Origin of the sequence: Pseudoalteromonas sp. SR44-8, assembly GCF_014163635.1 — a bacterium.
GTDB classification, from domain to species: Bacteria; Pseudomonadota; Gammaproteobacteria; order Enterobacterales; family Alteromonadaceae; genus Pseudoalteromonas; species Pseudoalteromonas rhizosphaerae.
On sequence record NZ_JACJDS010000009.1, the window covers coordinates 32132 to 89802 of the forward strand.

Annotated in this window: 34 protein-coding genes (1 of these 34 cut by a window edge); 20 read left to right on the forward strand and 14 right to left on the reverse strand. The window is 38.7% G+C overall.

Translation table 11 applies throughout. The features are described 5' to 3' along the window. Positions 1-505: 505 nt before the first annotated feature. From H5183_RS06120 to H5183_RS06130, 3 genes are all read right to left on the reverse strand, one after another. A complete protein-coding gene (locus H5183_RS06120) occupies positions 506-3652 on the reverse strand; it encodes a DEAD/DEAH box helicase (protein WP_145239006.1) in 3147 nt (1048 codons plus the stop codon). Positions 3653-4064: 412 nt separating this feature from the next. Continuing rightward, entirely contained in the window at positions 4065-5027 is a 963-nt protein-coding gene (locus H5183_RS06125; RefSeq protein WP_182731207.1) for a transcriptional regulator, read from the reverse strand. A 15-nt stretch (positions 5028-5042) separates the two neighbouring features. Further along, the gene (locus tag H5183_RS06130; RefSeq protein ID WP_145239012.1) at positions 5043-6281 is read right to left on the reverse strand and encodes an AAA family ATPase; all 1239 of its coding nucleotides are present in this window, start codon (positions 6279-6281) and stop codon (positions 5043-5045) included. A gap of 771 nt (positions 6282-7052) precedes the next feature. On the opposite strand from H5183_RS06130, the gene H5183_RS06135 reads away from it, so the two are divergent. Continuing rightward, complete coding sequence (locus H5183_RS06135; protein ID WP_145239015.1) at positions 7053-8267, forward strand: replication protein A; 1215 nt, start codon at positions 7053-7055, stop codon at positions 8265-8267. 57 nt (positions 8268-8324) lie between these two features. On the opposite strand, the gene H5183_RS06140 is transcribed toward H5183_RS06135, so the two are convergent. Then, positions 8325-9200 (reverse strand): DNA replication terminus site-binding protein, encoded by an 876-nt coding sequence (locus H5183_RS06140; protein ID WP_145239018.1) that lies wholly within the window; start codon positions 9198-9200, stop codon positions 8325-8327. Between the two features lie 1216 nt (positions 9201-10416). Between H5183_RS06140 and H5183_RS06145 the strand changes: the two genes are divergently transcribed. Further along, on the forward strand, positions 10417-11766 hold the full coding sequence (locus H5183_RS06145; RefSeq protein WP_145239021.1) for a class II 3-deoxy-7-phosphoheptulonate synthase: 1350 nt from the start codon (positions 10417-10419) through the stop codon (positions 11764-11766). A gap of 94 nt (positions 11767-11860) precedes the next feature. On the opposite strand, the gene H5183_RS06150 is transcribed toward H5183_RS06145, so the two are convergent. Further along, the gene (locus tag H5183_RS06150; RefSeq protein WP_149980299.1) at positions 11861-12670 is read right to left on the reverse strand and encodes a pyruvate, water dikinase regulatory protein; all 810 of its coding nucleotides are present in this window, start codon (positions 12668-12670) and stop codon (positions 11861-11863) included. Between the two features lie 154 nt (positions 12671-12824). Here H5183_RS06150 and ppsA point away from each other — a divergent pair, with 154 nt between their 5' ends. Then, the gene (gene ppsA, locus H5183_RS06155) at positions 12825-15200 is read left to right on the forward strand and encodes a phosphoenolpyruvate synthase (RefSeq protein WP_182731208.1); all 2376 of its coding nucleotides are present in this window, start codon (positions 12825-12827) and stop codon (positions 15198-15200) included. 77 nt (positions 15201-15277) lie between these two features. On the opposite strand, the gene H5183_RS06160 is transcribed toward ppsA, so the two are convergent. Continuing rightward, the gene (locus tag H5183_RS06160; protein ID WP_145239030.1) at positions 15278-15487 is read right to left on the reverse strand and encodes a PGPGW domain-containing protein; all 210 of its coding nucleotides are present in this window, start codon (positions 15485-15487) and stop codon (positions 15278-15280) included. Positions 15488-15636: 149 nt separating this feature from the next. Between H5183_RS06160 and H5183_RS06165 the strand changes: the two genes are divergently transcribed. Further along, entirely contained in the window at positions 15637-18693 is a 3057-nt protein-coding gene (locus H5183_RS06165; RefSeq protein ID WP_182731209.1) for an FAD-binding and (Fe-S)-binding domain-containing protein, read from the forward strand. A 55-nt stretch (positions 18694-18748) separates the two neighbouring features. On the opposite strand, the gene H5183_RS06170 is transcribed toward H5183_RS06165, so the two are convergent. Together H5183_RS06170 and H5183_RS06175 are read right to left on the reverse strand one after the other, a co-directional pair. Next, on the reverse strand, positions 18749-19939 hold the full coding sequence (locus H5183_RS06170; RefSeq protein WP_182731210.1) for a sodium:proton antiporter: 1191 nt from the start codon (positions 19937-19939) through the stop codon (positions 18749-18751). Beyond that, positions 19940-21151 (reverse strand): tyrosine-type recombinase/integrase, encoded by a 1212-nt coding sequence (locus H5183_RS06175; protein ID WP_145239040.1) that lies wholly within the window; start codon positions 21149-21151, stop codon positions 19940-19942. A gap of 142 nt (positions 21152-21293) precedes the next feature. On the opposite strand from H5183_RS06175, the gene H5183_RS06180 reads away from it, so the two are divergent. Together H5183_RS06180 and H5183_RS06185 are read left to right on the forward strand one after the other, a co-directional pair. Beyond that, a complete protein-coding gene (locus H5183_RS06180; protein WP_145239042.1) occupies positions 21294-21857 on the forward strand; it encodes a YSC84-related protein in 564 nt (187 codons plus the stop codon). Between the two features lie 497 nt (positions 21858-22354). After that, a complete protein-coding gene (locus tag H5183_RS06185) occupies positions 22355-23296 on the forward strand; it encodes a DUF4238 domain-containing protein (RefSeq protein ID WP_182731211.1) in 942 nt (313 codons plus the stop codon). A gap of 133 nt (positions 23297-23429) precedes the next feature. Here the strand turns inward: H5183_RS06185 and H5183_RS06190 are convergent, their stop codons facing one another. Further along, positions 23430-24476 carry a patatin-like phospholipase family protein gene (locus H5183_RS06190; protein WP_182731212.1) on the reverse strand — a complete coding sequence of 349 codons (1047 nt, stop codon included), beginning with the start codon at positions 24474-24476 and terminating at the stop codon, positions 23430-23432. Positions 24477-24549: 73 nt separating this feature from the next. Further along, the gene (locus H5183_RS06195; RefSeq protein WP_182717275.1) at positions 24550-25956 is read right to left on the reverse strand and encodes a sodium:alanine symporter family protein; all 1407 of its coding nucleotides are present in this window, start codon (positions 25954-25956) and stop codon (positions 24550-24552) included. 193 nt (positions 25957-26149) lie between these two features. Between H5183_RS06195 and H5183_RS06200 the strand changes: the two genes are divergently transcribed. Both H5183_RS06200 and H5183_RS06205 read left to right on the forward strand, forming a co-directional pair. Next, positions 26150-26860, forward strand: coding sequence for an AraC family transcriptional regulator (locus tag H5183_RS06200; RefSeq protein WP_145239052.1), 711 nt, complete (start codon positions 26150-26152; stop codon positions 26858-26860). A gap of 88 nt (positions 26861-26948) precedes the next feature. Next, entirely contained in the window at positions 26949-27815 is an 867-nt protein-coding gene (locus tag H5183_RS06205; protein WP_182731213.1) for a DMT family transporter, read from the forward strand. 83 nt (positions 27816-27898) lie between these two features. Here H5183_RS06205 and H5183_RS06210 read toward each other — a convergent pair whose 3' ends face one another. From H5183_RS06210 to H5183_RS06220, 3 genes are all read right to left on the reverse strand, one after another. Then, positions 27899-28879 (reverse strand): patatin family protein, encoded by a 981-nt coding sequence (locus tag H5183_RS06210; protein ID WP_145239058.1) that lies wholly within the window; start codon positions 28877-28879, stop codon positions 27899-27901. A gap of 239 nt (positions 28880-29118) precedes the next feature. Then, positions 29119-30114 carry an LLM class flavin-dependent oxidoreductase gene (locus H5183_RS06215; protein ID WP_182731214.1) on the reverse strand — a complete coding sequence of 332 codons (996 nt, stop codon included), beginning with the start codon at positions 30112-30114 and terminating at the stop codon, positions 29119-29121. A gap of 259 nt (positions 30115-30373) precedes the next feature. Continuing rightward, a complete protein-coding gene (locus H5183_RS06220) occupies positions 30374-31132 on the reverse strand; it encodes a rhamnogalacturonan acetylesterase (protein ID WP_182731215.1) in 759 nt (252 codons plus the stop codon). A 423-nt stretch (positions 31133-31555) separates the two neighbouring features. On the opposite strand from H5183_RS06220, the gene H5183_RS06225 reads away from it, so the two are divergent. The 10 genes from H5183_RS06225 (at position 31556) to H5183_RS06270 (ending at position 50448) form a co-directional block, all read left to right on the forward strand. Then, positions 31556-34270 carry a TonB-dependent receptor gene (locus H5183_RS06225; protein ID WP_182731216.1) on the forward strand — a complete coding sequence of 905 codons (2715 nt, stop codon included), beginning with the start codon at positions 31556-31558 and terminating at the stop codon, positions 34268-34270. Between the two features lie 533 nt (positions 34271-34803). Beyond that, entirely contained in the window at positions 34804-37827 is a 3024-nt protein-coding gene (locus H5183_RS06230; RefSeq protein ID WP_182731217.1) for a TonB-dependent receptor, read from the forward strand. A gap of 227 nt (positions 37828-38054) precedes the next feature. After that, positions 38055-39911, forward strand: coding sequence for a rhamnogalacturonan acetylesterase (locus H5183_RS06235; protein ID WP_182731218.1), 1857 nt, complete (start codon positions 38055-38057; stop codon positions 39909-39911). A gap of 327 nt (positions 39912-40238) precedes the next feature. Then, positions 40239-41708 carry a glycoside hydrolase family 28 protein gene (locus H5183_RS06240; RefSeq protein ID WP_182731219.1) on the forward strand — a complete coding sequence of 490 codons (1470 nt, stop codon included), beginning with the start codon at positions 40239-40241 and terminating at the stop codon, positions 41706-41708. A 22-nt stretch (positions 41709-41730) separates the two neighbouring features. Further along, a complete protein-coding gene (gene eda, locus H5183_RS06245) occupies positions 41731-42354 on the forward strand; it encodes a bifunctional 4-hydroxy-2-oxoglutarate aldolase/2-dehydro-3-deoxy-phosphogluconate aldolase (protein WP_145239081.1) in 624 nt (207 codons plus the stop codon). Positions 42355-42445: 91 nt separating this feature from the next. Then, a complete protein-coding gene (uxaC, locus tag H5183_RS06250) occupies positions 42446-43894 on the forward strand; it encodes a glucuronate isomerase (protein WP_182731220.1) in 1449 nt (482 codons plus the stop codon). A 49-nt stretch (positions 43895-43943) separates the two neighbouring features. Continuing rightward, positions 43944-46493, forward strand: coding sequence for a glycoside hydrolase family 88 protein (locus H5183_RS06255; RefSeq protein WP_182731221.1), 2550 nt, complete (start codon positions 43944-43946; stop codon positions 46491-46493). Between the two features lie 106 nt (positions 46494-46599). Beyond that, the gene (locus H5183_RS06260; RefSeq protein WP_259397118.1) at positions 46600-47814 is read left to right on the forward strand and encodes a glycoside hydrolase family 105 protein; all 1215 of its coding nucleotides are present in this window, start codon (positions 46600-46602) and stop codon (positions 47812-47814) included. A gap of 3 nt (positions 47815-47817) precedes the next feature. Beyond that, complete coding sequence (locus H5183_RS06265) at positions 47818-49485, forward strand: glycoside hydrolase 43 family protein (protein ID WP_182731222.1); 1668 nt, start codon at positions 47818-47820, stop codon at positions 49483-49485. 6 nt (positions 49486-49491) lie between these two features. Then, positions 49492-50448, forward strand: a complete 957-nt coding sequence (locus H5183_RS06270; protein WP_182731223.1) for an alpha/beta hydrolase — start codon at positions 49492-49494, stop codon at positions 50446-50448. Positions 50449-50517: 69 nt separating this feature from the next. Here H5183_RS06270 and H5183_RS06275 read toward each other — a convergent pair whose 3' ends face one another. Then, positions 50518-51945 (reverse strand): polysaccharide lyase family 1 protein, encoded by a 1428-nt coding sequence (locus H5183_RS06275; RefSeq protein WP_182731224.1) that lies wholly within the window; start codon positions 51943-51945, stop codon positions 50518-50520. Positions 51946-52135: 190 nt separating this feature from the next. On the opposite strand from H5183_RS06275, the gene H5183_RS06280 reads away from it, so the two are divergent. Continuing rightward, complete coding sequence (locus H5183_RS06280; protein ID WP_182731225.1) at positions 52136-55099, forward strand: TonB-dependent receptor; 2964 nt, start codon at positions 52136-52138, stop codon at positions 55097-55099. A 78-nt stretch (positions 55100-55177) separates the two neighbouring features. Beyond that, positions 55178-57671 carry the beginning of a pectinesterase family protein gene (locus H5183_RS06285; RefSeq protein WP_182731226.1) on the forward strand. The gene runs 3677 nt beyond the window's last position, so only the first 2494 of its 6171 coding nucleotides appear in the window; it begins with the start codon at positions 55178-55180; its stop codon lies beyond the right edge, outside the window.

The following is a 57671-nucleotide window of genomic DNA, read 5'->3' on the forward strand; positions in this document are numbered from 1 at the left end:
CTAGTAACCAAATAGGGGGAAATCAACATGATGCTTATGTAAACTGCAATTCAACAATAAGCATAAGAGTAGACGCCCTCAAACTACTTTAGTTCAAAAATAAATTTAAATTTATTGAAATAATGCAACGGCTCCCAATTGCAGGCATAAAAAAAGCCAGCTCAAAATGGGCTGGCTCAATCATTACTAAAATTAGTAACCAAATAGGGAAATCAACATGATGCTTGCGTAAACTGCAATTCAACAACAAGCATAAAAGTAGACGCCCTCAAACTACTTTAGTTCAAAATAAATTTAAATTTGTTGAAAATAACTCGTGAACCAAATAGCAGGCATAAAAAAAGCCAGCTCAAAATGGGCTGGCTCAATCATTACTAAAACTAGTAACCAAATAGGGGGAAATCAACAATGATGCTTGTGTAAACTGCAATTCAACAACAAGCAAAGAAGTAGACGCCCTCACGCTAATTTAGTTCAAAATAAATCAGGCTAATTTGAAATAATGCTAACTTTTTATCAAAGAAAGCATTTGTTGTTCGTCAAACTTTGTAAAACTCATTGATTTTTCAGTAAATAATGCATCAACAAGCGCTTGCTTATGTTGTTGCATTTTAAATACTTTTTGCTCAATTGAATTCGCCATTATCAGTTTATAAACAAAAACAGGATTTGTTTGACCGATTCGATAAGCACGATCTGTCGCTTGTTTTTCTACTGCTGGATTCCACCAAGGATCGAAATGGATCACAGTGTCCGCCTGAGTAAGATTAAGCCCTGTACCGCCAGCTTTTAAACTGATCAAAAATACCGACGTTTTACCACTGGTAAATTCTTCGATCACTTTATCGCGATGGCGCGTTTGCCCTGTAAGCAGGCTGAAATTGATCTCCAATGATGCTAACTGCTGCGCAATAATATCTAATGCAGAAGTAAACTGGCTAAAAATAATAATGTTACGACCTTCGCTTAACATCACTGGTAAATGGCTACTCAACCAGTCAAGTTTTGCACTTCTAGCTGAGGTGTGTTCGTCAATCAAACGCGGGTGACAACATATTTGTCGTAACTTTAATAACGCCTCTAAAAAGGCTAATTTGCTCTTTTGCGCGCCTTGGGAAGCAAACAGGTCGACCATTTTCTCTTCTAGAGAATCAGTAATGCTTTGATAAATATCTTTTTGCTGTGCTTCGAATTCAAACTCTTTGATCAACTCTGTTTTCGGTGGTAGCTCTTGTGCTACTTCAGCTTTAGTTCGACGTAAAATAAAAGGCAAGATCAGTGATTTAAGCTCTTTAGCACGATCACTATCAGCGTCACGCTCAATCGGAGTCTGAAAATGCTGCTTAAAATGAGCCTGTGAACCAAGCAAGGAAGGCATTGCAAAATCTAACAATGATTTCAATTCAAATAAATTGTTTTCAATCGGTGTTCCACTTAAACATAAGTTAAATTGAGCATTTAAACGCTTAACTAAACGAGATACTTGCGCACTGTCATTCTTTATATACTGCGCTTCATCAAGGATAATATTCTCGAAATACAACGGTGAGTAGTAAGCGATATCACGCTTGAGTAATGGATAAGTAGTAAGAATGCAATCTGCCTGGGCTAAATGTTGTAATTGCTCAATCCGCGCGCTACCAAATAGGGTCGTCACTTTAATACTACTGGCGAATTTAGCCATTTCATTTTGCCAATTACTTACCAAGCTCGTTGGACAGACAATTAACGTTGGGCCTGCTTGCTCTCGTTGCCGTGCGTTAGCTAAAAATGCAATAACTTGTAAGGTTTTGCCTAATCCCATGTCGTCGGCTAGTATTCCGCCTAACTGATGGCGTTTTAAGAACTGTAGCCACTGAACGCCTTGCTGTTGATACTCGCGAAGCCGCACGCCCGCATTCAAGCCATGTAACACTGTAGTGGCAGTAGTTGGTGCATCTAGCTCAGCTAAATAAGACTCTAAGCTGTCGTCGACTAAGTTAACCGCAAAACAGCTCATCTTTATTAAATGCACTAAAAATGATAAAGGTATAAGTAATTCATCGCGTGTTTTTATAAACTCAAAACGATCTTTAAAATCAGTAAGCGTATCAAAAGCTGGTTTTGTTATTACTCCAAACTGTTTACCATTTGCATAATAATAAAAAAGTTCACTTTGACGATTAAGTGATTGAAATTCTGAATTATCGTTTGCTAATACGGTGGCAGCTTTAGCGTTTGAGATCATTATTTTACTAACAATTTGATGACCTTTACCACGTTTAACATCCAAGCTGACATTAGTGATTGATTTTTTAATCACTAGTTTTTTATCAGTTACCTTCCAACCACGCTGACGAAGTTTAGGCAAAACCTCGTATTTAAACCAATGCTGATGAATAACTGATTGTTTATTAAAAACAAACTCATTTTGTAAAGCCCCTTTACATAGTTCAAAGCCTAAATTTGTGAGCTCTGTGATAACGGTATTTTCAAGCGATGCATTGAGAATATTTGCTGGTGCTGAGTTTGGAGCGTAATTACCATCTTGATAGTTAAAGGTAAGCGTAAGCTTTAATTGGTTATTGCTATTACTAACATCAATAACCGCGCAAGTATCTGCTACCCGTTTTATTTTTTTACGTTCAGATGATTGGTAATGGGGTATCACACCGTCACCAAAATTTGCAGCTAATTGCTTATAGACACGATCAAAATTAGCAGTATGAATGGCTGGGATCGCTCTGATATGAGCAACTTCTTCACCACTTAGTGGCGTACGTAAACGGCCTATGCGTAGTGACTCTGTATCAAGGTAAGTTGGTGGTGTGGTTTTAAGTAAGAACCAGGATTGTTTACCCGTTAAACTTACATTTAATTGAATAAGATCTTTTTTGTGTGACCACGAAAAACTCAGATCTTCAGCACTATCAGCTTTAATCGACTGACGAGAACGCCCAAAAAACAAACGCTGAGAAGCAATCAACTGCTGTAATGCGTTAAATCCCCATTGCCCTCTAAGCTCTAAATTACCAAGTGCATTTTGAGAACGGATCCAACTGTATAAACGAAAATCAGTTTCGAGTAAATCGGATGGTGTTACAAAACTATTAAGCTGCTGATCAGTAAGGTTTCTACCGAGGGTATACTGATGTTCTGCAGAGAAAGCGGCAATTTTTGGTGTTAAAATAACCCGATTGTTTTCTACATCAAGCACAAATAAAAGTACATTTTTAGCTTGTGCTGACTGGTTTTGCTTAAGTGTTGTTAGCTCTTCAAACCAATCATTCATTATATAGTCTTGGCCGTAATCACCAGAATGATCAATCTTCAGCTTTAACAATACAGCAGCCAAGTGGCGACAGTTAGTTTTGGCATTACATGAACAGTGTCGATCAACTGCAAAACCATTGGCTAACTTCTTTATCTCTATGTGTTGGGTAAAAGTACTGCCTTGATTTCCAAACACCGAGGCATCAATGACAGAGAAATCATGATTATGCTCTAACCAGTTAATTTGACCATTTGCAACGTACTCTTTTGCTTTACTGAGCACATGAGGCTTAAACAGCTGTTTAATAAATCGTTCAGATAAAGGAAATTGAGTCGCTTGCTCTTGCTTGATCTCTTCAAAAATAGCGAGTAGGTCATTCTTAGATAAGTTAGCAGACATATTGCTTAGGGCAGTAAAAAATAAAAATAATTTTACCAGTATATGATTTATCGGCGTCGAGCTAAAGCATTAAAATGATTAAAAAGACTGGTTGGAGCTGATAAGTTAGTAAAAAAATGATCTCAATACAAAAACAGCTGAATTTAATAGTTAAACACAACTAACCAACAATAAACCCACAAGTTATAAACATATTGCTAATAATTAAGCGCGTTTACAGATCACATTTTTACTAAGTTATAAAAAAATAGCGGTAAGAATGAAAAATATAGCTAATCAGTTAGTAAAAAAATGATCTATGAGCTCAATAGTAAGGTTTATTGATATTTCAGATCATTATTTTACTAACAAAACACAGTTTGGGATCAGAATTTTACTAACAAAAAAAGCCTTTAGATCAGATTTTTATTAACTAGTTAAATGCATTTAATAACTTAGTTAGCTGTTCTAAGCGCTTGTCAGTCATCACTTTATTATCAATTTTGATTGATAAATCACCACTTTTTAAATTACGTTGCAAGCTAATGTAATTATTTTCTAGTAGTGCTTCTCGACGTTGAGTTGACTGTGGCTCAGCGGTAAGCAATTTAGTGATCGCCATTGCACGCTTATCATCACCAATAATCTCATCTAAGCTATTATCGTGTGTCAGATGATTTACTTGCTGATTAAAACTATGCTCATCACGTTCTTTTGCTGCAATCAGTTTTTTAGCTACTTCACGGCCAACATGATTCGCTGTTGGATAAAGGGCAAGTACAGCAGCAGGAAGCTTCTCAAAGGCTTTAATTGCATCAGCAATAGCTGTATGCGATACACCTTCAATGGCGGCTACTTCACGGTAAGAGCCTTTTTTTCCCTGTGCAACTAACTCATCTTTTGTTTGTTGATATGCTTGGCCAAGCTCCCAGAGGCTCGGGGCAATATATTGGTCTGACGATACCGCTAAAATCTTAGCATCTAAATCTGTAAAATCACTCGAACTAAGAACCATGTAGTCAGCATTGCCGATTATACATGCCATACGACGACGTGAGCCGGCTAATACCAACGTTTCATCACCTTTGTCCCAACATAGGGCGGGGTGTTGGTTACGACCATCCTCGGCTATTGCAGGGAGTATATCAGCGACAGACTTTTCATTGAGTAATACTTGAACACGACGATTTTTTGCGTACACCTTGGTGGTACTTTCTATTTCAGCATGCGGGATCACTTTGCAAACGAGTGTGATCTGACGATTAGGATCGCTTGGTGCAGGCATTTTGATCACATCGCCTGCGTTTGCTTGTTCTAGTAATTCATCAAGATTGCTATTACCAATTGAAGTAGCAAAAGGATCTAAGCTGGTGTCATTTTTACGTTTTTTAGCCATTTTTTGTTAACTACCTTACTTAGTTTCATTCAATTGAGATTGTGTTGATTGCCAGTTTGAACGGATCAGCATTTCTAATTCATCAACAACATCTTTTATATTTTCTTGAGCTCTGATCAGTGATTCTCTACTTGCTAAGCTGTCAGATGTTTTTTGATCAAAAATAGTATTGAATGACGAAGAGCTCGCTGTAATTGCCGAGCTGTGGTTAATTGGGTAACTCATTACCTGACGACCAAATGCACTGCGTACATCTTTAACGATGTCACGCTGTGAATGATTGCCTTTTACGTAATTAGTTACTAAAAATTGCATAAAGTCCCAGCCTTCATGACCTAAAGATGCAACGGTATGATAGATCTCGCCTAAACGTTTTAAATATTTGTTATTAGCATCGAAATCAACGGCCTCAGGATGCACCGGGATCAGCATTGCCGTAGATGCCATTAAAGCATTATAAAACATGAAGTTAAGAGATGGAGCTGTATCAATTAAAATGATATCGAATTGATCCTTAACCGGATCAATAACTTTTTCTAATAGTTTATGGTAATGACGGGTTTTTTCATAACTTGAACTATCTTTTAGCAATGTTGCTGTTTCGTGTTCAAAGTAAAAGTCATCCATACCAGAAGGCAAAATGCGTATATTTGGGATATGCGTAGGCAAAAAAGCATTTGTAACAAGTTGCTGCCAAGTTTCATCTGGATCTAAATCAATGCAATCTCGCATTAAATCACCGACCGTGATCGGTTCAGGTTCGCTGGGTGGGAAAAAACTCGATGATGACCCTTGCGGATCTAAATCAATAATACCAATACGGTAACGTTTAATGTTAGTCGTAGCTAGGGCTGCAGCAATATTTACCATACTGGTTGTTTTACCACAGCCGCCTTTTAGAGAGTTGATAACAATAACTTGTAATTTATCGTCAACATTGCGGTGATCTGGCTGAATATCCATTATATCTGCCATAGCAAATATATTTACCAAAGTGTAAGCGTAATGGCCGTTAGCGCCGCGTTTAATGTTTAGCTCATCAAAATCACCATTGTCATGGCGGCGTTTTAAGGTACGATTGTTACAGCCTAACAGGTCAGCTGCTGCTTTTTGAGTGTAAGTTCGAAGCTCTTTTTCTTCAGATTTTAAGTGGGCACGATAATGCTGAATACGTCCTGCTAATGATTTTTCTGCGACTTCTGCAGTTGCTTTTAAAAGCCGATAGGTGGATAGCGCATTATTATGAATTGACATACTTTATTCCTCAAAGTTAGGCATTAAGTATAATGTCCATTCAATTGACTGTAAACAACTATTTATGACGACATGGCTTTTAATAACAAGACATTTAGAATTAATTTGTAATTTTAAAATTGCTTAGTATAAATAAAGAAGTTTAAAGGTGGTTAAATATATAAGGTAGTAAAGGTTAAGGGCATAAAATACACACCTAAGTTTTTGATATATATAAATAATAGTAAAAAAAGTGGATCAGGTTTATACTTGGTTAAGATCAGATCTTTAGTAACTGACAGATCGTAATTTTACTAACTCTGAATCTGAGACTTAAGTTATGCACAGTTTGAACACAGGTTTACGCACAAAAACCGCTGTTGAGATCAGTTTTTTACTAAGATAATTAAGAACTTATCCACTTACGATCGGGATAAATAGGCTGTTCAATTAGTATAGATCTGATCTGTAGTAGGTATAGATCAGATCTATGCTAACTGATTCGATGATTATCCACAGGCATTAGTAAAAATTAGATTTATGTCGTGTATTTTTGGTTAAAAAACAAAAATAGACGGACAAAAATATGCGTGAGTTAGTAAAATTTAGACTTATAACCGTAGTGTTAGTAAAAAACTGATCTGAAAATCAAGATCATTAAGGTTACTTAGTAAAATAGTGATCTGAACATATATTTTAATCCCAGATCAGTTTTGTACTAACTTAAACATTTAACTTTTTCTGTTTAATGTGTTGTTATTAGCTGTCGCAATAAAATTGGAAATAAGAACAATGAACCGAAAGGTCAACATCTCGGTAGATAACTTACCCGATACATTACGGGGTCAGATCCACGGGGTGGAAAGTGCAATAGATAACGAAAGCCTCGCATTATTTACAGACAATAAAGATGTGCGAGTTTCATTAGAAAATGCAGCGCATGGACTAAGGGCCTATTCGAATACTTTTAATCATTATGATTTGTGGGGACGTTTTGTTCGCTCAGGCCATAAAAAATTACCACTCGAAGAAGCGCCTAAAAAAACCATTATTACTCGAAAAATATCCGAAAAAGTGGATGGCATTTTGTATGATGGTGAAATTAAAATTACTCCAGCGGTAGTAAGTACCCGTAAAGACGGTGAAGATGTTGAATATTTAGTTTGGCCATCAGATCGTGAAGAAAAAGTAGAACGTGCATTAATCCGTTTAGCTTCTAAAGGTAAAATTGTTAAAATCAATTTTAAGTCCGGTATTCAATATGCCGTGGTTTTTTCGATGAACGAATTAGCGCAAGAACTTAAAGCTGTTGGGCAATCAATGCCTTACCCACAAATCAAAGAAGCATTAGAAGCACTGCAAGGTTCTAAGCTATCGTTTAAGTATTCAGCGACAGATACTAAAAATACCAATATTGATGATTCATTTTACGAATCAAATATGAACTTTCTTTCTTCTTTGCACTTTAGTGGTAAAAAAGGGCAGGGCGGTAATGTTAAATGTGTTGCGTGCTTGAATGCGTTTGTCCATAACATGATCGATAACCTTGAATACAAAGGTTACTATTTCAATAGCGCGCAAGAATTAAAGCGCGGATTATCTCGCTGGATGATGTTGCGTCTTTATCATCTTTGGCGCTATGCGGCACCAGGAAAAACATATCATTTTAGATTGTTATCTATCATGGAAAAATATGGCTCAATCTATTCAACTGACGATATCACTGAAAATAAATTAAAAGCATTGCGTCGTGATATGACCACTACGATGAAAGATCTTATCGAAAAAGGTGCTATTTCAGAATATAGCATTACTAATGTTAAAGATGATAAAACTGGCAACATTGTCGATTATACATACGAGATGCATCCTTCAGATCAGTTTTGTGATGAAATACTTACTTTGAATAAGCATAACAAACGTATTGAAATTCAAGGTGGTAAACGCATAGTTGAAAATGCAGTTTTAATCGACGAAGATAAAATTGAAGAAATAGTTAAAGATTAACTTACTGCTTAAGCTTATTCTGACTAAGGCCGCTATATAGCGGCTTTTTTAACATAATTATTTATCAACTTGTTCCAAATATAATCTATCAACAAGAAAATCATACTCTCGTTTACGCGGATGGCTTTGTGGTTTTTGATAATCTGATAACGTACCTAGTTTTACATCCGGTTCAGGGTTTATCAAAATAAAAGGTAGTGCGGCACTAACATGATAACGATTTTGCGCGGTGTATCTCACATTTACTTGTGGGCTAACGCGGGTTGGGCGTCTTATTCGTAACTTATCTTTATCTCCTAAACTAGCGACACGTAATTGTTCTTGAGCAACGAGTGTTTGCCAACTGAGTTGATCTATCATTCTAGGATTGGAATAACCGGCTGATTTTTCGAGCATGGCTAGTGCCATCTTTTTTGTCAGTGTTTTAGTCGCGTGTTTGTGCATCCAGGTAAAACGAACTGAAAAAGGGGAGTTTACTTCAAAATGAATTTTACGGTACGCGGCGAGTGTTATTAAATTTGGTATCGCATTATGAACTGCTTCAAAGCGAGCATCATTATTATCAATGGCTAGAATACATTCTTTAAATGCAGCTTTAGCTTTATTTAATTGTTGAATTCGAGCAACAAGTTGTTTTTGATCCGCATTTTTTATTACCAGTAACCCAGGGTGACGTTTTAAAACACGACTACTTAAGCCTGATTTTTTATAGATATCGTTAAATGAATTTAAAATCAACTTTTGGCCCGTAGCACCTGTAATTTTCGTAACATTGATCGATTGAGGGACTATCTTTTCATCGTTACTATCAATATCAGGCAATTGATAATAATCAGCCTTTGAATAATCGCATTGCATTAAATCATCAATAAAGTGATTAGTTAAATCACTAAGTAAATCGAACTGACTGCGAATTTGTACTTTAGTTACCATAAGAACACATCATACAATATAGATGATAATAGTCTACCATAGCCGCAGTTAAACTAAAAACAAAGCAGCGCATAATCACCTGTTTATACATTGTTAAATTTTACTCGATGTTAAGTATATATTATAAATTAATGAAGTATGATGTGTTCTTTATTCTTGGTAAGTATGTTTAAATATTGCCTTTGAGCTGATGATTAAGTACATCATGTTGCTGCAATTGCATAATCTCCGATCCGATAGAAGTATTTACCTCAAGTATAAGTTGTGTAGTTAAAGGGTGAGGACTAACTCTATTGTAGTTTTCAGTTGCCAATGGATACTGGTATATCAATGCAACAATTTACGGGAGCTTATTGATGTGACCAATTCTATAAATTACTCATAGGCACACTATTTCAATTTTGCTTCAGGGGATTATCTAATTTGAAACAGCTTACAAATTATCAGTCGTGCAGTTGCAGTGAGTAAGTTTATGGCTGTGAGCACAAAAATAAACTGCGCTTACAGACTTTATAACCATGAAGCTTAAGTAATCGTCGATATAGTTAAAGAGCTGAACTACAGTGATAACAAGCTGTTAAACCTATCTAGTTTAAGCCAGGCATTATAAAAATGTTGTATGAACGCTGAGAAATAGGCCAATAAGATGTATAGGAGTTGGAGTCAAACCAGCGCTCGAATTTTACAATTACATACTATTACCTTAATTTAATTGCAGTGTCATTCAGGCTTGAATTGACAACTATCAGTAATTTGAGATACGTGCCAACATGAATCAAACAAGGTAGTTACAAGCAACATCAGACGAACTGAATTTCATTTAATTTAGGTATACCTCTTTATTACTCAGCACCCTTAGCACATATTTTAAACTTCAGCCATTTGATATAAAAAAAATCTAATTTCAACTGTAAAGTTAAGGTTACATAGCATTGCAATTTAAGTATGATGTGTTCTTATTTTCAGTTGTAGAGTAGGCACTTAATTTATTTACTAAGGTCTCGCTGTATTATTTAATTTTATGTTTTATATTAATAAGTTAAACAATACCCTGTGCATATTTTAAAAAATAAAAAGGTGGCAGAACAGTGCAAATCATCAATAATATTTATCTCATAACTAAATAATTGATAATTAGCGAATATAGTCCTTGAACAGGGGCACTGCATACGTTAATTTTCATCTATCAGGTAAATGTAGGAATGAGGAAATTAATATGCAGTCGTGGAACCCAAATAGCTGGAGAGAGCTCCCAATACTTCAGCAGCCACAGTATCCAGATCAAGAAGCGCTGAAAACTGTTGAAGGCCAATTAAAGAGTGCACCGCCACTGGTCTTCGCAGAAGAGACCCGTAGTTTATTTAAACAACTAGAAGACGTTTGTGAAGGCCGTGCCTTCTTACTTCAAGGTGGTGATTGTGCTGAATCATTTAGTGACTTTAATGCCGCTAATATTCGTGACACATTTAAAACAATATTACAGATGGCAGTCGTACTAACTTATGGCGGTAAATGCCCTGTAGTTAAGATTGCGCGCATGGCAGGGCAATATGCTAAACCACGCTCAGCAGATTTAGAAACCATTGATGGGGTATCTTTACCTTCATACCGTGGTGATATCGTAAATAATTTTGAGTTCACTGAACAAGCGCGTATTCCCGATCCACAACGCTTAATGACGGCTTATCATCACAGTGCAGCAACATTAAATTTATTACGCGCATTTGCACAAGGTGGACTTGCAGATTTACATCAGGTAAATCGCTGGAACATGGGTTTTGTTGCCGCAAACCCACTTAAAGAAAAATACCAACAACTTGCGGATAAGATTCAAGATGCGCTTGAGTTTATGGAAGTGTGCGGTATTAACTCAACAATTGCACCAAGCCTTAAAGAGACTGATCTATACACCTCTCATGAAGCGTTATTACTGGGGTATGAAGAAGCGCTTACTCGCCGTGATCATCTATCTGGCGATTGGTATGACTGCTCAGCACATTTTGTTTGGATTGGTGAACGTACTCGCCAACTTGATCATGCACATATCGAATTCTTTAAAGGTATTAAAAATCCAATTGGGGTAAAAGTTGGCCCAGGAATGGATCCTGACGACTTAATTCGTTTAATTGATGCGCTTAATCCAGATAACATCCCAGGGCGCTTAACATTAATTACACGTATGGGTGCTGATGTACTTCCTGAAAAGTTGCCGGCCTTAGTACGTCGCGTTCAACAAGAAGGCCGTAAAGTAATTTGGAGTTCTGATCCAATGCACGGGAATACTGAAAAAGCGACATCAGGGTATAAAACCCGAAGCTTTGACAATATTTTGCGTGAGATCAGCCAGTTCTTCGCAGTTCATAAAGCTGAGGGCTCGTATGCAGGTGGTGTTCATTTAGAAATGACTGGCCAACATGTTACTGAGTGTACTGGTGGTGCTTACGGATTATCTGATGACGACCTAGCACAGCGTTATCGCACACAGTGTGACCCACGTTTAAATGCTGATCAGGTATTAGAACTTGGCTTCTTAGTTGCAGATTTATTAAAAGACGCACGTAAGTAGAGTTAGTCCAAAAAATCAAAAGCCGCAGATGCGGCTTTTTTAATGTCCGATATTATTTTTATACCTTGTGGAACTATAATTAGCTATATTGAAGTTAGTACTTACGTCGCTCAAGGTTAGTATCAGAAATGATCTTAGCGGAAATTTCTTCTACAGAATGATGGGTCGAATTTAAATACGCCAGCTTATGTTTTTTATACAGCATTTCAACTTCGCGTACTTCGATTCGACATTGCTTAAGTGATGCGTATTTTGAATTAGCCATACGGCGTTGGCGAATATCAGCCAACCTGACTGGATCAATCGTTAAACCAAACAGCTTATGCTTATAGGCTACTAAGCACTGTGGTAAGTTACCCGAATCTAAATCTTCTTCAGTGATAGGGTAATTAGCTGCTTTAATACCATACTGTAGCGCTAAATATAAACTAGTTGGCGTTTTACCACTGCGGCTTACGCCGACCAAAATTATATCGGCTTCAGCATAGTTACTAATATTAGCGCCGTCATCATTAGTAAGCGCATAGTTCACGGCATCAATTCTAAAGTCATAACTTTTTTCATGCATTGAATGAGTACGATGAATTTTAGGCACAGGCGCTACTTTTAGTTCTTGCTCAATTTTCTCACTAAATGTAGTTAAGAAATCATAAGTAACGGCGGTCGATGAGCGAATAATTTCACTTAAATTGTGATTAACAAAAGTAAAAAAAACCAATGGTTTTTCGCCTTCGCGTTGTGCCGTTGCATTGATCAATGCTTTTATTTCGTTCGCTTTTTTTTCAGTTTCAACAAAAGGGATAGTTTTATGATTAAATTCAACGGGAAATAATGACAAAGTGGCGTGGCCAAATACTTCAGAAGTGATAGCTGTACCGTCAGAAATATAAAATGCAGTTCTCATATTAACCTTTTTATTACGTTTAATAGTTAAAATAGCCACCCTACGGTTTACGTAAGGTCTATTGCCAGTGTAGAATGAAGGTGACCTTTTTAGAAGGTTTTCTTTCTTAACTCTCACAGTTATTACTACAATTTGTTTTTTTGGAGAAAGATCCGTGCAAGAATACGTTCTCTGGTATCAAGAGCTTGGTATGCAAGATGTTCCTCGTGTTGGCGGCAAAAATGCCTCACTCGGCGAAATGATTTCTAACCTAGCAAACGCTGGTGTACAAGTCCCAGGTGGTTTTGCTACTACCGCAGACGCATTTAATGAGTTTCTTGAGCAATCAGGACTAAATGCAAAGATCCACGACATTTTAGACACACTGGACGTGGAAGATGTAAATACACTAGCAAAAGTCGGCGCTGATATTCGTCAGTGGATTATCGACACCCCATTCCAACCTAATTTAGACCAAGCCATTCGCGACGCATACAGCCAACTCCACGGCAATGCAGCAGACGATGTTTCATTCGCAGTACGTTCATCAGCAACAGCTGAAGATATGCCTGATGCATCATTCGCAGGTCAACAAGAAACCTTCCTAAATGTACGTGGTATCGACTCAGTAATGGTCGCCATCAAGCATGTGTTCGCATCGCTTTTCAATGACCGTGCCATTTCATACCGTGTTCACCAGGGTTATGATCATCGCGGCGTAGCATTATCTGCGGGTATTCAACGCATGGTACGTTCTGATAAGTCATCGTCTGGCGTTATGTTCAGTATTGATACTGAATCAGGTTTCGAAGATGTCGTGTTTATCACCTCAAGTTATGGTCTAGGTGAAATGGTTGTACAGGGCGCAGTAAACCCTGATGAATTTTATGTTCATAAACCAACACTTGCTAAAGGTAAGCCATCTGTAGTGCGCCGTAATATTGGCTCAAAAGCGATTCAAATGATTTACTCTGCCGATCAAGCGCATGGTAAACAAGTAGAAATCGTAGATGTAGATGCAGCCCTTTCAAATAAATTCTCAATTACCGATGCCGAAGTTCAAGAGCTTGCAAAGCAAGCTGTGATCATCGAAAAACATTATGGCCGCGCGATGGATATCGAGTGGGCAAAAGACGGTAATGACGGCAAGCTATACATTGTACAAGCTCGCCCTGAAACAGTTCGTTCAAACGAAGATGCGAATGTTATGGAGCGTTTTCAACTAAATGGCAGCAGTGCTGTTGTCGTTGAAGGACGTGCCATCGGCCATAAAATTGGCTCAGGTGTTGTTCGTGTACTTGATTCGATTAAAGAAATGGATCAAGTTCAACAAGGTGACATTTTAGTAACCGACATGACTGATCCAGATTGGGAACCTATCATGAAACGTGCTGCAGCGATTGTAACTAATCGTGGTGGTCGTACATGTCACGCGGCAATCATTGCCCGTGAGTTAGGTATTCCAGCAGTTGTAGGCTGTGGTAATGCAACTGACCTAATTAAAGCAGGCCAAGAAGTAACCGTATCATGTGCTGAAGGCGACACTGGCTTTATTTATGAAGGTATTTTAGATTTTGAAATCCTCACTTCACGTGTCGATAAAATGCCTGAACTACCAATGAAAATCATGATGAACGTTGGTAACCCAGATCGTGCATTTGATTTTGCACGCTTACCACACTCAGGTGTTGGTCTTGCGCGCGTTGAATTTATTATCAACCGTATGATTGGTGTGCATCCTAAAGCATTGCTAAATTTTGATGCTCAAACAGATGAGTTAAAAGCTGAAATCACACAGATGATTGCCGGTTATGAATCACCGGTTGAATTCTATATTGCTAAATTAGTTGAAGGTATTTCGACCTTAGGCTGTGCATTTGCACCAGAGCGTGTAATTGTTCGTATGTCTGATTTTAAATCAAATGAATATGCTAACTTAGTTGGCGGACAACAATACGAGCCTGAAGAAGAAAACCCAATGATTGGTTTCCGTGGCGCAGCACGTTATATTTCGGAAGATTTCCGTGACTGTTTCGCACTAGAGTGTGAGGCAATCAAACGTGTTCGTAACGACATGGATATGGCCAACATTGAAATCATGATCCCATTCGTACGTACCCTTGAAGAAGGTAAACGTGTTATTGAATTACTTGAAGAACATGGTCTTAAACGTGGCGAAAATGGCTTAAAAGTAATCATGATGTGTGAACTTCCATCAAATGCATTACTTGCTGATGAATTTTTAGAACATTTTGATGGCTTTTCAATCGGTTCAAACGATTTAACGCAACTTACGCTTGGTTTAGACCGTGACTCAGGATTAATTGCCCATTTATTTGATGAGCGTAACCCTGCAATCAAAAAACTACTTTCTATGGCAATTCAAACTGCCAAAGCAAAAGGAAAGTATGTTGGTATTTGTGGTCAAGGTCCATCAGATCATGAAGACTTTGCTGCGTGGTTAGTAGAGCAGGGAATTGATTCTGTTTCACTAAACCCAGATACAGTACTTGAAACTTGGTTATACCTTGCTAAAAAATTAGCAAAATAATCGTTAAAGTATAAAAAATGCCAGCGTTATTGCTGGCATTTTTGTTTACTCAATATGTTATAGCCTATTTATAACTTTTATCGGGCTAACTTCTTATCTAAGAACGCGCAAGATTTTGTCAGCGCTTTTTGGCAAATTGCTAAATAATGGCGTGCTTTAGGGTAATAAAAAGAGAAACACATAAGCCCTGCAATAAAAAAGATCAAAGAAGGGCCTGGTACAATAGCAAAAAATAATCCCAGCAACATAAATAAACTGCCGACTAAAACTAATACACATTTTTTCATTTCAATTCCCTCGCAATTAAGCATCTACTATGAGTATAAGTAATCACAGTCTTTTTACGATAAAAAGAGTGTTACAAACTGTAAAATCTTCAATTTCTATTGCTCTTTAGCATGATATAATCGAACAAATGCCTTAATTTACTACCGTCATGATAGCAACTATTAGCCAACAAGATGCCGCGACCGATTTAGTCGCAAGTTACTTAAAAACTATAATTAAACAAGGGTTTACTGGCGACACTGATGCAAGTTATGCCACTCGTATAACTGCATCAACTGATAACAGTATTTACCAGCAGTTACCGCAAAGTGTTATTTTTCCTAAAACTGAAAAAGATATTCAAATTGCTCTGCAAACTGCTGCACAAGACCCTTATCTATCGCTGACTTTTGGACCTCGCGGCGGTGGTACAGGCACCAACGGTCAATCATTAACTCCCGGGATCGTAGTCGATTTATCACGTTATATGCGAGAAATCCTCGAAATTAATCCTGAAGAAGGTTGGGTTAGAGTGCAAACGGGCGTGATTAAAGATCAACTAAATGATTTTTTACGCCCTTATGGATTTTTCTTTGCACCTGATTTATCAACGAGTAATCGCGCAACAATCGGCGGAATGGTTAATACCGATGCATCAGGACAAGGCTCACTGGTGTATGGTAAAACTAGCGATCATGTTTTAGGACTTACCACTTATTTAGTCGATGGCACACAAATGTCAACGACACCAATAGACATTGATAAAGCCAAACTAATTGCCGAACAAAACACTACAATCGGTAAACTGTACGCAACAGTGCTAGATATTTGTTTGTCTGAGCGGGATGCAATTTTAGCCAAGTTTCCACGTTTAAATCGCTTTTTAACCGGATATGACCTAGAACATGTGCTAAGTGATGACTTACAAACTTTTGATATGAGTAGGCTAATAACTGGCTCAGAAGGTTCGCTTGGTATTGTTACTGAGGCTAAATTAAACATCACACCTATTGCTGAATTCAAAACTTTAATCAACATCAAGTATGATAGCTTTGATTCGGCACTGCGGCATTCACCATTTTTGGTCGATGCTCGTGCTACCTCAGTTGAAACCGTTGACAGCAAAGTTTTAAATCTTGCACGTGAAGATATAATTTGGCATTCAGTATCGGACTTAATAACCGATGTGCCAAATAAAGATATGCAAGGGCTTAACATGGTTGAGTTTAATGCTGTATCGCCTGATGACATAAAAGACAAAGTTGAGTCGCTATGTGCATTACTCGATGATTGCGTTGCACAACAAAAAAACGGCGTAATTGGTTATCAACTTACCAGCAGTAAGACTGATATTTTAAAAATTTATGCCATGCGTAAAAAATCAGTTGGCTTGTTGGGTAATGTTAAAGGCGCACAAAAACCTTTGGCGTTTGCTGAAGACACCGCCGTACCACCTGAGAATCTTGCAGATTATATTGTTGAATTTAGAGCTTTGCTCGATAGCCATAATTTACAATATGGCATGTTTGGTCATGTTGATGCCGGTGTATTACATGTTAGACCGGCACTTGATATGTGTGATCCCGAACAAGAAAAATTACTGCGAGTGATCTCTGATGAAGTTGTTAAACTCACAGCTAAATACGGTGGTTTAATGTGGGGCGAGCACGGCAAAGGGTATAGAAGTGAATATGGCCCTGAGTTTTTTGGTGAGCATTTATTTAAGCAATTACGACTTATAAAATCAGCTTTTGATCCTAACAATAGGATTAATCCCGGAAAAATATGTACTCCGATTGAAAGTAAGGACTCACTAGTCAGTGTTGACGGTCAAAAGCGTGCGTGGTTCGACAGACAAATTTCGGTTGATGTTAAAACTAGTTTTAATAATGCAATGACATGCAATGGTAATGGTATTTGCTTTAACTATGATGAAAACTCTCCTATGTGCCCATCATATAAAGTAACCGGTGATCGTCGTAATTCACCTAAAGGTCGCGCAAGTTTAATGCGCGAATGGTTACGATTACAAGAAGCAAAAGAGATTGATTTAATTGAGGTTGAAAAAGAACTTAACAAAGGTGAAGTGATCACCTGGTGGGAACGTTTTCAACATAGCCGCGATAAAAAGAAAGGCGTATATGATTTTTCTCATGAAGTTAAAGCCTCAATGGATGAGTGTTTAGCGTGTAAAGCATGTACCACAGCGTGCCCAATAAAAGTTGATGTACCGACTTTTAGATCACGTTTTTTAAATTATTATCACAGTTACTACGCGCGCCCACTTAAAGATTATCTAGTCGGTAATATTGAAGCCAGTGCACCATTAATGGCCAAATTTTCAAATGTAATAAACCCAATTGTAAAAACTAAATTAGTCAGCTCATTAATAAAAAAATCTGTTGGCTATGTTGATACACCCGTGCTTAGTTCACCACGTTTAACAAAACGGATTAATAAAACACACGAATTTAATTTTGCACAACTTTCAGGCTTATCTCCCGAGCAACAAAGTGAGTATGTACTAATTGTGCAAGATCCGTTTACCAGTTTTTATGAAGCTGAGCTGGTAGAAAGTTTTATAAAAATAATTTCCGCACTAGGTAAGAAGCCAATACTGTTACCGTTTAAGCCAAATGGAAAACCGCAACACGTTAAAGGTTTTTTAAATGAATTTAAGATCACAGCAAAAAATGCAGCAACATTTTTAAATTCATTATCTGAAATAAATGCACCACTTGTAGGTTTAGATGCATCATTAGTAATGTGTTATCGGGATGAATATAATTCTATTTTAGGTGATGAACGTGGTGAATTTGAAGTGCTACTTGCTCATGAATGGTTAGCAACACAATCTTTTAAATCATTAGCTAACAAAGTTGATAGCAATATAACATTTACGTTATTAAGTCATTGTACTGAAACAACCGCTTTACCAAAAGCGGCGAATGTATGGCAAACAATTTTTACTGACTTAGGCCTAAAACTTAATACAACAGCAACAGGGTGTTGCGGTATGGCAGGTACATATGGACATGAAGCGCAAAACCAGAAAAACTCTCGAGCATTATATGAAATGAGTTGGCAAGGTGTTGTAGAGAAAAATAAACCTGAGCAATTATTAGCAACCGGTTTTTCTTGTCGTAGCCAAGTTAAACGCTATGAAAAATTCAAACCAAAACACCCAATAGAACTACTAGCAGATAAGCTAAGCAATAACATTTAATATAAAAATGCCGCACGCTTTTAAAAAGGAATGCGGCATTTTTTATATCGTTTTTTTATTTTAAATAACTATCAGCAATAGGCTTGGTGCTCATACCATGAATAAAAACACTAAATAAAATAGTTGTCATAGCAATCGTAGCTATAAGGTATTTATTTTCGATGCCGCTATCGATCACCATTAAAGTAAATACAATAGATGCTAAGCCTCTCGGGCCAAACCAAGCAAAAGTAAAACGTTCTTTCATTTTTAATTTAGTAAATTGTAATGACAACATCACAGGGATAATTCGAATAAGCGTTGTACTCAGTAGTGCAAATACAGTAAGTGCCCATGATAATTCTGGCAAAACTAAATAGCTGCATACAAAACCAAATAAACACCAGATCAACAAACCAGTAAAGTCCGCGATGTGTTCACTATCTTCAACGAGTTTTAAGCGTAAAGCCTGATCGGTAAATCTATCAAAAATTAATCCAGCAACAAACACCGCAATAAAACCACTGCTATGCAAACTTTGTGCGATTGAAAAAATGGCCATTGCCATACCAACCACTAAAAATGGGCTACTATTATTTGAAAAATAATGACGTTGCATGGCAAATTTAATCGCGGGAATGATCAATCCCATTGCAGCAACTGCAACCAGAATAGCCACACCTAATTCACGCGCAAAAACAATGACCGTATCAAAAACCGAAAATGTAGATGCAGGCTCTTTTGCTAACAACATCAAGACTAAAAATATTGGCACACATAAACCATCGTTTAAACCACTTTCAGTATTGATCCCTTCACGAATTTTTTCAGGCACCGCGCTGCTATTTAATAATCCTTTACTAAGCGCTGCATCTGTAGGCGTTAATATTATTGCAACTAGTGCAGCTTGAATAAGTGTCAGCTGGGTAAACATTAAACTCGCAATAATAATTCCAGCAAACAAGGTAAGTGGTAAAGCAATAAAAAGTAATAGGCTAGGGTATTGAAAACTGTGTTTTAAAACCATCAGTTTGGTTTTTGCGGCATCAGTAAATAAAAATATGCTCAGTGTTAATTCTATTAAAGGTAATAAGTGATCTAAGTCTCTGGTTAAATATGCCGTTTTACTTGGTAGCATAAACCCGATCAACGCACCGATAATAACAAAAAACATAGGTCCGGTAATTTCAGCTCGCTCTAATTGATGCATAGATAATGAATAAATTAAAAAGGCTAAACCCACTGCAGTTAATACAACATATTCCATTTAGATTTTCCTTTTAAGTCCAGATTTTGCTCGTTCTTTGATATTTGTCTGAATATATATTTGATCGGTGGTGGCAATTTTTGCATGTCCTAAATCTTCTGATAAATGTTTTAAAGGGCGAGTTTGTGCATCATGCGTAGCACCAGTATGTCTGAGCCAATGCGCTGTTGCCGATTCTAGTTGCTCGGCATCATCAGTAAAGCCATCATCAAGTAAAGATTGTTTGGCTAAATCAAAACTTTGTTGAACTAAGCGACGAATTTGTCGAACGGTCATTCCGCCTTGACCACGAATTTTATGCACCAATGGTTCAGATTCATCAACGCGGGGCAGGGCTGGTAAACCTCGGTACAACCTATAACGTTTTAAATAAGTTACAAAATCTTCACTGAGTGTGACATCACGTAATTTATTTCCTTTACCCATAATTCTTAAAAACCAAAAGCCATCATTATCTTGCCAAAAATGAGACATAACAGGCGACCATTGTGGTCGCTCTGATAGTTCAGAGATCCGTAAATAAAGACCTTTTAAACACGCTAAGGTAAATAAATTTCTTTCAAGATCAGGTTGTTGCTCACACTTATCACGTGTGACACCAAATACATATTCCCATTGAATATCACTCAAGGTATCAGGAATTTTTATTTGTGATTGCACAACTAAATAAGGGCTATTCTTTTTTACAACCGGTACAAAGTTAGCAAAGGTTTTTTCTTCTAAAATAGCAAACTTGTAAAATACATTTAAAGCAGTAAACATGGCCGCTAATGTTTGTTGGCTAGCAATAGATTCTTTGAGCATAAAAGGGCGCCAATTTTCGTTTAATCTACGGATCCCTTGCTCATCTTTATAGCGCCATTGCACTGAAGTCATCGCCCAGCTTTTATCGGGTTCGACCATAAAATCGACATAGGCTTCTATGTCTTCACGTTTTAATTCAAATACTGATTTTTCTGCGACTAACCAAGACCATAGGTAAAAGCGTTCGAGTTCGTTCCGAAAACGATTATATGTCGCTTCTGATTTTCGGCCATAAACATATAAAAATTGATACAAAAATACTAATTCTTGCTTAGATTCAGCGACAGTCAAGCCAACTTGCTGTATAAAGGTGGCAAGTTCTGGGTATTCTGATTGCATTGTATCATCTTCAAGATGGGCAATTTGATACCGTAATTGTTTTAATGTATCGACCAAAGCAACAAGCATAATATAGTTATTTCTAATAAAATAAAGTAGTTACAGTTTAACTTTAAAGTCCGATACTGTCTAGTATTGGACTTAGTGAATAATTATATTGTTAAGCTAATCAGATAATACCAAGGCAATGTTGCTGGTTTAAGGAAGGCATATGAAAAAGTTAATAGTTTTAAGTTTAGTTGCACTTACATTAGTCCTGTCTGGTTGTGCTACAACAGGTAGTGCTTCTCCAACTGAAAAGCGTAATCTAGTGCAAAATATGCGAGCAGATACACTCAGTAAATTATACAAAGAAAAACCAGATGTTAAAGAGCAAATTAAAAATGCCGCTGGTTATGCAGTATTTGATAATGCTAATGTCAATGTAGTTTTAGCCAGCTTTGGTGGCGGTTATGGTGTGGTTAAAAATAATTTGACGGGTAAATCAACTTATATGAATATGGGTGAAGCTGGTTTAGGACTTGGTTTAGGTGTTAAAGACTTTAACGTTGTAATGGTTTTTCATAATCAAGCTGCGTTAAATCGTTTTATTGAAAATGGCTGGGCCTTCGGTGGCAATGCCGATGCAGCGGCAAAATACCAAGATAAAGGCGGTGCACTTGTTGCCGAAGCCATTGCAGATCAAGTAACTGTTTATTCATTAACCGAAAATGGCCTTGCATTACAAGCCGTACTAAAAGGCACTAAATTCTGGGTAGATTCTGAGCTAAATTAAGACCTCAAAACCCTTCTAAAAGTGGGCTAGTTCGTATGATTACGCCCACTTTAATTTATTTCAGCCTATTTAACATAACGTAATTTATGAGGTATCAGCTATCAGCTATCAGCTATCAGCTATCAGCTATCAGCCAAAAATAACTTATAGCTTAAATTTTTCAATTAGTTTTAATTCAAATTTTTTATAGCTATACTTTTATCAAACGCGTCAGCTAAAGCAAATTTAAATAATTTATCTAGGCTATTTTCTCCTACTCGCCCATGGGCAGATTATAGAATTTGATATCACGACAACAAAATGACTACGCCTTGGGGTATAGTAAAACCATCTCATTTACAGTTAGTACACCGATATAAATGTTCTGCTAAGAAATCAGAGCAAATGTACCAAAACCTCAAAAGACAGACATCTACACAAGATAAGTATTTATTTGAATTACAGAACCAATTACTAGATATTGTTGGTGATATTTCAGAAAAGACAGGAAGTTAATTTTGCTAGAATCTAAAAAATTAGTACCCAAAAAAAATCATCATTTTGTTTGGCGGCGTTATCTAGAAAATTGGCAGGTTGATAATAAATTAGCTTACTTTGCTACTAAAAAACATATTGCAGCAACTGAAACCGCGCTTGGAGTAGCTAAGCAAGATTTTTTTTATAAATTGGAACATATTGAAAATTATGAAGATCTATATATTAAGATCATTCTTAAGTTTATATCTGATTCTAATTACGAGATAAACCTTCATTACTACAATTCGTTTAAAGCTGCTTTAAAACAATCCGATAGTGTTAATAACTGGAAAATTAACCTTTTAGAGAATTATCATTCTAAAATAGAGGGTAAAATGCTTAAAGTTTTGCCTCAACTAAGTAATGGTGATTTTAATATCCTTGAAAACTCAGATTACTTTAAAGATTTTATGAATTTTCTTGGTCATCAGGCAACTAGGACTAAGGATTTAAAAGATAGTAGTTTTTCTAAGTTAAATTTGTGGCCTAGATTTTCTTTAAATGAGAATTTTAGAGATGAAAAAGATATTGACATTCTATTGAGTGTATTTAGAAAACACTGGTGGTTTTTTAGTTTTGTCTTTGGGCAAAATTACGCTCTTAATCTCTTAACAAATTGTAATATCGATATTCATATCCCATTAATTAACTCTTCAGACATTTCATTTATTACTTCTGATTCACCAGTAGTAAGTCTTAAAAGTATTACTGATAATGGTAAAGATCTCTATTTTCCAATCTCACCAAAGTTTGGGTATGTAATCTTACGTGATATAAACACTAAATTTTTTAATGAGTTATGTACAACAGAAGATGTAAAATTATTTAACTCATTAATTGTTCAAAATTCACATCAAACTTATTTTGCAGATTCAGAATCTTCTATAAATGAATACAGAAAGTTATTTATGAAAACTCACTAGTGTCATTATATCTTATTGCTAACATTGTAAATAATTGATAAAAAGGGCTTTCGCCCTTTCCTTTAATATTACGTACGATAATTTATGGATTATTAACTACGACTCATAAAACTACATTACTTGATAGATTAGATCATTCAATTATTTTCAGCTCAACATTTTCGCTATTGAGTTTTTTATCAAAATCATCGGCTAGTTTTTCAGTCTCGCTAAATACTGTTCGCCAATATTTTATACGTGTATCCGCATCGAGATCTGTAAAGTCGCTTCTATCGGGGATTTTTCCGTAAGGTAAGCTGGCGATGAATTTTTTAGAGGGAGTGATCATTACCACGTTATCGTAATTTTCTGCGGCGACTTTACGTTTTAAACTTTTATCAAACCACCCTGCTTTTGGATCTGAATTGAAATGTGGATATAGAATAAGTCCAGGATTGTTAATTTTAAAATCAAAGTGGTAATCAACAATACCACCATCGCGATACATGCCTGTAGGCGCGCCGGCAATATTTTTTATACCTTGCATTACTAGCGGTATTGATCCCGATGCCAGTAAGGCATCTTTTAAATTTGTTTGTGTGAGTGCGATATTTTGAGTTTTAAAATTGTAGCTGTCAGTAATACTTAAATTACTATTCGGTGCGCCAAAAATAAAACGCTCATATTGCCCGCCTAATAATTTACGATTAACGCGATTAAACAGATAACTTTTTGATAAACCCAAAAGCTGTATTAATTTATGTTCACTGGCAATTAACCCGTTAGATTTTGCAACGATAAAATGCGCTTTAAATACGGGGTTATTTATAATTTCGGTGACACCGTTATCGCCAAACACATCTTCGAGTAGTGCGCGGGCTTTAGTGGTAATTTCATTAGGAGTGGGTTTATTACTAGAATATCGGGTTTGCGAATACGATTTTGCTAAGCGTTCAATGGCCGCAACGGGATCGTTTTGTGAAAAACATGCAGATCTGAATGCTCCAGCCGATGATCCAATTAAATTGAGTTGCGATGATCGGTTTTTAAAAAACTCACCAAAAATATACTTATCTAAACCAAATAAAGTAAACCATTTAGGGCCACCGGATGCACCTAAAAAGGCATTAAAAAGGTCGGGCTTAAAACCTTGTTCTGTAATTATTTTTGCCGCAGTTTTACCTGCATATATATCAATCATAAAAATACTTAATCATTTTCAACAACCAGCAAGGTGAATACTTATGCAAAAAACCTCACAGCAATAGTCATGTTTAGTGCCAAATACCCTGCTCGGTTTTACCTTGAATGAGCACATTTTTTGCATTAAATTCAGGCTCAATACCTTCAGCTCGTTGCCTATTATAATCGTCTGTGACATTTAAAATAGTCGGGGTGAGCAGTATTATGGCAATTACATTGACAACTGTCATCAAGCCAAGAGCAATATCGGCTAAATCCCATACTTCTTTTAATGTGGCAGACGCCCCCCACATCATCATTGATAGATATAAAAATGTGTAAATGCCGCGCCCTACTTTATTATCGAGCTTAAATAAATGTAGGTTACTTTCGGCGTAAGCGTAATTAGCCACTACCGAGGTAAAGGCAAATAAAGTAATGGCTGCTGCTACAAAGTACACGCCCCCTTGTGCTAAATGTGCGGTCATTGCCGCTTGTGTTAAGCGAATGCCTGCCATCTCACCACTGATATCAATATCAGCCAATAAGATAATCACAGCGGTACAACTACACAACACGATAGTATCAAAAAACACCCCAAGCATTTGAATATACCCTTGCGTTACTGGGTGATTTGGAATGGGCGACGCACTTGCTGATGCATGCGGTACACTGCCTGCGCCAGCCTCGTTCGAATACAAGCCGCGTTGAATACCGTTTTTGATTGCCGCGCCCATTGCGCCTGCACCGGCTTCTTGTAGCCCAAAAGCAGATAAGAATATATCCTTCAACATAGCAGGTACTTGGGTGAAGTTAATCAAGGTAATAATCACAGCTGCCAGTACAAATACAATGCCCATCACCGGCACTACTCGCTCAGCAAAGCGGGCAATAGCTTTAAAGCCACCGAGTATAATAGAGCCTGCAAGCAGAGTTATGACTATGCCTGAGTATAAGGTTGGAATTTCAAAAGCGAAATTAAGCGCATCAGTAATGGTGTTGGTTTGCATCGCGCTAAAAGTAAAGCCATAACCTAAGAACAAACACAACGCAAACGCGATAGCGAGACTACGACTGCCTATTCCTTGTTGAATATAATAAGCGGGGCCACCTCTAAATTCGCCTTGGCTATCGCGTACTTTATATACTTGGCCAAGTACGCTTTCTGCAAAACCGGTCGCCATGCCCAGTATGGCAATCACCCACATCCAAAATATGGCGCCACTGCCACCTAATGATATCGCAACAGCAACACCGGCTAAATTGCCAGTTCCAACCCGCGCACTTAATCCGGTGCACAGTGCTTGAAACGAACTAATGTCGTTTTTATTGCATTTGCTACTGCCTTTGAGAAGGCTGAACATGTGTTTAAATTTTAAAATTTGAATCAGTTTTAAGCGTACTGAAAACCAAATACCTGTAAACAGTAAAATGTAGATCAGTATTTGTCCTTCACCCCAAAGTAGGTTATTTATACTGCCTACGATTAAATCAAACATGTTTGCCCTTGTTATTATTTTTCAACCTGCAATAGAATACATATGCTGAATTTAAGAATATTTAGTTGGCAATACTTTATCTTGCTGATATAAATTAGCAAGTATTGAGTGTATTAAAATAACAAAAAGTTATTTACAACACCCTACAATTCCCTTCATGATTGTTTGTCATAGCAATTATTAAATTTAATAGATGAATAGCTTATCGATTCGATATTACACACGAAAAATCCACAGCCACCAGCACCACTATCACCAACTTGTTTTACCACTTAGTGGCTATATAGAACTTGAAATGAATAATTTCGCGGCGCCTGTTGGTGTTGGTCAATGTGTTGTGATCCCTAAAAATACTCTACATGCGTTTAAATCAGATGAAAATGCGCGTTTTATAGTGGCCGATTTATTAGAGCTCCCTAATAACTTAACGACGATGAATGCCCCCTGTTTCAGTATTGACGATAAATTAATGAGCTATCTAAGTTTTACCCAAAAGCAGTTGCAAGGTGTAACTAACATAGATGAAGCAGCGTTATGTTTTAATTTATTTTTGGTGTTACTCAGGCAACAAACTACCAATGCGACTATTGATCCGCGGATAAATAACGTTTTGTTATTAATAAAAAAAGATTTATCGATAGACTATACATTGAATGATATGGCTGCGGTTGCATGTTTAAGTGTTACTCAATTCAAAGCGGTTTTTAAGCAATGTATGCACACCAGCCCGGTTAAACATCACACGCAATTAAGAATGGAACATGCGCGTTCCTTACTTTGTTACTCTGATTTACCTATAGCAGTAATTGGTGAACAGGTTGGTTATAACGACCCATCAGCTTTTAGTCGCGCCTTCACTTGCTACTTCAAACAATCCCCACGAGACTTAAAAAAGCAGCTTTAGCGTCAACAATATCGCCTTTTAAGCACAGTGTTAGATAGTAAAATTGATAAACTACCTTTATCAATTAATTTTTAATTAAATGTTTGCTATGTCTACAATTTTCGGCGTATTAGCTATTTTTTTATGGGGCGCATTAGCATTGTTAGGTAATTTAACTAAAGCATTACCGGCTTTTCAATTACTATTTATGTGCTTCTTTGTGTCGTTCTTATTGCTGTTTATTAAACGGCTTGTTACCAAGCAGCCTTTGTTAACTCTGCCTACACTTGGTAAGGCGCAAACAATTATTGGCATAGTTGGTTTATTTGGTTTTCATTTTTGTTATTTTATGGCACTTAAATATGCACCATTGATCGAAATTAGCCTGATTGTATATTTATGGCCATTGTTATTGGGTGTTTTTGTCGCGCGGTCTGAAAACAAAATAAATGCGATTATAGGCGGGCTGGTTGGTTTTATAGGGATCGTGTTTTTAATTAGTGATGGCAGTGGTTTTACTATCAATAGCCAGTACTTTTTAGGCTACCTATTTGCTGCGAGTTGTGCGCTATTATGGTCGAGTTATTCATTGTTCATGACTCGCTTTGATAATCACGTTGATGATATTGGTTGGCTTTCTCTTTATGTAGCTATTTTGGCCTTATTGGCACATATATATTTTGAACAAACAGTCACACGTTTTTCATTAACGCAGACTGTAGGTATTTTTTTGTTAGGGTTAGGACCTGTCGGTGGCGCATTTTACTTATGGGACATCGCTTTAAAAAGAGGTAATAAAACGTTACTCGCCTCTTTGAGTTTTTTAACACCGCTACTATCTACCGTGTTACTGGTTATGGCTCAACAAATACATTTTTCATGGTCAATTTTAATTGCATTGGCATTTGTTTTAATTGGCGCAGCGATCAGTAATTATAAATGCAGGCCTCGGGTCGTTAATGCGAGCCATTTATGACTCGCTTATTAATTACAAACTAACAACACATGATACTTATCCAACTCACATACAACTGATAGGAATAAATTCATTAATACCAATTAGTTAGCCACAGCAACAGGGTGGGTATTGTTTGCTGGGTATTGCTCAGTAAAATAGTTATTACCTGCCAATAAACCTAATTTATAATCACGACGTAGATCATTGGTTGAACTACCAAGTAATTTGCTCGAAAGCTTTTGGTTTGCAAAAATTTGTATTATTTCTACATCTTTCGGAGGATTGGCAATAAATGCTAACTCATCCTCATACGCTTGTTCGTGTTGTAATAAGTAATCTAAGGTTTTTGGGCAATATCCTGATGCACAAACAAACGCTTTTAACTTGTTTACCCATGCCGATTGCGCTTGAAAGTCTTGATCAACTGTGCGGATCACCACAATTTTACGTGCACCACGATTGTAGGCTTCGCGCACTGGTAGTGGCGCAGCAAGGCCACCATCTAGGTAAAAGTCTGACTCAGCGTGTACGTCGGTTTTATCTATTTCATTAGCAGCTAATGCATTTAACCATGGCGTGAGTTTTACACCTTGTTTATATAAAAATGGCAGTGCACTTGACGCTTTCAATAGATCTCGCCATTGCTGGCCTTCACCGGTTGGTGATAAAAAATAAGGTTTTCGATCACGGGCATTAGTGGCGGTAATAAGTAACTCTCGTTCACCCAAACTTGCTTTTGCAGTTTTAAAATCAAGTGCTCTGTTAACTTCGGTAGTTTTATCAAAGTACCAGTCTAAGTCGACTATATGTTTACCAACTAAACCACGGCCTAATTGAAAAAATCGTTTGTGACGCGAAAGCCCTCTTATTAAGCGTTTGGCATACCCTTTTTGGCGAGCTAAATAGCTAGTAAGGTTTTGTGAACCTGCTGAAGTACCAATAAATAAATCGAATGGGTCATATTCATGTTCAAGCCATGCATCGAGTACACCTGCGGTGAAGATCCCTCGTTGCCCACCACCTTCCGCGATCAATGCTGTTTTATCGAAAGTATTTGTGATTTTGGGGTCTTGAGGTTTCAAAATATGCCTTCCTTTGTAATTAATTTACTGGTTTATACCTTCATTTTAATGTGTTTAAATCAAACGTTAAAATTGATTATATAAATCGAATTGATTATAAAAACAGAACGCAAGCTTAAATAAGATTAGTGCTGTGTTTTGCACTTTTAAGTAGAGTTCAGAAACTAGTAAACTTTGTGTATTAGCTAGTTTCTGTATTGTAACGGGAGTTAAGTGTACCTTAGCTTAATTTTCAGTGGTTATGCTTTTATTGACCGTAAAATCTCCAACGCGTGATGACGGTCGCTACTTTGGTAAAGATCATTGGTAAAAATGAATTCATCGACACCAAGCTCTTTGACTATCATATTTAGCTTATGAGCAATGGTCACAGGACTCCCTACCACAGATAATCCTAAAAAGTTTTCAACTTGAGCCTGCTTTTGCTCATTCCATAATCCAGCCATGCTTTTAACGGGAGCTTTTAGCCATAAAGGATCACCACGTAACAGTGCTAAGATACGCTGTTTTGACGTGGTTGCTAAAAACTGTGCATGTTCATCGCTATCTGCTGCAACAATCGGTAAGCCAAGCATTACATAAGGTTTGTCTAACACATCAGAAGGTTGAAATTCACGGCGGTATAAAGCGATTGCATCATAAACAAAACGCGGTGCAAAGTGGCCAGCAAACACATAAGGGAGGCCTTTTTTAGCTGCTAGTTGCGCACTATATAAACTGGAACCAAGTAACCAAATAGGTACATTGGTATTCTCGCCAGGAATAGCGCGAACAGGGTGACTACCATCGTAAGGGCCTAATAAAGTTTGCAGTTCAGTGACTTCATCGGCAAAGTTTTCAGCGCGTCGTTCATCTCGGCGCAGAGCACGACTGGTTATATGATCGCTACCTGGTGCGCGACCTAAACCTAAATCAATACGCCCTGGGTATAAACTCTCTAACGTGCCGTATTGCTCTGCAACAATCAGTGGCGGGTGATTTGGTAACATAACGCCACCAGCACCTACTCGTATAGTTTTAGTTTGCCCTGCTATGTGGCCAATTAATACAGAGGTTGCCGCGCAGACAATTCCCGGCATATTATGATGTTCAGCCATCCAAAATCGGTTAAAACCGAGTTCATCAGCTTTTTGTGCATAAGCGACACTATTTGCAAGAGTACTTGAGACGGTGGCATCTTCTTTCATTGGGCTAAGCTCAAGTAAAGAAAACGGTATTGCAGATAGCCCAGACATGCGTACTCCTCATTGCCTTTAATTAAGTGATAAAGATAATCAAAATAATTTAACCATCATTACATTAATGGGTCTGTTGGGGGGGTAATTCAATCATTAATTTTAGCTAATCAATTAATCCAGTCGATTAAGCTAAGTGCACAGAAGTTATTGCATTGAATGTATTTACATCCATCCAATGCAATAACACTACACTAAATAAACTACATACGTTATTAGCTACATCATGCTTAATCGAAAAATTTATAGATAATTACTTTTATTTTAAATGTTTTGGATCAGGTATGCGTAATTGTTTAACGAGTGGGTGATTTATTTTTTTCATTTCAGTTAATACTAATTGAGCAACTTCTCGAGCACCAAGTTCATTGAAATGGGTATTGTCTTCTACGCCCATAGGGTAATTTGGATGTAAGTTAGGTGCTATATGCATAAAACGTAAGCGTGAGTTGATCCCACCAAGCTTTTGAAAATACTGTTGGGTCACCCGTTCCATGTCAATAAAATCGACCCCTGTCTGTTTAGCTACATCTCTTACTATATCAGCGTAAATAGGATGGGTGTCCTTGATCTGACCTTTTTCATCAAAATAACGACGCGTTACCGGGGTCATCAGTAATGGCTGTGCCTGCTTTGCTCTTACTTCAGCAATAAAATTAACTAGGTTTTGCTTATATTGCTCTGGTGTAGTGTAGCGGTCTACTTTCTGTTTTGACTGATCGTTATGACCAAATTGAATGATCACAAAATCATCTTTATTAAGTTCATTTATAATGCCCGCCCACAAGCCATCACTGATAAAGGTGCGTGTACTACGACCATTTTTAGCACGATTTTTAACGTCGATGCTGTCATTAAAAAAGATACTAAAGGGCATTCCCCAACCTGTTTCAGGGTAATCCTTCACTTCTTTAATTGACATGGTTGAATCCCCTGCCATAAAAAGCTGAACTTTAGTAGTTGCTGACATACTTGAAAAACTCACCATGATAAATATTGCTGCTATTAATTTTCCCATTCTACTCGCTCTTTATTGTTTTTAAAAAATCAGTTTAGCTCTTTATAAAATTATCTTTTGTAATTGAGTGAAAAAATAATTTTACTTAATTGTGGTTGTCGTTATAAACATACCATCAACTGCCACCGGTGGCAAATAACAAGTTAAATCATGGTGCTGAATAAAATTAAACCAAGACTTAATGTGCATTTACTGCCAAATAAATGTAAATAAAACATAAAAAATGTAATTTATTAGGTTTGACAATATGCTTTTTTAGATATAGCTTGACTTGTGTGCCACCGGTAGCAAATGTATCTCCATGGCATTTCTACCGTTTCAAATTATATTTTTATGACCTTTAATCATAGACTTATATTTTACTGGCTAAATAAAGTAATAAAAATAAAAACTCAAATCAACAGCATAAAAAAGGAACACACAATGAAGACTGCAAATAAGTTCGTTCTCAAGCCACTTAACTGCATTGTTAGTGCCTTATTACTGGGCACAACATCGTATGCAATCGCAGCCGATGAACAGCCACAAACAGAAACTAAAGCCCAAAATGACATAGAGTTAATTCAAGTAACAGGATTTAGATCATCATTAAATAAATCGTTAGCAACTAAACGTTTTGAAGTAAATACCACAGAATCTATCGCCGCTGAAGATATTGGTAAATTTCCTGATCTGAATATCGCCGAATCATTACAACGTATTCCTGGTGTGGCAATTTCCCGTGAAGGTGGTGAAGGTAGGCAAATTACCTTACGTGGTTTAGGTCCTGCATTTACACGTACTACTTTAAACGGTATGGAAGTACCTGCAAGTACCGATGGCACTGACTCTGGTGGTGGCGTAAATGGTGGCCGTGCATTTGATTTTAATATATTTGCATCCGAACTATTTAATCGTGTTGATATCCAAAAAACGCCCACAGCTGCAACTGAAGAAGGTGGTATAGCGGGCACTGTTGATATGTATTCTGCACGTCCTTTTGACACAACAGGCTTTCATGTTGCTGCGTCTGCGCAAGCCGGTTATAACGACCTCACTGAAGAAGTCGACCCACGGATGGTATTTATGATCAGCAACACATTTGCTGATGATACAATCGGGGCTTTATTCTCTGTCGCAAAATCTGAACGCACCGTGCGCCAAGAAGGCTTTGGGACTGTGCGCTGGACCACCCCCGTACTCGATGGTGGCGGTATTTATGCTGACACCTCTAGTACAGAAGTTATTGGCACACCCAATACTGGGGAGTGTGAGTTCGAAGGTCAAACAGTCGATGCTGTGAACTGCTTATATACGCCACGTCTGCCTCGCCCTGATTTTTTTGGTAATGAACAAGACCGTTTAGGCTTTACCGGTTCATTACAATATGCTCCTAACGATGATCTGGTCCTTACGCTAGATACATTACATTCAACCCTCGATAATGATCGTACTATGTACAACTTTTTCGAGATGTTTAGAAACACATTCAGCGAAATTACCCCTGAATCGATTACCGTGGCTGAAAATGGCAAACAGATCCAAGCAGCGACATTTAACGGCGTTAAATCTCGAGTAGAAAGCCGTCAGCAGATTTCAAAAACAAAATTTCAACAATACGTATTCTCAGCTAAATATCATTTATCTGATTACCTTCGATTAGACGCTATGGTGGGCACTGCTGAATCGGATGCTCGCTCTGAGCAGTATCGTTATAACATGACTAATAACACACCTCATAGAGTATCGATGGATTTTGGCACCAGCAATAATACCGCTGTGATGAATTACGATTACGATACTCTAGATGCCAACTCTTTTGATTTAGCCGATGGGCGCTTACGTGCAACAGATGTACTGCGCGAAAATGACACCGCTAAAATTGATTTATCATACGAGATGGATATGATGAATATCAAAGGCGGTATAGCCTATAACGACAGAACGGTTAGTTACGATGAATCACAAATAAACGGTTTTCCTGATCAAGATTCTGCAGCTGGATTTTCTCAGTTAATGCCCTACGATGATTTTGGCACCGGTTATGACGGCACGTTATCACCCTTTATAGTGGCTGATTTTGATGCAATAAATTCACAGCTTTTAGTTAAAGAGTGGGTGCCACGCAGTGCACAAAGCTGGAAAGTTGAAGAAGAAACAATGGCTGCCTATGTGGAAACTAATTTTGAATATGAAATTTCCGATATGCTACTACGCACCAATGCAGGTGTTCGCTATGTAAAAACTGAAACCACATCAACAGGTTTTATTCAAACTGATGCGGTATCAATCGACAATAGCTATGACAATGTTTTACCGGTGCTAAATTTAGCCCTTGATGCAACCGATGATGTGATTGTAAGGCTGGGTTTATCTAAAACCATGACCCGCCCGAGTTTGAGTTCACTCAATCCTGGTAATCCATCGTTTTCTTATTTAAACGGCACTGTTAGTGCGGGTAACCCATTCTTAGACCCATTTACCTCTACCAATACAGACTTTGGTGTTGAATGGTACTTTGCAGAAGAATCGCTATTAGCAGCAACCGCGTTTTACAAAGACATTGGCTCTTTTATAAAAAGTGATAGTGAAGAAAAACTAGTCGATCCTGCTTATTTACCTTTCATTGATAATGATCCGCAATATGATCCATCAAGTGCACTCGATCCTAGAACTACTCCTTACACACATTTCGTCCCTGTAAATGGTCAAGGAACTGTGATCAAAGGGCTTGAACTTATTTATCAGCAACCTTTTTCATTCCTACCTGGGTTGTTAAAAAATATGGGGTTAGTGTCTAACTATACGTATGTCTCTGCAGGTGAAATTACGGGTCTTTCTAAAAATTCTTATAACTTTACCCTGTATTATGAAGAAGAAAACTATGGCGCTCGTGCTTCAGTGAATAAACGCGACAATTACATCACTGATTACACGGGTAACAATGGTAATGCTGAAGAAGCGACATCTGGTCCAACACATTTTGACCTATCAGCCTTTTATAATATTAATGAAAATGTCACCGTAACATTTGAAGCAATTAACCTTACCGACGAGTATGAACGCCTGTATACAACGGGTGATGGCAGTTTAGATTTACCACGTGAATATAATCATACCGGCCGACAGTTCTTTTTAGGAATACGCTACAACTTGTAAAACAGTATTTAAATTTTAAACTCCCCTAAGGTAAACAGCTTAATTAACATTTTAATTAAGCTGTTTTTTTACGCACAATACCAACAACTCAATGTTAATTGCCTTTCTTAATTGATAATCAAAAATTACTCACATACTAACAAAAATATTCTTATATTGTTTTTATACGACTAAAGTAGCGCATCCATTATTTATAATTAAAACACAATGCCACCGGTGGCAAATAATCAGTTAAATCATAGTACTTATAGATAATGTTGCACTTGAATGGTATTTGTACGCTGTTCTAAATGTAAATTAATGATGAATAATGTTATGTTTTTCATTTGACATCGCATCAATAACGCTATATTTTTCATTTTGTGCCACCGGTAGCAAGCCATTTAATCAAACACTTTGCTACTTGCTTTCTCGTTGTTTTTCCCATTATGGATTATGAGGTTAGGTGCAATAAGAATCAGAACAAGGACATGACAAACACTCTCTTTCAAGTCATGTTAACTTAATAACAATAAGTAGAACGTGGAACCACTATGACAACCAGCACACACAATTTTAAACTTAGTAAGTTAATGACCAATTTAATACTCAGTGGCGCATTGACCAGTGGCTTAGCATATGCAGCCCCTCAAGATGAAGCTGTTGCTGATGATCAACTTGAAGTGATCGAAGTAAAAGGTTTTCGCGGTAGTATCAATGCCGCTTTAATGTCTAAGCGTGAAGCCGTAGGCACCCGTGAAACCATCATTGCAGAAGATATTGGTAAATTTCCTGACTTAAATGTGGCAGATTCTCTTTCACGCGTACCTGGTATCTCTATTGAGGAGGATGCGGGTGAAGGTCGTCAAATTACCATTCGCGGTTTAGGTTCTCGTTACGTTAAAACCACAATTAATGGCATGGAATCAGCATCTGCTGGTGCTGCTACTGATGCGGCTGGTGGTTCTAATACCTCTCGTGCTTTTGATTTTAACGTATTCGCATCTGAACTGTTTACCCAAATAGATATTAATAAAACCGTTTCTGCTGAACTTGAAGACGGTGGCATATCAGGGAATGTAAACTTACAAACGGCGCGTCCATTTCAATATGATGGCTTTAAAGGCGCTTACAATGTCAATGCTCGTTATAGTGATGTTGATGAGGATGTATCGCCTCGTGCTTCTTTTATGCTCAGTAATAACTGGGATAATAAGTTTGGTGTACTTGCCTCTATTGCATACTCTGATGGCACAGTACAAAGTGAAGGTTCTTCAACTGGACGTTGGACTGTAAACAATCCCAGTTTTGTCGAAGATGGTTTACCTGTTGGTCAAGGCGGCTCAAATTATCTTACCGTAGCACCTAAAACATTACTGATGCCAAACGGGAATTACACCAATGAAAATTTAGATGGGCTATATTTACCGCGAATTCCTCGCTATTCATTGTATTCAAAACAGCAAAAACGTCTTGGTGCAACAATTGCTTTTCAGTATGCGCCTACCGATGACCTCTCATTCAACTTAGATGTGCTGCATGCAAGCTTGGATAATGATTCTGAAGAATATCACTACGAAGTATTATTACGAGATCAAAAAGATATCGTCCCTGAAAACATTTATGTCGATGCCAACAACACCATAGTCGCAGGTGCGTATTCAAATTCCATTATTCGCTCAGAGACACGACGGGATTCATCTGAATCAACTTTTGATCAAGTTAGCTTTACTGGAAATTGGTTTATTAACGATCGTTTTAAAATGAACTTCCTAATAGGCCAGGGTAAATCAGATTTAGACATTCCGAATATGACCACCTTTGCCCTAGATAGTAATCAATCTACCGTGGCCTATAGTTTTGATAGTAATATAGACCCATTATCATTAATTAATAACCCGGGCGGACAAGCGATTGGTAGCGGTGAGTTAAACACTAATATGCCATCATTTGCATTTGCCGCAGGTCAGCCACCTGGCGGGAATTATAGTAAAGATGAAATAGCGTCGGTGATGACAGATCCAAGTAATTACACCGCTGGTTTAGTACGTAATCGCTCGCAAACAATTGAAAGTGAAAACAAAACTATTAGAGTTGATTTTACATACGAGATTAACGATGAATATACGGTTAAGTTTGGTGTGGGTCAGCGTAGTTTTGAAACAGAACAACACTATAATTTAAATAACTGGAAAGACATCAATAAAGAAACAAACAAAACATCAGGCGCAATAGCAGAAGAGCGTGTTATATCGCTAGATGCAGCCCAAATTGATGGCAGCTTGTTCAATACCACTTTAGATAAACAAGGTGTAAGTTTTGGTAACAACGCTTCAATTCCTGGTTCATCAACGCTTAACAGTAGTACTTGGTTAGCACCTGATTATAATGCCATGTACAACGCCTTTGCTGGGGCAGACTTTTTTCAAGCCAAAGAAGACTTTAGACGCACTTATTATATTAAAGAAGAAGTTGCTACAGCATTTGTCCAGTTAGATTTCAGAAACTACATATTTGATAAAGAGCTACGTGGTAATGTTGGTGTGCGTTATGTTGATAACAAAAACACCAGTCGTATCGTAAATTTAGATCATATTTACAAAGATGGTTTCACTGCGGGACGTGGAGACGGTGCTAACTATGCTGCAGGTTATGGTTGGCGTGAGTCTGTGAGTGAGGGAGATGAATGGCTGCCATCATTAAACCTTGCTTACGATATCACTGAGGACTTAGTCGTTCGCTTTAGTTATTCACACGCAATTACTCGCCCAAAACTATCTGATTTGCGTTCTTCAATCAGTATTAATACGCCGAGTATTGATGATCCGTCAGCGACAATTAAGATGGGTGCAGGCCCGTCACTCAAGCCTTATAAAGCGAAACAATATGATGTTGGTCTAGAGTGGTACTTTGCCGAAGAATCGCTGCTTGCAACATCATTGTTTTATAAAAATATTTCGGGTTTAACAAAAGCAAGTTCTGAGCAAGTTTTATCACAAGCCGATCTTGATAGACTTGGTATCGACCTTGGCGACACAGATCCTAGCACTGTGACTTGGCAAGTATCGCAACTTGTCAATACCGATGCTGAAGGCATGTGGGGCGCAGAATTTATTTATCAACAGCCTTTTACCTTCTTGCCTGAACCATTTAATGCCTTAGGTTTACAAACTAACTACACCTATATTGATTATACACGTGATATAGAAGACCCATTTTATGGCACGCAACTTAACTTAGTAGAAGAAGAAACATCAAAGAATACATACAACATCACCTTGTATTATCAAGTAGACGATTGGTCGGCTCGTTTTTCTTATAACTACCGAAGTGGCTATAACAAACAATATTTAAACGAATATAAAGATGAATCAACCTTTGTGCGTGGTTATGATGCAAAGGCGAAGCTTAATTTCTCTGCCCGCTACAAGTTAACAGAGAAAATGAGTGTTTCATTTGAAGCCGTTAATATAACAGATGAAAAACAAGATATGTGGAATGATATTTACACGCCACGCCCTTACGAAAACCTGTCATCAGGTCGTCAGTTCCTAGTGGGCCTTAGAGGTACATTTTAACTAAATAAAAACACAACCTCATTTTATGGGGTTGTGCCTTCTCTATAATTGTCTCCCCTGCATCATTGATGGTTTTCAGTTGAGACTGATAGGCTTGATTTTAACAAAATTTTCAGTTTTACCCTACTCATAAACATAACAACAAGAAACTGAAATCTTGCTCACTAAATTTGCTCGACATGCATTTGAGTTAATACTGTGTGCTTATAACAATAGGTATTAGAAACATGAAAATACTTCTCAAACAATTATCAATACTTTTAGTATGCTTTTATTTAAGTGCATGCGGGGGTTCATCAAATGACTCCAGTAATGTTGACCCAATAGTTACTGACCCTGTGATTACTGACCCAGTGGATCCTGAGCCACCTGTTGAACCAGAGCCGCCTGTCGACCCAGAGCCACCTGTCGACCCTGAACCGCCTGTTGACCCTGAACCGCCTGTTGACCCCGAGGACCCAATTGTTCCAATTGCTGATATCACCATTCATATGATTGGTGACTCGACTATGACTGAGTACGACCAATCGCGTAAACCACAAGCAGGCTGGGGGGAACAGGTTCCTATGTTCGTGAGTGACAAAGCAACCGTTAGAAATTGGGCCCGTGGTGGCAGAAGTTCTCGTAGTTTTTATTACGAAGATGGTCTTTGGAACTTAGTTAAAGAAACAATAAAAACGGGTGATTACCTAATTATTCAATTTGGTCATAATGATCAAAAATTAGGGGATGCTTATGAAGAATTTGGCACTTATGCATACTGTAGTGATGGCAGTAGCAATGGTGAGGATTGCCCTGATAGCGAACACTCTTATTATCAATTCCTGAAAAAATATATAAAAGAAGCACGTGACTTAGGCGCAGTGCCCATTTTAATGAGCCCTATTGTGCGTAAATATTTTAGCGGCGAAAGTATTAGGAACTCAGGATTACATAATCTTGAATCAGTTAACACAGGAGAGCTTTTTGCCCGTGGTAACTACCCTGCGGCGATGAAGGAAGTCGCGATATTATTAGACGTTCCTATGGTTGATTTAACCGCGCAAACAAAGGAAATAGTTGAAAAGTACGGTGATCAAGCCGCGACTGAATCACTTTATATTGCAGCAGACAGCACTCACCCTCAAGTACTTTTCGCTACTTTAATAGCAAAAGCTGCTATGAAAAGTTTGCAACAGCAAGAGGTCTTAACTGATTATATTATTGAAGCGACTTCTTTTATTTCTAGTCCTGAAACACTGCAATGGAACGATCGTTATATTGGCGTCGCTAATGTGAAAACATTAACGTTATCTGCATTTGATTTAAGCCCTAACACGGGTAATTTAGTGGCAACCGCACCTGATGGATTTTTATTAAGTGATGCTCCCGATTCAACTAACTGGACAACAGAATTAACCGTTCCTTATGAAAATGGTGCATTCACTGAAAAAATGTATGTTCAGTTCACTCCTTATACTGAAAAATCTTTCAATGATAGTATTAGCTTTTTTGCGGGTGGGATTGATTTAGGCACCGTGAACGTTTCAGGTAACGGTGTTGCTGTTGGTAATGGTCTCCCCGCCTATAGTCGTTGGTTTACTGAAGGTGGTGCATTAGCAGCAATAACTGATGGCCCAATTACCGCACAAGACGCAAACGTTATGGGTTTAGATACAGGGTCAGTTAAAACATTTGCTGTTAACGAACAAGATACAGGAGTAGCAAGATTTAGGGTTTATGGTCCTGAGTTGGTCTTTAAAAATGCTGATAAGTATCTAGAGTTTTCACTTACTGCCGCAACTCAAACATTTTCTATCGATACTATTTCGGCATGGATGACTACCAGCGGGGGTTCTACGGTTCAAGCCGATATACAATACTCATTTAATAGCGACTTTAGTAACCCTGTATCATTAAATGAGGCTCCTATTTCGTTCTCAAAAGACACTATGTTACTTACTGAATATAACGTTACTATACAAGTGCTTGCTGGTAATAAGATGTATATACGTATTTACCCATATAATGCGGCTGGTGCAGATACAACAGGTAAATACCTAGCAGTATACGATGTGAAAGTATCCGGACTTTCTGGTGATTAAGTTAATATAAACTGACCACTATGACGGCATTTTATAGAAATTAATTCAATAATAAGCTCATTAACTTCACGATAAGGTTAATGAGCTTGCAGTAATCAACCCTATACCCTCTTATTTAATTCGCTTACTTGCTTTTCACAAGCGTCATTTATATTTTCCTGCACAAAGTAACACCGCGTTTTGCTATGTTCTGCTAAGTAAATTTTTTATAAAATAATAAACTTAACACTATTTTAAAGTTCATAATAAAACACCATTGCCACCGGTGGCAATAACTGCTAATGTTAACCTATTATAATAATTCCAATTACAGCAGCAGGATACAAGATGAATAATCAACGACGCTATTTTCTTAAAGCATTAGCTTCTAGCACTTTGGTAACAGCAACTTTAATGGGCTGTCAGTCAGCGCCTTTGCTCAATGTTTTTGAAGCGCCTATTAGCGCAGACGATTGGCAAATGGCTGAACATATAAAAGCTAAGATAGTCGTCCCAACCTTCCCTGCTAAGCAATTTAATATTAAAGACTTTGGTGCAAAAGAAAATGGCCAACATGATTGTACACAGGCCATTAAAAACGCCATTGAAGCCTGCCACGCACAAGGAGGTGGTCAGGTCTACATTCCAAATGGCACCTACTTGACCGGTGCCATTCATTTACTTTCTAACGTAAATTTACACTTGGCTGATAAGGCAATATTAAGTTTCAGCACTGATCCTAATCATTACTTACCAGAGGTATTTACTCGCTGGGAAGGCTTAGAAATGATGGGCTACTCACCACTGATTTATGCTTATGAACAAGAAAACATTGCCATCACAGGTAAAGGAACACTGCAAGGAAATGGTGATAACCAAACATGGTGGCCTTGGAAGGGACCACACAAGGAAGGTCATTGGGATTTAATTAAAGATAGCCAAGGTAAAGTATTGCACCAGCGTGAAGCACGTGATCAGTTAATGGTTGATGCCGAAGCTGGTGTGCCTGTCAGCCAACGTATATACAGTACTGGTGCCTATTTACGCCCTCCTTTTATTCAACCGTATAAATGTAAAAATATTTTAATCGAAGGCGTAACAATTAAAAACTCACCTTTTTGGTTAGTGAACCCGGTTTTATGCCAAAGTGTTACGGTTGATAACGTCAATTTTTCAAGCCATGGTCCTAATTCAGACGGCTGTGATCCAGAAAGTTGTGACCACGTGCACATTAAAAACTGTGTCTTTGATACCGGTGATGATTGTATCGCGATCAAATCGGGCCGAAATGCTGATGGTCGCCGTGTTGGGGTAGCATCGCAAAACATTGTTATTGAAAACTGCCATATGAAAGAAGGCCATGGTGGTGTTGTGATCGGCAGTGAGATATCTGGCGGTGTAAATAATGTCTTTGTGCAAAACTGCACCATGGACAGCCCCCACCTAGAGCGCGCTATTCGTATCAAAACTAACTCAGTACGTGGCGGTTTGATCGAGCATATTCGCATACGTAACATCGAAGTTGGCACGGTTAAAAATGCTGTTGTGATCAACTTTTTTTATGAAGAAGGCGATGCGGGACAGTTCGACCCAACAGTTCGTGATATTCAAATTGAAAACCTACATTGTAAAAATGTGTTGAGTAAGGCTTTTTACCTCAATGGCTTTGCACGCGCACCAATGAACGATATCCATTTTATCGACTGTCATTTTGACCAAGTGGGTGATGATTCTATTGTTGCTAATGTGAATAACATGAGCTTAACCAATGTCACTTTAAACAAACAGCCGTTAACTATGGCTCAATTACAAAAATAATAAGTATTAATAGGAAAATTGTATGACCGTGTTTTCAACATTATTAGGCAACCAACCTATATTGCCTATCATCCAAGCAAACAGTAGTGAAGAAGGTGTGGCTATTGCCACTGCAATGCACAAGGCTGGCATTCATTTAGTGGAAGTTGTGCTGCGAACGCCAGCTTCCCTTGACGCATTAATCGCGATTAAAAAAGCACTACCCGATTTATGCGTTGGTGCCGGCACGATTACTGATCAAGCATTACTTGCAAAAAGTCTTGCCGCCGGCAGTGATTTTATTGTTACTCCTGCGGTATCACCACGATTACTCGATGCCCTTAGTCAATCTTCTGTGCCCGTTGTGCCGGGTGTTTCAAACACCGCCGATATTTTACTTGCTAAAGAATATGGCTTTACTGAGCAAAAATTATTTCCTGCCTCTTTGTGTGGTGGCGAGCAGTTTTTAAAAGCAGTAAGCAGCGTATTTGCTGATATTCGCTTTTGCCCAACAGGTGGCATTAATGAACAAAACTTTAAAGACTATTTAGCACTTAATAATGTGATGGCTGTGGGTGGAACCTGGGTTGCACAACCACAATGGGTACAAAGTAAAGACTATGACAAAATCACGCAAGCCTGCCTTCAGGTACTAAACAACAACTAATTAACATATTGACTGCCATACGTTGTCAGTGTAATTTACCTTTACATGCCACCGGTGGCAATATACAAGCAGAACAGTTAAGGAATCTTCAATGCCGAGCAATATCGAACCTTTAGAATTGCACCCAGATCGTTTATTTTCAAGCGATCCTAGCGTCGTTGCTATCGCTAGAAAGTTATATGAATCAATTAAAGACTTACCGATAGTTAGTCCGCACGGTCACACTGATCCACGTTGGTTTAATGAAAATGAAAACTTCGGCAATGCAACAGAGCTATTTATAAAACCCGATCACTACGTGTTTAGAATGCTCTACAGTCAAGGTATCCCAATGACTGATTTAGGTGTGCCAGAACATGGTCTGCAAGGCGATATGGCACGTTCAAAAGCAGCTGAGCCTGAAAAAGTATGGCAAATTTTTGCTGATAACTATCATCTATACGCAGGCACACCAAGCGGCTATTGGCTTGATGCCGTATTCAGCGATGTATTTGGGTTTACTGAAAAACTTTGCTCGGAAAATGGTCAGCACTATTATCAAAAAATTACAGCTGCGTTAGCAACACCTGAGTTCAAGCCTCATGCACTGATGGACCGCTTTAATATTGAACTAATTGCCACAACAGAAGGTGCACTAGATCAGCTCCCGCACCACCGCGCAATTGCAGGCTCTGCAATGGCAAAACGTGTGATCACCACTTTTAGACCTGATGATGTTGTTGATGCTAGCCGCGAAGATTTTATCGACAATGTTGCTAAACTTGGTGAGATAACCGATCAAGATACAACTACTTGGCAAGGTTACTTGGCTGCAATTCAAATTCGTCGTGATTACTTTCGCAATGAAGGGCGTGCAACGGCAACCGATCATGGCCACCCTACTGCATTAACTGCTGACTTATCTACCAAAGAGTGTGAAGCTTTATTTGAAAAATGCCGAACAGGTAATTCAACTGAGCAAGAGCAAGAGTTATTCCGTGGCCAAATGCTTACTGAACTTGCTGGCATGAGTATTAAAGATGGCTTAGTGATGCAAATTCACCCTGGTGCGCATCGTAATCATAACCAAGCGGTATTCGATCAATTTGGCCGTGATAAAGGCTGTGATATTCCAAGCCAAACAGAGTACGTTAATGCGTTAAAACCACTATTAAGCAAATACGGTAATCACCCAGATCTTAAAATCATCTTATTTACATTAGATGAAACTACGTATAGCCGTGAACTTGCTCCACTGGCCGGGCACTACCCTAGCCTTAAATTAGGGCCAGCTTGGTGGTTCCATGATAGCCCTGCAGGTATGCTTCGTTTTAGACAGCAAACAACGGAAACAGCAGGGTTTTACAATACGGTTGGCTTTAATGACGATACCCGTGCATTTTTATCAATACCAGCTCGTCATGATGTTGCACGCCGTGTTGACTGTCGCTACTTGGCTGAATTGGTAGCTAATCATCAAATTAGCGAAAGTAGCGCACAGACACTTGCTTATCAACTAACCTATGGGCTAGTTAAAAAAGCATACAATCTCGATAAATAACAATAATAGAGCCACCTAATTTTAGTGGCTCAACCATTGAGGACACACAATGACTTTAAAAACATCACTGTTATCAAAGCGCTTTATGATGGGAACAGTTCTGAGCTCTAGCCTATTATTGATTGCATGCCAAGAACAAGCAGCCATTAAAACGCCACTACAAGCAAGCGAAACTAACTCCTTTGGAAGCGCATTAGTTGCTAAAGTAGACATTGTTAATCCATCTTCATTTGAACGCCCTGATGAACCTATTTATATTAGCTATTATGATTTAGGCCTTAACCAAGCAGCTGCTTTAACAATAAAGACAGCGCAGCAAGTGTTACCAAGCCAAGCAGTAGATATTAACTCAGACGGTGAACTTGATGGTGTTTATTTTATTGTCGACTTATCTGATAAACCAATTGAAATCACTATTACACAGCAAAGTAAGCCGCCAATAACAACACAAACAAAACGTGTTCAAGCTGATCTTGCCCATAAACAGGGTGGCCAATGGCAGCCACACTCGCGCCCACCAAAACATCAAGTTGGTACAGGTAAAAAAGAATATGTAGGCGGTGAATTTACAAATGTGGATGAGTTAACGCCACCAGATTATTACACAGATCATTCAAATTGGATCCGTTATGAAGGTCCTGGCATTGAATCAGATAAAGTAGGTTACCGTTTTTACCTCGATTGGCGTAATGGCTTTGACATTTTCGGTAAGTTAACCACTAAACCAGTTCTACATACAGTTGGACTAGATGGATATGACTCTTATCATGACAAGCAAGATTGGGGAATGGACATTCTCAAAGTGGGCAAGTCTTTAGGGGCTGGTGGATTTGGTTTAATGGGTAGTAATGATGAGCTGGAACATGTCGCTTATGTAAGTTCACGAACAGCACGGATTATTGAGAATGGCGATTTACGCGCGAGTATCCAAATTGATTATCAAGGCTGGAGAAACAGTTATCAAAACCAAAATTTGACCGCTAATATTAGTATGCATGCTGGGTCGCGCTTAGCGCATGTAGAACTGAGCACTGATAAAAATTTGCCTAATATAGTTGCCGGAGTTGTTAAGCACCCTGAGACTGAGTTTATTCAAGCTGATCTAGATACTATGAGTAATTATGGCTATGGCTATATCGCCAGTTGGGGGAATCAAAGCTTAGATAAATCAGCTTTAGGTATGGCGGTTTTCTTTAAAAAAGGTGATGTCATTGACGTGCGCCAAGACAAAAATAACTACCTTGCAGTACTCAAACCTAAAGGACAAAGTACACTGCATGCTGATTACTATTTTGCCTCTGTTTGGCAACCTGAAAGTGGTATCAACGATAAAGAAAGCTTTATTGAGTACCTTGATCAACAAGCTGAAAGATTGACAATTAAACCACGCATTACTTTGCATACCACAGTTACAGCAAAAAAAACGACGCAACCGCTTAATGATAAAATAGCCCTTGAATGGGCCCGCGCCCTTGCCGATTCAGAGCTGAAAAGAAAAGCACTAGGCTATCATGCCAATGGCTGGGATGTGAACCGTAAGCGCAGCCCAAAGTTTGAATACGACATTATCGGCTTACAGCCATATGCTTACTACCAATTAGGGATGGCAACTGATGAGCAAACTTATAAGAATGTGATTGCCCAAGTTACTGGTAGCTTTATTGATCAACAAGGCAAAATCACCGCCTATAAACAAAGCAATTTTAACATTGATAACATTCCGCCTGGGCGTAATCTTATCCAGCTATACCAAGATACCCAGCAGCAACAATATTTATCTGCCGCAAAAGCTTTACGTGCACAATTACAGTTACAGCCACGTACATCACAAGGCGCATTTTGGCACAAAAACAAATATCAACATCAAGTGTGGCTAGATGGCGTTTATATGGGTATGCCGTTTTTAGCCCAGTACGGTAGCTTATTTGAAACGGGACATCAGCAACAAGAAACCTTCGCCGAGGTTGTAAACGAATTTAAGCTCACACGTGAAGCACTACGCGATCCAAAAACAGGGTTGTACTATCACGGTTGGGATGAATCTAAACAGCAAGCATGGGCAGATAAACAAACGGGTGTTTCTGCAGAATTTTGGGGCCGTGGTATGGGGTGGCTCGCTATGGCAGTGGTTGATGTACTCGATTACATCCCAGCAAAAAACACAGAGCAACGCGATACCTTACTCGCCATGGTAAAAGAGTTGGCCACGGATATTGCCAAAGTTCAAGATACTGATACCGGCACATGGTGGCAAGTTTTAGACAAACCAACGGCTTTAGGTAACTACCAAGAATCAACTGCAACAGCCATGTTTGCTTACTTTTATGCCAAAGCACTTAATAATGGCTATATCGATGCTGATTATCAAGACACTGCCCTTGCAGCGTATCAAGGTTTACTTAACCAATTTACATTAGTACATAGCGATGGCACGGTAAGTATGACAAACCAATGCTATGTTGCAGGCCTTGGCTTTGGTCGTGATGGTAGTTATCACTATTATATGAGCGAGCCGGTCAGCAAAAATGATCCTAAAGGAAATGGTCCCTTCATTCTAGCAAGCCTTGAAGTAGCAAAGCTTCTAGCTGGTAACAACTAAACAGCCATAGATTATTCAGCCGGAAAGCAAAGTCCATCGCATTTTGCTTACCGGCCAAAACTCACTTCCCTTCAACAACATCAGCACACTAAGCTCATAAGGATTTATGATGCGTATAATCAAAATCAATAAAAACAGCGTAAATAAAAATATTTTTTCATTTTTGCTCTGCTGCTTATTCTGCTCAATAATGAATGTGTCTGCGCAAAATAATAACAACTCACTGAGCTATGCCGTGCAAATGGCTAACTCTGAGATGATCCGTAATCCACAGGCCTACACCATTGATTGGCGCACTGAACCGCGCTGGGATTACACCCATGGCTTAGTGTTACTGTCATTTGCCAAGCTCTATCAGCATCAACCAGAACAACGCTATTTCAATTACATTAAAGAATATGTAGACGCGTTAGTAATGGAAGATGGCAGTATTAAAACCTACGTAATGAGCAAATATAATCTCGACATGCTCAATGCCGGCAAGTTACTGTTTTTTATGTTTGATGAAACAAAAGATCGTAAATATCGTCTTGCCCTCGATACTTTATATGCACAGTTCAAATTACAACCTCGCACAATTGATGGTGGCTTTTGGCATAAAAAACGCTATACCTCGCAAATGTGGCTTGATGGTTTATATATGGCAGCGCCCTTTTATGCCGAATATATCCGCCGCTTTGGAACAGTAGATCAGTATGATGATGTTATAAAACAGTTTGAATTGATTGAACAACATACTTATCGCGGTGACACCGCGCTACCTGTGCATGGCTGGGATGAATCTAAACAACAGCGATGGGCAGATAAAAAAACCGGACAATCACCTAATCATTGGTCGCGCTCTATCGGTTGGTACGCCATGGCAATGGTTGATGTATTAGATCAACTGCCGAATGATCACCCTAAAAAAGCGTGGTTATCACAGCGCTTTAATACATTGATTGATAACATGTTAAAGCTGCGTTCTGACTCCGCTGTATGGTATCAAGTTACAGATAAAGGTGAATTACGCGGTAATTATTTAGAATCCTCTGGCAGCGCGATGCTCAGCTATGCAATTGCAAGAGGTGCTAATCAAGGTTACTTGCCTGATAGCTACCAAGCAATTGCAAAAACCACCTTTAATGCTGTAGTTAGCAACTTTATTAAACGTGAGGCAGATAACACCTTATCAATACAACAAGTATGTGAAGTGGCTGGGCTTGGCGGAAAACCATATAGAGATGGCAGCTTTGCTTATTACATCAGTGAAAATGTACGTGCGAATGATCCTAAAGCAGTTGGGCCTTTTATTCTTGCCAGTTTAGAAGTGGAGAAATAACCGATGCTAAACAACAAATACAATTTCTTTTTAGCGCTGTTGGTTGTCTGCTTAAGTAGCAACCCGTGTTATGCAAAAGAGTCGCAATTACTATCGCCAACACACTCTCAAAGTCCGTGGCAAGCAGATCTAGGTAATGGCGAATATAAAAACCCAATCCTGCATGCCGATTATTCCGACCCGGATGTAGTTGCCGTTAATGGTGATTATTACATGACAGCATCTAGCTTCAACTCTGCACCTGGCTTGCCTATTTTACACTCTACCGATTTAGTCAACTGGCAGTTAATTAATTATGCGCTGCCAATACAGCTGCCACAAGCCCACTTTGCAAAAGTACAACATGGCAACGGCGTATGGGCGCCAACAATCCGTTTTCATGATAATAAATTTTGGATTTTTTATCCTGATCCTGATTTTGGTATTTATGTAACTACAACAGATGATCCTGCTGGAGCTTGGTCAACCCCACAGCTTATTTTAGCGGGTAAAGGATTGATCGACCCTGCACCATTATGGGACGACAATGGTAAAACCTACTTAATACATGCATGGGCAAAAAGTCGTGCTGGCTTTAATAATGTACTGACGCTGCGTGAAATGAAAGATGACGCAAGTTGGGTTAGTGACAAATTTACACACATTGTCGATGGTAAAAATCACCCTGGATATCGCACCATTGAAGGTCCTAAATTTTATAAGCGTAACGGTTACTACTATATTTTTGCGCCTGCTGGTGGGGTAGATTTAGGTTGGCAATCGGTATTTAGAGCAAAAGAAATTACCGGTCCCTATGAAGCCAAGGTTGTTATGGCACAAGGTAATTCAGTGATCAACGGTCCTCATCAAGGTGCGTGGGTTCACACCCAATTTAATGAAGACTGGTTTATTCACTTTCAAAGCAAACAAGCGTATGGCCGTATCACCCATTTACAACCTATGCACTGGGACAATGATTGGCCAATCATTGGTATAGATAAAAATGCTAATGGAACTGGGCAGCCGGTTTTACAGCACACTAAGCCTCGAAGCAAAATTAGCCCACAACCCACCAGCATAGTGAACAATGATGAATTCAACAGCGCTAAGCTAAGTTTATTATGGCAATGGAATGCAAATCCAAGTAACAGCTGGTATTCATTGACAGACAACCCGGGCTTTTTACGCTTATACTCGCAGCAATTTACAACCCAGAACAACACTAATTTATGGTCAACGCCTTCTTTGTTACTGCAAAAGATCCCTGCAGAACAGTTTGCTTTTACAACCACATTGCAGGTCAACGAAACAACCTCTGCTAGTTCCTCAGGAGTTATTCTATTTGGTGAAGACTATGCATGGATGGGTATCAAAACATCTTCTACTGGCGAACAACAGCTAGTCTATGTGCACTGTTTTAATGCGAGAAAAGGTTGTAAAGAAAGTATTGTAGAGCAACAACCACTGACACAACCCTATCTTGAACTAAAAGTCGTTCTACAACCAGGCGTCACAGCCATTTTTAGTTATAGAACCGCTGCGAGCGCTGAGTTTAAAATTATTGGTGAACACTTCCAAGCTAAAAAAGGCCGCTGGGTAGGTGCTAAGTTAGGCTTATTTAGCCTGTCGCAAACTCCTGGTGCTAGCAACTATGCCGATTTTGACTATGCCCGTTACGACACTTTGGATTAAATGAATATGCTAAAACATCAAACGTTGAACTTTTTTGCCGTATTATTGCTCTGTGTTCAGCCATGCATAGCAGCTGATTACACCGTTAAAAATACTTATAAAAAACTAATCAAACACTATCCACACATGCAGGTGCCCGCAACGACACTTCCTGACTCTGTAATCGCTCATAAAGCACTGGTTTACAAACAAACTAAAACCAGTGCACAGACTTTAGATATTTATCAGCAAACACAGCAAACACAAACGGCGCCTTTGATTATGTTGATCCACGGTGGTGGCTGGCAATCAGGCACCCCCGCATTAATGACAGCACTTGCAATTGCGCTGGTAGAACGTGGTTATGTTGTTGCAACACCCAGTTACCGCCTCAGCGACGAAGCGCCTTATCCTGCAGCAGTTGAGGATTTAGTTAGTGCGTTTCATTGGCTTAATAATAATGCTGCTCAGTATAATATAGACAGCACTAAGATTGCTTTATCGGGCGGCTCTGCAGGTGGCCAATTAGCCGCGCTGTTAGCCTACAGCGGCGGAATTGTTGATAGCAGCGACACTAACTCGAAGCGATTTAATGTCCAAGCGCTGATCAATATAGATGGCTTAAGTGATTTCACGTCTCCAGAAGCACTACCTTTTGAAAACAACTCAGCCAAATCCGTCACTTCAGCCAGCAAGTGGTTTGGGGGTAGGTATGAAACTATCCCACAGCGTTGGCACGACGCATCGCCTATTTTCTATATTGATAAAAACGCGCCTGCAACACTTTTCATTAATAGCTCAGTGCCACGCTTTCGTGCAGGTAGAGACAGCGCAATACAAAAGTTGCAACAGTTGCATATACCCAGTGAAGTTTACCAGTTTGATGATGCGCCGCATTCATTTTGGTTATTCCAGCCGTGGTTAACGCCTACAACCAGTGTTATTGATGACTTTTTAACAGCACAATTTGCTAAAACTCGTTGATCATTATTGTTGTTAAAATTAAAGCCTTGATGAGTTAATGGTTATTTTAAGTCATCAAGGCTTTCTTTGTTAGTCGCTAAGCGAATTTAAGTACTGCTGCAAAACCTGCGCTGTAGTAGCATTTTTTAATTGCAGCTGATGCTGTTTGAACCAATCATCCGCAACACCATCTTCATTAGCATCAACGATTGCAGGAACCCCTGTAAATTCCTGTTTATATGCATCCCAATTACCAATTAGCTCAAACTCATGATCAATCAAACCATTTTTCTTTATCGCGACACTATCAGTAAGCTGTTGATAAACAAGCGTATCAATACTGTCATGGAAATAGCCATGTGCATTACGACTTGCTCCTATATGTTGCCCTTTAATGGCATCACTAAATGCTTGCTTTGCACTAACATAAACCATGGTTGTTTGCATGGGTGATGTAATGATTGGTTTATCACTTAACCACTGGCTATTTTCATCACTGATAGTGCGTTTTGCTTTGACTGCTTTGCGATAATTTACACCTAAATAATTATGCTCAGTCAGTTGTGGGTTATTCTCAAGTACATTTCCCATAATATATGCCTGCTTTTCTTTGATCTCTGGGGAATACCAAATATCAGCAAACTGCATGATCTTGCTTGCTTTACCTGGTTTATAATAATTGTTGATCAAGTTAAAACGACCATTTTCTGATCCATAAACATTATTATGTCCCCAGTTAAAAATAATATTATTGATAAGCTCAACAAACTCTTCATCTTGTGCATACGGTGATTTAAGTCTATGACCATTAAGCCGAGGAGTTCTACTGGCATGATTGGCAATTATATTATTAATAAAGCTCGCATTTGCCCCGCCCCAAATGCCACCATAGCCATGATCGCCTTTAGGGTGAATTGAATGGCTTAAACTATGCGAAATAATTGAATCTTGTAACGTAAAATTACGATTATTATAGAAACTCGCGGTTTCATCCACTGACCAACTCAATGAACAATGATCAATAATAACATTCTTACTGTTACGTACCGTTAATGAATCATCAGCGTAACCAAATGTACCTAAGCGAAAGCGCAAGTATCGTATAATCACATTATCTGCGGATGAGACCGTCACAGGAGCACCAACAATGGCAATCCCACCTGGCGAACTTTGCCCCGCGATGGTTATATTACCATGTGATATTTTAAGTTCCCCTGCCAATTTGATCACACCTGATACCGCAAATACGACAGTGCGAGGATGTTTTTGCACAATTGCATAGCGAAGGCTGCCTGGTTGGGGCTTATCTAAATTATCTTCCAATGTAGTCACTCTATAAAGCGTGCCATTAACTCCCCCTGTTGCGTATTTACCAAATCCTTTTGCCGTTGGAAAAGCCAATGTTGTATTGACTTGTGCAGCGTATAAATTAGTCGAAACAAAAACCGTCAACACAGTAATGATGCTTAGTATTACGATATTGAGATAGTTTAAATTATTATTCTTCAGAACTTGCATAATGTTCCTTGGCTATTTCGTTTTTAATGCTGGTTAAAATAAAAAATTGTCAATATGTAAATTGACAGTTTCATTAATACAGTGTTAACTTCATGTTATTCCATTTTGCCACCGGTGGCAAGTTGGGATTTGAATCAACGGGAATCGCATATCTTGCACACACAATTATAAGCCTGAAAAAGGAACAAAGATGAAGAGCATGAGATTAAGCACGATCGCAGCAGCATTAATGGTAGCTATGCCACTTTATGCGCAAACAACTGATCCTGCACAGCCAAAGGTAGAGAATGACAAACCAACAACAAGCGCCGAGAAAACAGCAGCTAAAAAAACCGTAGAAGCTGAAGATGATATTGAAATCATTGCTGTAACAGGCGTTTATCAAGCAGATTTAAAAGCACGTGCCATGGAGCGCGATGCTAAAGCATTTAGCTCAGTGATTGCCACCGATGACATGGGAAACTTTGTTGATCAAAATGTCGCAGAGTCATTACGCCGTATTCCTGGTGTCACTTTAGAGCGCAGTGAAGGTGAAGGAAAATACATTGCAGTACGGGGGTTAGGTCCTAAATTCGTATCGGTGAGCATGAATGGTGCAGAACTATCTGGTGCGGGTGATGAACGTAAAATTGGCCTTGATGGTATCACTAGTGATTCATTAGGAGCCATTGAAGTATTTAAAACCCTTACCCCTGATATGAATCTAAATTCGATAGGTGGCGCAGTAAACGTCAAAGCTATCTCAGCATATGACCGTGGTAAAAACACCCTAAAAATGAAGCTGCAAGATTCATACAGTGAAATCAGAGAAGAACACTCGCCGAAGTTTAGCCTTGATGGCACACAGCTATTCTTAGACGAAAAAATAGGCGTTGGTTTTGCACTTTCTTATGAAGATAGGAAAACTCAAGTAGATGAGGTACGCCATCATAGCACTCGAGAATTAAACTTTTTACAAGGTGGCATTGGCCTCAGTGAAGAGCAATTAGGTGTTGCACCAGAAATATTGATCCCCGCGCAACTCGAAAACCGCCGTGAAATTGCTGATCGAACACGTACCACCGCAACTTTAAATGTTGAGTTTAAGCCAACCGCAGACAGTTTTTATTACATACGAGGTAACTACTCTAATTACACTGATGATGACGTTGCACAAAGAGAGTTTTATAACTTTTATAATGGCGACCAAGCCGATGAAATTATTTATGTAAATGCTGATACAAAAGAGTTTGCCCTGTCTGATATCGATATTTATAACCAATTTTTCATTCAGGAAGGTGAAACGACTACAACCAATTACAGTATCGGTGGTGAAAACTATATTACCGACACTTTACGCGTAGATTATGAATATGCGTATTCAAAAACAGATGATAAATCAGTGGGGGATCGCCGAGTTCAGTTTCGTGAGCGTGAGAATATCGTTTACGGTCAAGCAACTAAAAACAATATTGTTGCACAGGTGCTAACTCCTGAAGAAGCTGCTGCCTTAGGTGGTTTTGCGTTAGATCCAGATAATGATGTTTTTGCCGGTGAAGCCGATGGTGATATCAGCGATTTATCAAATATGGAATACGACAACTTATTTATGGAAGACAGTGTCCGCACTGATGAAGTCACCAGTATCAAGTTAAACTTACAAAAAGACTTTGATTTTGAGTACCTTAATTTCATTAAAATTGGTGGCACTTATAACGAACGCGAACACTTCCGTGATAAAGATCGCTGGAGCTATGCAATAAACCCTCTCGATTGTGGAACGGATGAAACCTGCATTACAGTCGCCAACTCAAATGTTACTGATTATAACTTTGCGGTTCCTGAGGGTGGCTTATTTACCTATCCTTTTGTTAGCAACGAAGACCTTGAGTACATAGTTGACTCAACTAAAATTACGCGCGACAGTGCCACCGGTGGCGAGGTGTCAATTGACAGCACCAAAGAAGACTATACCTTATACGAAGATACCTACGCAGCTTATATTATGACTGAGCTGCAGCTATCAGAGCAGGTCAGTGTTATTACCGGTGTACGCTATGCACATACCGAATTTTCATCAACCGGTTATATGTCATTATCAAATGATGATTGGAATTTTGGCGGTGATCACACCTTAGATATTTCGGTACCTTTACCTGAGGCATCCATTACCTACAGTGAATTTTTCCCAAGTATGCATATACGCTACGAACCAAATCCTGAAATGTTGGTTCGTACATCACTGTGGACTAGTTATACCCGCCCTTCGTTTAAGCAAGCGCGTGGTTATGCGCGTTTTGATAGTGATATTAGTTTATGTGATCCAACGACTAATGAATGCTACAACTCACCAGATGGACAAAGCGCAATTGATTTACAAGGCTATATTTTAGGGCCTGACAATGCGTTACAAGTAGGTAACCCAAATTTGGTGGCAATGACTTCGGATAACTTTGACGCTTCGTTTGGCTGGTATCCATCAAAAGAGTTATTTATGGAAGCTGCAGTATTTTACAAAAATATTGATAACTTCATCGTCGATGTCACTGGTATTCAAATGAGCATAGATGAGCTCCCGCTTACTTTACCTGTAAACCAAGTATCTGATTTTGCAATTCCTCAAGATCTTGCTCTAAATCAGGTTGATATCACCCTCAATGGTGATAAAGCCACAGTCTACGGGATTGAGCTTAGTTACAATCAGTTCTTCGAAAATGGCTTATTTTGGCAAAGTAATATGACCTTTGTAAAAAGTGAAGCCGAACTCGACGCCACTATTCGTCAAGACAAAATGCAGCTACCAGGCCAAGCAGATATCACCGGTAACATTGCTGTTGGTTGGGAAGATGAGACTTTCTCGTTACGCCTAATTAGTAATTACCGCTCAGATATCCTTGAAGAGGTTGGCTCTTGTCCCGTATCAGCTTCTGTATCAGACCCACATACCTGTAAGTCATGGGCTGATATATACCAAGACGATATCTTAACCTTTGATATGAAAGTGAAATATGATTTTACGAAAAGCCTCAGCGTGTATTTTGACGCGATTAACTTAACCGATGAAGCAGATTTACGTTATTTCAAAGGTAATGATTTATCCGGTGGTGAAATCCTCTATCAACGTGAAGATTATGGTCGTACGTTCCAGTTAGGTATGAATTATAAATTTTATTAACAGCTACTAATAATGAAAAACGTTAATTTCACACACAATTAACGCGTTAATGACGCGCTTTCATCCTTGGAGGGATGCATGAATAATACAATAAAAATACCATCGTGTTTGCTGATCACCGCGATCTTAGCAGGCTGCGGTGAAGATAGTTCTATCAATGTCAAAGAAGCCCCGTTACCACCAGTGCAAGGGGTATTTGTTGACAGCCCTGTTGCTGGTTTAACCTACAACAGCCCATCAATAAGCAATGGTGTAACAAACGCAAATGGACAATTCGATTACTTTAGAGGTGAAGCTATCGATTTCTCAATTGGTGCACTTACCTTCCCTACGGTCTCTGCCGCCAATGTATTAACTCCACTTGCTTTATTTTCGACAGATACCGTGTTTCATCCTGCTGTTATTAATAGTTTGCGTTTATTACAGTCACTAGATGTTGATGGTGATCCTAGCAATGGCATCACCATCAGCGAGCAAGCAGCACAAGCAGCCGTTATGACTTTAGCCGAAGGACAAACGATTACGGACTATTTTAGTAGCGATGAGTTTGAGGCAAACGTTAATGCGTGGCTCGCTGATGCAGGCTCAGCTAATAATACCTTAATTCCAGCTGATCAAGCGATTGTGCACTTTGTTGATTTTATTTTTAAGCAATACAACAGCACCCAACCTTTAGCATTTAATACTGCCGATTTTAGCGGAACATTGTATAACCCATTAGTACAAGGCAGTGAGGCAAGTATTGCACAGTTGATATTAACACCCGTTGATGAAGCAAACCTTAGTGGCACATTCAGCCAAGTAGTGGATGGTAGCGAAACAGTAACAGGCAATTATTCGTTTTTATTTGGTAATCGCGTACTTGCACTGACCTCAGTTGAGGGCGAGTCTGCTACCACTGAGTATATAATTTCTCGTTCCCATAATACGGTTAATAATACCTATAGTGTTTGTGCCACCAGCGATCCAAGTGCATTGGCAACACTGGTGCTTACTTGTGATAGTAATGATGATGCTAAAAACAATATTTTAGTGTTCTCCGAACAACAAGCTCAAGAAGAGTTAATCAAACTCAACGATTTAGCTCAGCAAGCTGGTTTAGCCTTAATTGAAGAGTTTGATACTGACACTGAAACATTTTTCTCATCGAGCTATAAAAGCTTATCGGATGAGCAAGGCAGCGGCCCGTTATATTTTAAAAGTGGCGGTAGTGCAAAAATTGACGATGTAGCAGGCCAACTAATTCTTGAAGGCGACCGTATTACCATCGGTAATACCCTGCCCGGCAAAGAATCAACAGCGACTGATAACTCAGGTGTGGGGATTTATAATTTAAGCGAAGGGTTTACCATTAGCTTTGATGTTGTTTCTCATAATAGTGCTGGTGGATTATCGCTTTATATTGATAATAATACTGCCAGTCAAAGTAATTCAGTGCATGGCGGTGCTTCAAAGTTTTATGGTAAAGACATAAACGAAACCAACACCCCTGCAGGTCAACGGTTTTCATATACCTACATTCCAGGCGAAGATGTAAATACTGGCCCTGATCTGACTCATGTCGATGCCCGCGGTATTTTAAATCCTGAGATTAAAAATTCATATTTCCAAATACGCACTGATTCAGCGGCAATGATTGTCATTGATAACTTAACCATTGAAACAGTGGCAACCGACGTACCAGATGTTGAACCGCCGGTTGAACCACCGATTGATCCTCCTGTGGAAGGTGAGATCCCAACAGTAGAATTACCAATTACCACTGACTTTACCGCACTTACTGCGGATATTTTCTCTGTTGATCATCAAAAAATTATTGATGCAAACGGCGATGAAATCCCCATGTTTAGCAAAACAGGCGGCTCAGTCACTGTGATTGATACTGGATTAGAACTCAATGGAGGTCGTTTCACATTAGGTAACACCACCCCAGGTATTGAAACAGCAGCAACGGATACCACCACCAGTGGAGCGCTGGATTTGTCTCGTCCTTATCAAGTGGTGATGGATATTGTCAGTATAAGTGACCCTGAAGGTGATAATAAATTCCAAATTTATGTGGATAACAACTCATCAAGCAGTTCTAAATCAATCCATGGTAATGACTCACGTTTTTATAATGAATTGATCAACTCGCTTACCCCTGGTCAAACTTTAACAGTACCCGGAAAGCTTGCGACTAAAAATTCATTTTTACAGTTACGTACCGAAACAGGCGGCACTGTGGTTATCAATAACCTCAGAGTTGAGTATGTTAAAGATCCATCTGAATTTAGCTGCACGGATGCACCTGAACTGTATTTTTGTGATGACTTTGACAATGGTGATTTAAATAATTGGCAAATTTTAGCCAAGCCAGATAACACAGAAGCCCCAATGGGTGAGTTTGATGTACTCGACATTATGGGTAATAACATGATGCGATACACCGCAGGCGGTGCTGGTGGCGAGCTAATTTTAGCCACTGAAGAAGCTATGGCAAACGTACCTGCGACAGGTAACTACTTTGTTGAAGCGAAAATTCGCCCACGTCAGAACTCTACAACGGCCAATAAGCAGATCTTTTTGATGG

Excerpts from the sequence above, each read along its gene's own strand:
- H5183_RS06120 (WP_145239006.1), bottom strand. The coding sequence starts at position 3,652 with ATGTCTGCTAACTTATCTAAGAATGACCTACTCGCTATTTTTGAAGAG.
- H5183_RS06125 (WP_182731207.1), bottom strand. The coding sequence starts at position 5,027 with ATGGCTAAAAAACGTAAAAATGACACCAGCTTAGATCCTTTTGCTACT.
- H5183_RS06130 (WP_145239012.1), bottom strand. The coding sequence starts at position 6,281 with ATGTCAATTCATAATAATGCGCTATCCACCTATCGGCTTTTAAAAGCA.
- H5183_RS06135 (WP_145239015.1), top strand. The coding sequence starts at position 7,053 with ATGAACCGAAAGGTCAACATCTCGGTAGATAACTTACCCGATACATTA.
- H5183_RS06140 (WP_145239018.1), bottom strand. The coding sequence starts at position 9,200 with ATGGTAACTAAAGTACAAATTCGCAGTCAGTTCGATTTACTTAGTGAT.
- H5183_RS06145 (WP_145239021.1), top strand. The coding sequence starts at position 10,417 with ATGCAGTCGTGGAACCCAAATAGCTGGAGAGAGCTCCCAATACTTCAG.
- H5183_RS06150 (WP_149980299.1), bottom strand. The coding sequence starts at position 12,670 with ATGAGAACTGCATTTTATATTTCTGACGGTACAGCTATCACTTCTGAA.
- H5183_RS06160 (WP_145239030.1), bottom strand. The coding sequence starts at position 15,487 with ATGAAAAAATGTGTATTAGTTTTAGTCGGCAGTTTATTTATGTTGCTG.
- H5183_RS06165 (WP_182731209.1), top strand. The coding sequence starts at position 15,637 with ATGATAGCAACTATTAGCCAACAAGATGCCGCGACCGATTTAGTCGCA.
- H5183_RS06170 (WP_182731210.1), bottom strand. The coding sequence starts at position 19,939 with ATGGAATATGTTGTATTAACTGCAGTGGGTTTAGCCTTTTTAATTTAT.
- H5183_RS06175 (WP_145239040.1), bottom strand. The coding sequence starts at position 21,151 with ATGCTTGTTGCTTTGGTCGATACATTAAAACAATTACGGTATCAAATT.
- H5183_RS06180 (WP_145239042.1), top strand. The coding sequence starts at position 21,294 with ATGAAAAAGTTAATAGTTTTAAGTTTAGTTGCACTTACATTAGTCCTG.
- H5183_RS06190 (WP_182731212.1), bottom strand. The coding sequence starts at position 24,476 with ATGATTGATATATATGCAGGTAAAACTGCGGCAAAAATAATTACAGAA.
- H5183_RS06195 (WP_182717275.1), bottom strand. The coding sequence starts at position 25,956 with ATGTTTGATTTAATCGTAGGCAGTATAAATAACCTACTTTGGGGTGAA.
- H5183_RS06200 (WP_145239052.1), top strand. The coding sequence starts at position 26,150 with ATGAATAGCTTATCGATTCGATATTACACACGAAAAATCCACAGCCAC.
- H5183_RS06205 (WP_182731213.1), top strand. The coding sequence starts at position 26,949 with ATGTCTACAATTTTCGGCGTATTAGCTATTTTTTTATGGGGCGCATTA.
- H5183_RS06215 (WP_182731214.1), bottom strand. The coding sequence starts at position 30,114 with ATGTCTGGGCTATCTGCAATACCGTTTTCTTTACTTGAGCTTAGCCCA.
- H5183_RS06220 (WP_182731215.1), bottom strand. The coding sequence starts at position 31,132 with ATGGGAAAATTAATAGCAGCAATATTTATCATGGTGAGTTTTTCAAGT.
- H5183_RS06225 (WP_182731216.1), top strand. The coding sequence starts at position 31,556 with ATGAAGACTGCAAATAAGTTCGTTCTCAAGCCACTTAACTGCATTGTT.
- H5183_RS06230 (WP_182731217.1), top strand. The coding sequence starts at position 34,804 with ATGACAACCAGCACACACAATTTTAAACTTAGTAAGTTAATGACCAAT.
- H5183_RS06235 (WP_182731218.1), top strand. The coding sequence starts at position 38,055 with ATGAAAATACTTCTCAAACAATTATCAATACTTTTAGTATGCTTTTAT.
- H5183_RS06240 (WP_182731219.1), top strand. The coding sequence starts at position 40,239 with ATGAATAATCAACGACGCTATTTTCTTAAAGCATTAGCTTCTAGCACT.
- eda (WP_145239081.1), top strand. The coding sequence starts at position 41,731 with ATGACCGTGTTTTCAACATTATTAGGCAACCAACCTATATTGCCTATC.
- uxaC (WP_182731220.1), top strand. The coding sequence starts at position 42,446 with ATGCCGAGCAATATCGAACCTTTAGAATTGCACCCAGATCGTTTATTT.
- H5183_RS06255 (WP_182731221.1), top strand. The coding sequence starts at position 43,944 with ATGACTTTAAAAACATCACTGTTATCAAAGCGCTTTATGATGGGAACA.
- H5183_RS06260 (WP_259397118.1), top strand. The coding sequence starts at position 46,600 with ATGATGCGTATAATCAAAATCAATAAAAACAGCGTAAATAAAAATATT.
- H5183_RS06265 (WP_182731222.1), top strand. The coding sequence starts at position 47,818 with ATGCTAAACAACAAATACAATTTCTTTTTAGCGCTGTTGGTTGTCTGC.
- H5183_RS06270 (WP_182731223.1), top strand. The coding sequence starts at position 49,492 with ATGCTAAAACATCAAACGTTGAACTTTTTTGCCGTATTATTGCTCTGT.
- H5183_RS06275 (WP_182731224.1), bottom strand. The coding sequence starts at position 51,945 with ATGCAAGTTCTGAAGAATAATAATTTAAACTATCTCAATATCGTAATA.
- H5183_RS06280 (WP_182731225.1), top strand. The coding sequence starts at position 52,136 with ATGAAGAGCATGAGATTAAGCACGATCGCAGCAGCATTAATGGTAGCT.